This window comes from Gordonia sp. McavH-238-E (genome assembly GCF_022348225.1).
In the GTDB taxonomy this organism is placed as follows: domain Bacteria; phylum Actinomycetota; class Actinomycetes; order Mycobacteriales; family Mycobacteriaceae; genus Gordonia; species Gordonia terrae.
The window spans coordinates 1-57,671 of the sequence record NZ_JAKRFE010000021.1 but is presented as its reverse complement, the minus strand read 5'-3'; the positions used below and the strand labels follow the sequence as shown (position 1 = coordinate 57,671).

The following is a 57,671-nucleotide window of genomic DNA, read 5'->3' as shown; positions in this document are numbered from 1 at the left end:
GTGGAGTGATCATCGCGAGACACAACGGGATGGTTTCGCAATACTTGGTAACGGTGAGATAACGACGATGCGTTGGGGCCGCGTGGCGGCGATGAGCAGGGCTGTCGGTCTCGCGGAGTAGCCTCCTCGCGACGAGAGGGGCATGCCTTGCCTGACGACACCATAACGATTGCCGACGGTCGGGCGCGCTGCCTGTGGGCGGCGCGGGAGCCGGAGACCACTTACCACGACACCGAGTGGGGATTTCCGATCGCCGGCGATACGGCGCTGTTCGAGCGCGTCTGCCTCGAGGGTTTCCAGTCGGGGCTGAGCTGGCGGACCATCCTGACGAAGCGCGAGAACTTCCGGGCGGCGTTCGCGGGATTCGACATCGAGCAGGTGGCCCGATTCGCCGACGCCGACGTCACCCGGCTGCTCGCCGACGCCGGCATCATCCGGCACCGCGGCAAGATCGAGGCGTCGATCAACAACGCGCGCCGGGCGATCGAGCTCATCGACGAGCACGGGTCGCTCGAGTCCTACTTCTGGGGATACGCCCCTGCCGGGGAGCATGAACCCGGCTCGATGACGACCTCGCCCGAGTCGGTGGCGCTGTCGAAGGACCTGAAGAAGCGTGGCTGGCGGTTCGTCGGTCCGACGACGATGTTCGCCCTCATGCAGGCGACCGGCATGGTCAACGACCACGCCTACGACTGCGTGATCCGGGCGGACGTGGACGCGGCGCTCCGGGCCGCCTATCCCCAGCGATTGTAGACAATCTGACAATATGCCATCATCCCTGCATGACCGCCCAGATCGGCATCGGGATGGTGTGCCCGTTCGACATGGCTCTCGATCGTGAGCTGTGGCGCTGGATGCCGGACTCGGTGTCCCTGTACTTCACCCGCACCGGGTTCATCGACGCACCCGTCGACGTCGAACTGTGTCGCGACCTGAACAATCACGCCGAGATCGCCGCCGCGGTGCGAGCCGTGTCGTCCGTCGGACCCCGTTCCTTCGGCTACGCCTGCGCGTCGGGCAGCTTCGTCTACGGGATGGCGGGCGCGCTCGAGATCTCGAACTGCATGGTCGCAGCCGGTGCCGACCGGGCGGTGACGACATCCGAGGCCCTGATCCGCGCCCTCGACGCGCTGGACATCGGCACGCTCTCGGTCGCGACCCCGTACACCGCGGCGCTCACCGGGCTGCTGTGCGACTTCCTCGCCGAATCCGGCCGGGGCGTCGTCGCGCAGGCGGGACTCGGTCGTGACCACGAGATCTGGACGATCCCGTACCCCGTGACCGCAGACCTCATCCGGGCCGCAGACCACCCCGACGCAGACGCGATCTTCGTGTCCTGCACCAACCTCTGGACCTACGACATCCTCGCCGGCCTCGAAGCCGAGCTCGGCAAACCGGTCCTGTCGGCGAATCAGGTCACCGCCTGGGCGACACTCTGCGACGCCGGGGTGCTCGGTGACAGCACCGGGTTCGCGGGCGCGTCGAGCGGCCACTCGCAGGCGCTGTTTGCCCGTAGCATGGCCGCATGACCTCGAGCGCGGCGGCTTTCGGCGAAGCAGGCACGGCCAAGTACGTGAGCCTGACGACCTATCGCAAGGACGGCACCGCGGTGACCTCACCGCTGTGGGCGGCGCTCGACGGCGACCGTCTCGTCATGTGGACCGTCGCTGACTCGTGGAAGGTCAAGCGCCTGCGGCGCGACCCCCGCGTCGTCGTACAGGCCTGTGATGTTCGGGGCCACAAGACCTTCGGCGAACCCGTCAGCGGTACCGCCGAGGTGCTCGACGAGGCCGGCAGCGACAGCGTGAAGCGCGCTATCGCCCGCAAGTACGGACTGCTCGGCAAGATCACCATCCTCGGCAGCAAGATCCGCCGCGGCAAGCACGGCAGCGTGGGGATCGTCATCACACCCGCGGCATAGGCTCCCCGACCGGGCGGACCGAGCGAGACGTCAACGCGGCGTCAATAACCGTGCGGTCCGCGTATGGAACGCGTTAAGGACTCTCCCGCAGCCGGCCGGGTTGCGTGATCCTTCGATGTGGCCACCGAACGGTGGGTGTCGATGTGATCGGAGAGTGACTGCGTGGCGGACCTCGTGTACGTGCTGCCGGCCCTCGCGGGGTTCGCCCTGTGCGTGGCGGCGGTGCGAGCCCTCGATGTCAGGACCAAGTCGTGACCGCGGACGGGGTGACCACCATCGTGCTGCTGGCCCTGGCTGCCGCGACGGTGCTGTTCCTGTTGGTCGCGCTCGTGTTCCCGGAGAGGTTCTGACGGCGTGAACACAACTGTTGCGGGACTCCTCCAGGTGGCCGCTCTCCTCGTGATCCTCGCTGTCGCCTACGTCCCGCTGGGCGACTACATGGCGCGGGTATACACCGGTGCTCGAGACCTCCGAGTCGAGCGCGTCCTGTACCGGATGGCGCGGGTCGACCCGCGTCGTCAGCAGACCTGGGTGGGTTATGCCCTTGCGGTGCTGGCCTTCTCGCTGATCTCGTTCCTCGTCGTCTACCTCCTGCAGCGTCTCCAGGGTGTCCTGCCCTGGTCCGATGGCAAGCCGGGTGTGTCGCCGTCGATGGCGTTCAACACCGCCATCTCCTTCGTGAGCAACACCAATTGGCAGTCTTTCTCGCCCGAACTGGTGATGAGCAACCTGACGCAGATGCTCGGGTTCGCCGTCCAGAACTTCGTCTCCGCAGCGGTGGGCATGGCGGTCGCGATGGCGGTCATCCGCGGCATCGTGAGTCGTCGCGGGACCGGCGAGATCGGGAACTTCTGGGTGGACCTGGTGCGTGGATCAATCCGAATCCTGCTGCCGCTCAGCCTGGTCCTCGCGACTCTGCTGATCACGCAGGGCCTGGTCCAGTCCTGGCACACCGGGTTCGGGTGGACCACCCTCGACGGTGCCGATGCGCGCAGCATGCTCGGTCCGTTCGCCTCGCAGGAGGCCATCAAGGAACTCGGCACCAACGGGGGCGGGACGCTGTCGGCGAACTCGGCACACCCGTTCTCGAACCCCACGCCGCTGTCGAACCTGCTGGAGATCACCGCACTCCTGCTGATCCCGGTCTGCCTGACGCGCACCTACGGGACCCTGGTCCGCGACCGGCGGCAGGGTCTGACACTGCTGGCCGTGATGGCCGCCATCTGGTCGCTGATGCTCACCCTCGTGTGGGTCTTCGAGAGCCGCACCGCAGGAAGCGCTTCCGCGGCCGCCGGGGCGATGCTGGAAGGCAAGGAGGTCCGGTTCGGGATCCCCGGATCGGCCCTGTTCGCGGTCTCGACCACCGGCACGTCGACCGGCGCGGTGAACTCCGCGCATGACAGTTTCTCGGCGGTCGGCGGCGGCGCCGTCCTGTGGAACATGCTCCTCGGCGAGGTCGCACCCGGCGGCGTCGGGTCGGGTCTGTACGGCATCCTCGTGATGGCGATGATCACCGTGTTCATCGGGGGGCTGCTCGTCGGACGCTCGCCGACCTTCCTCGGCAAACGCATCGGACAGCACGAGATCACCATGGCGGCACTGTATGTGCTGGTGATGCCTGCCCTCGTGCTGACCGGCACCGGGATCTCGATGATCCTGGGATCGACGACCGAGGCGCAGGGCAACAACGGGGACCCGGGGAGTCCGGGCTCGATCCACGGCTTCAGCGAAGTCCTGTATGCCTACGCCTCGGCGGCCAACAACAACGGCAGCGCCTTCGGTGGCCTCACGGCGACCGGTGACTGGTTCCAGGGCTCGCTCGGCATGGCCATGCTGCTCGGTCGGTTCCTGCCCATCGTGGTGGTGCTCGCGCTGGCCGGACTTCTCGCCCGGCAGATCCCGCGCGGCGGCGGCACCGCTGCACTTGCCGTCGCACCCGTCGCCGTCGCGGTGAACCGCGCGAGCGGATCGTCGACCGCGGTGATGCCCGGGCCGACCGAGATCGCTCCGGATGTCGGTGCGTCGGAGGCGCGCTCGACCCTGCCCACCTCCGGTCTCCTGTTCGGATTCCTGCTGGCCGCGACCATCGTGCTCGTCGCCGGACTCACCTTCTTCCCGGCCATGGCGCTGGGACCGATCGCCGAGGCACTCCTGTGACCACACAATTCGTCCCCACCGACGAACCCGCGACGCCGGGCGCCGAGAAGTCCGATGAACCGGCATCGCCACTGGTGTCGCGCGGCGCCTTCGACATCCGCTCGCTGGTGACGTCGATGCCACTCGCGCTACGGAAGCTCGCCCCGCGGGCCCAGGCCCGGAACCCGGTGATGTTCGTGGTGTTCCTCGGAGCCGTCGTCACCACCGTGCTCGCGGCGCTGCATCCGTCCTGGTTCAGCTGGACCGTCGCCGCCTGGCTGTGGTTCACCGTTCTGTTCGCCAACCTCGCCGAGGCCGTGGCCGAGGGTCGTGGTCGCGCGCAGGCCGACAGTCTTCGAAAGGTCAAGCGCGACACGATCGCCCGCAGACTGATCGACGGTGATGACGTTGCCGGGGTCGGGGCGACCGAGGAGATCTCCGGCAGCGACCTGCGGGTCGGCGACCTCGTCCTGGTCGAGGCGGGCGAGGTCATCGCCGGTGACGGCGACGTCGTCGACGGGATCGCCACCGTGGACGAGTCGGCGATCACCGGTGAGTCCGCGCCGGTCGTCCGTGAATCCGGTGGCGACCGGTCGGCGGTCACCGGTGGAACCGTGGTGCTCTCCGACCGCATCGTCGTCCGGATCACCACGGCACCCGGGGAGACCTTCGTCGACCGGATGATCGCCCTCGTCGAGGGTGCCGCCCGCAAGAAGACCCCCAACGAGATCGCGCTCGACATCCTGCTGACCAGCCTGACGGTGATCTTCCTGCTCGCGGTGGTCGCGGTCGCGCCGATGCAGGAGTACGCCGGGCAATCGCCCGATCCGGTGAAGCTGATCGCGCTGCTGGTCTGCCTCATCCCGACCACCATCGGCGCCCTGCTCAGTTCGATCGGGATCGCGGGCATGGATCGGCTGGTTCAGCGCAATGTCCTGGCCATGTCGGGACGCGCGGTCGAGGCTGCCGGTGACATCGACACGCTGCTGATGGACAAGACCGGGACGATCACCTACGGCAACCGCCGCGCCACCGACCTCAACCCGGCACCGGGAGTGTCCGTCGACGAACTGGCGCGTGTCGCCTGTCGGTGCAGCCTCGCCGACGACACACCCGAGGGCCGCAGCATCGTCGAACTCTGCCGGTCCGCGTACGGCGTCACGACGGACGGCGGGGCCGACACGACCATCCCGTTCACCGCGCAGACGCGGATGAGCGGCGTGGATTCCGACGACGGCGGTGCACTCGTCGAGTACCGCAAGGGCGCCGCCGATGCGGTCGCCCGATGGGTCGCCGCCGGCGAGGGCACCGTCGACGACACCGTCGCCGCCGATGTGGAGCGGGTCTCGTCGGCGGGCGGTACACCGCTCGTGGTCGGGGTTCGCACCCACGGGCAACCGGCCCGGGTCATGGGTGTGATCGCGTTGTCCGACGTGGTGAAACCGGGCATGACGGCACGGTTCGCGCAGCTGCGCGCGATGGGCATCCGCACCGTGATGGTGACCGGCGACAATCCGCTCACCGCCCGGGCGATCGCGACCGAGGCAGGCGTCGACGACTTCGTCGCCGAGGCCACCCCCGAACAGAAACTCGACCTCATCCGCGCCGAGCAGGCCGCCGGACGCCTGGTCGCGATGACCGGTGACGGCACCAACGACGCACCCGCGCTGGCACAGGCCGACGTCGGGCTGGCGATGAACACCGGGACGTCGGCGGCGAAGGAAGCCGGCAACATGGTGGACCTCGACTCCGACCCGACCAAACTCATCGAGGTGGTCGGTATCGGCAAGCAGTTGCTGATCACCCGGGGTGCGCTGACGACGTTCTCGCTCGCCAACGACCTCGCCAAGTACTTCGCGATCCTGCCCGCCATGTTCACCGCCGTCTATCCGCAGCTCGACGCCCTCAACATCATGGGTCTCCACTCGGCGCAGTCGGCGATCGTGTCCGCGGTGATCTTCAACGCGTTGATCATCGTGGCACTCATCCCGCTGTCGTTGCGCGGCGTGCGCTACCGGCCGGACACGGCGTCGAAGTTGTTGGGCCGCAATCTAGCTGTATACGGGGTCGGTGGGGTCGTCACGCCGTTCGTCGGCATCTGGCTGATCGACCTCGTCGTCCGTCTACTTCCGGGAATGGGATGACGTCATGAACACTGTCTGGTCCGGCTTCGTCCGGCAATGTGTCGCCGCCGCGGGAATGATCCTGGGTCTCACGCTGATCCTCGGCCTCGCCTATCCGGCTGCGGTGTGGGCGATCTCGCGGGTGAACACCGCAGGCGCGGAGGGGTCGCAGGTCTCCGACGCCGCGGGCTGCCCCGTCGGATCCACGCTGATCGGTCTCGATCCGCGGGTCGAACCGGGTGCGCCCGACCCGTACCTGCACGCCCGGGTCCTGGGGGCTGCCGGCGAGCCGATGGCGACCGGCGATCCGTCGGCGTCGGCGGCGACCAACCAGGGACCCAACAGCGAGGTCCTGCTGACCAACGTCGCCGCGCGACGTGCGCTGATCGCCGAACGGGAGGGGGTCGCACCGGCACAGGTCCCGGCCGACGCGGTGACCGGATCGGGCTCGGGACTCGATCCGCACATCAGTCCCGAATACGCCGGTCTGCAGGTCGCGAGGCTGGCCCGCGAGAACCGTCGCACACCCGCGGAGATCGAGGCAGTCATCGACGAGCACACCGAGGGCCGACAGTTCGGATTCCTCGGGCAACCACGCGTGAACGTCCTCGAGGTGAACCTCGCGCTGGGTCATGCGCCACCCGGCTGTCGCGCCCCGTGACCGACGTTAGACTCGGCCGATGACCTCACCGGCCGGACTCTCCGAGGGGCGGGGGACACTGCGGGTGTTCCTCGGCTGTGCACCCGGTGTCGGGAAGACCTACGAGATGCTCGCCCAGGCCCGAACCCTCGTCGACGAGGGGACGGATGTCGTGATCGGCATCGTCGAAACCCACGGCCGGGTGGCCACTGCCGCGCTTGCCGAGGGACTGGAGACCGTTCCGCGCATCAGCCGGTCGTACCGCGGGACGCCGCTGGAGGAGATGGATCTCGACGCGGTGCTGGGTCGCCGACCGCAGGTGGCACTCGTCGACGAGCTCGCGCACACGAATGTCCCCGGATCTCGAAATCGCAAGCGGTGGGCGGACATCGAGGAGTTGCTCGGTGCCGGCATCGATGTGTACTCGACGATCAACATCCAGCACCTGGCGAGCCTGAACGATGTCGTCGCCCAGATCACCGGAGTGGTGCAACGGGAGACCGTGCCCGACGACATCGTGCGCGGCGCCGACGAGATCGAACTCGTCGACATCGATCCGCAGGCGTTGCGGCAGCGCCTGTCCGCGGGCAAGGTCTACCCGGGCGGACGTGTCGAGGGTGCCCTGGCCAACTACTTCCGGCAGGGCAATCTCACCGCGCTCCGTGAACTCGCGCTGCTGTGGCTGGCCGACCAGGTCGACGACAAGCTCGCGGATTACCGTACGGCACATTCGATCACCGAGACGTGGGAAGCACGCGAGCGGGTCGTCGTAGCCGTCACCGGCGGCGCCGAGTCGCCGACGCTGCTCCGGCGGGCGAGTCGGATCGCATCGCGTTCGAGCGCGGAACTGCTGGCCGTCCACGTGGTCCGCGGCGACGGGCTGACCGGTGCGGGGATCGACCTCGCCGCGCTCAAGGAGCTCGCCGCGGGATTCGGGGCACGGATCCACACCGTCGTCGGCGACGACATCCCGAGCACGCTGCTGGAGTTCGCCCGCGGGGTCAACGCCACCCAGCTCGTTCTCGGGACGTCGCGGCGACCGAGGTGGCAGCGGATCTTCGACGAGGGTGTCGGGGCCGCCGTGGTCAGCGAGAGCGGCCGCATCGATGTGCACATGGTGACCCATGACGAGACGACCCGACGGTCCCGGCTCGACATCCGGGACACCCGCTTTCACCGGCCGTTGAGTTGGGTGTTCGCGGTCGTGGTCCCGGTCGGTCTCACCGGGCTGCTGCAGGCACTCGATCCGTGGTTGGGCTTCGCCAGCCAGTCGGCGCTGTACTTCGTTGCGGTGCTCGCGGTGTCGATGCTCGGCGGCATCCTGCCGGCTGCTCTGTCGGCAGTGATCTCGGGGCTGCTGCTGAACTTCTTCTTCACCGACCCGCGATTCACGTTCACGATCAGCCAGCCCGACAATCTGATCACCATCCTGGTCATGCTGGTGATCGCGATCGCGGTTGCCGCGCTGGTGGATTCGGCAACCGTCCGGCGCACGCAGGCGCAGGACGCCGCGCGCGAGGCCGAGTTGCTGGCGCTGTTCTCCAGCGTCGTGCTCGGCGGTGCCGACGTGCCGGTCCTGCTGGAACGATTCCGCGAGACCTACGACCAGTCGGCGGTGGCGGTCGTGCGGCGGACCTCACGCTCGACTCGCACGGTCGAGGCCGCGGTGGGCTCCTCGCCACCGGCGACACCCGAGGACGCCGACACGGTGTGCGTCGTGCCCGGCGAGACGTTCGAACTGCTCCTGCGTGGACCGAAACTCGGTGCGCGGGACCGCCGTGTACTCGCGGCGGTGGCCGGGCAGGCCGCGGGCGCGGTGCAGCGTCACGCCCTGGAAGCCGAGGCGGCGACGGCCGAGGCGCTCGCGCGCACCGACGAGTTGCGCCGAGCTCTGCTCTCGGCGGTCAGCCATGACCTCCGGACACCACTGGCCGCGGCGAAGGCCGCGGTGTCGAGCCTGCGCAGCGACGACGTCACCTTCAGCGCCGAGGACACCGCAGAACTGCTGGCCACCGTCGACGAGTCGGTCGACCACCTCACCTCGCTGGTGGGGAACCTGTTGGATTCCTCCCGGCTCGCCGCGGGCGCGGTCCGGCCGCACCGGCAGCGGACCTTCCTCCCCGAGGTCGTGCATCGCGCCGCCGCGGCGGTGGCCCGACTCGATCCGGAGCCCGCCCTGTCCTTCGACCTCGGGCACGCCTGGGCCTACACGGATCCCGGATTGCTCGAACGTGCGCTGGCGAACCTCATCGACAACGCGCGGCGCCACGCCGGCGGCCATGTGGAGGTCACCGCCGGGTTGACCGCGGCCGACCCGCCCCGATGTGTGATCCGCATCGTGGACCACGGACCGGGTCTCCCGGTCGAGGACCGCGACCGGGTCTTCGCGGCCTTCCATCAGGGAGGTGACACCAGCGGCGCGTCGTCGGGGGTGGGTCTGGGGTTGTCGGTGGCACGGGGATTCGTCACCGCGATCGGGGGAGTGCTCGGCATCGAGGACACGCCGGGTGGCGGTGCCACGATGGTCGTCGACCTGCCCGCGACCGACGACGACGCTCCCGTGGTGACGGGAGGGCCGGTCGGATGAGTCCGGAGAAATCGACGACCGACAAGACGAGGGTCCTGGTCGTCGACGACGAGCCGCAGTTGTTGCGGGCCTTGCGGATCAACCTCAACGCGCGCGGCTTCGCGGTGACGACCGCGGCCACCGGTGCCGCCGCGCTGACGGCGGCGGCGCGGGAGGACCCGCACGTGGTGGTGCTCGATCTGGGCCTGCCCGACATCGACGGCCTGACGGTCCTCGAGGGGTTGCGCGGGTGGACGACCGTTCCCGTCATCGTCCTGTCGGCGCGGACCGACGCCGCCGACAAGGTCGTCGCCCTGGACTCGGGGGCCGATGACTACGTGACCAAACCGTTTGGCATGGAGGAGTTCCTGGCCCGGTTGCGGGCCGCACTGCGGCGTGGCTCCGCGTCGAACGCGACGTCGGAGTCCCCGGTGGTGGACGCGGGCGCGTTCGTCGTCGACCTCGCCGCGAAACAGGTGACTCGCGGAGGAGTTCCGGTCCATCTCACGCCGACCGAGTGGGGCATCCTGGAACTGCTGGTACGTCACGAGGGAAAGCTGGTGTCGCAGAGCGACATCCTGACCTCGGTCTGGGGTCCAGGATATCTCGGGCAGAGCAACTATCTGCGCGTCTACCTGGCGAGCCTGCGGCGCAAACTCGAAGAGGATCCAGCACATCCCCGCCACCTCCTCACCGAGGCCGGGATGGGCTACCGATTCGTCCGGTCGGGGCCGGGATGATCGCCGCCTCCGACATCCCGGCCGGATTGTCGGATCAGGCCGAGTTGGGGCCGCTCTGGGCGGACTGGCTGCGACGCCTCCCGGTCACGATCTCGGGACTCCTCGACGAGTGGGCCCTGCGCCGCGACGGCGACGAGTTGTGGCACGGGTTCGAATCGCTCGTGGTCCCGGTGTTCGATCGCGAGGGTGCGCCGGCTGTCCTGAAGGTGGCGTTCGACGGAGACGACGAGGGCGCGCACGAGGCTCTGGGACTGCACCATTGGCACGGTCGTGGGGCGGTGCGAATGCTGCGCGCCGATCCCCGTCGCCGCGCGATCCTCCTCGAACGACTCACCCGACGCGACCTGACGACCGTCGACGACGACGAGGCCTGTCTGGTGGTCGCCGGTCTCTACGGCCGGTTGCACATCCCGGCGCCGGGCCGGCTCACGCCACTCACCGCGCATCTGGAGCGGTGGCTGGACGACCTGGCCGGCATCCCGCGCGACGCGCCGGTGCCGAGACGCTTTGTCGAGCAAGCGCTCTCCCTCGGCCGGGACTTCCTCGCCGACGCCGCCACCGTGGGCGTCATCGTGCACGGCGACCTCCACCACGAGAACGTCCTCGCCGATGCCGACGGCCGCTGGGTCGCCATCGATCCCAGCCCGATGTCGGGTGATGCACACTACGAACTCGCCCCCATGATGTGGAACCGTCTGGACACGCGCGCTTCCGACGTGCGATACGACATCCGCCGGCGCTTCTCCACGATCACCGACGCGGCGAACCTCGATCCGGATCGTGCGCGCGACTGGGTCATCGTGCGGATGATCCTCAACGCGCACTGGGCGATCGAGGATGCCGAACGTGCGTCGCGCGCACTGCGCCCGACCGACCGTGAGTGGATCACGACGTGCATCACGGTCGCGAAGGCAGTGCTGGATTGACGTGCGTCCGACCCCGTCGACTGGGTGTCGTGATTCGTCGACTGTGCGTCAGTTCTCGTCGACCGTGCGTCCGATTGTGTCGACTATGCGTCGGATCCCGTTGACTGTGCATTGTTGCGGCCTCCGGTTTCTTCGACAGTTCGCCTCCTGTGGGGTTGAACCGGCGCCCCTTCCGCTGGTTGAGCCCCCAACCCGTTGGTTGAGCCGGCCCCGAGCGGAGCGAGGCGCCGTGTCGAAACCACCTGGTGACCCGAGGAACTCAGCCACCCGCGAACCCGGCCAGAACCATACTGCAACTCGCAGAGTTCATTTCGTCGACGACGATCTCACCTGCGGTGGAGACTCTTTCGAAATTGTCGGTGGTCGGGTTTACATTGGTTGGTAACAGATCACGCGCGATCGGGGCGGGTGACGAAACAGGCGTCGGGGGGCGTGGTGAGGGTGTGGACCGATCTGCCGGGCGAGTTCGTCGCCGGGGTCGACCCTGCCTGCGCGGCCGAGACCGACATGGTCATGTTGATGGCCGGCCTCGACGCGTCACGACGCGGAGAGTCCTATCTCGCCTGGCATCGGTATCAGACGATCGCGGTGATGGTCGACCGCCTGGTCACCACCAGCGCGTCGGGATTCGTGATGGACGGCCACGCCGACTGCGCCGCGCGCATCGCCCGCCAGGCCGGGGTGTCGCGCCGGCATGCCGAAACCCTGATCGATGAGGCCATCGCGCTGCGTGACCGGTTGCCCGAGGTTGCCGACACGCTGCGTGACGGGGTCCTGTCGCAGTGGCAGATCCGGTTGATCATCTCCCGCACCGAGCTGATCCCCGCCGATGACCCGATCACCCCTGTCCTTGATGCCGAGATCGCCGATACTGTGCGGCGCCGTAAGGGTGTGTGGGATCGGGCGCGGTTACGCGACATGGTCGACCGCCTCGTTTTCCGGCACGATCCGGATGCGGTACGGCAACGCCGCAAAGACGCGATGGATCAACGGGGGGTGTGGACCCATGAACTGCCCGACGGCACCGCCGAACTCACCGCCGTGATGTCGGCGGAAAACGTGCGGATCTCGGCCAAAGCCGTCGCCATCCTCGCTGATGCCGTCTGTAAGCGAGATGGCCGCATTCAGGGGATACGACGATCCGATGCGATGTTCGCGCTGTTGACCCGCACGCCATTCGAGTGCCAGTGCGACGACGAACAACCGTGCACCGCACAGATCCCAGACCTACAGGATGTGCTCGACGCGGTGCGCGCTGAGGTCGTGATTCATGTGGTGACCGATGCCGCGACCCTCGCTGGGGCGCCAGGGGTGGGATTCCTCGACGAGCACGGCATCATCAGCGATGAACACGTCCGGGACCTCGCCGCCCGCCCCGACGCCACCCTCACCCCGGTGACCCCTGCCCGTACCGCACCCACCTATGTGGTCGGTACCGCCGACGATGACGCGCAGCGAACTGCCCATCGCCCCGCGCCGGCCGACACAATCGGTTCGAATGTCCACTGCGGCACTGATGTCGACGCAGCCGAATCCGGTGGCGTCGGCGGGACCGGTGGCCTCGCCTCGGCCGTTGCGGTGGTGTATCCGGCGACCCATCCTGGCAACGGGTACCGGCCGACCGCGTCGTGCGCTGATTTCGTTCGGGTGCGGGACGGCTATTGCACCGAGCCCGGCTGCACCCGTTCGGCGTTCGCCTGCGATCTCGACCATGTCACCGAGTACGACCACACCGATCCTGCCCGGGGTGGGGCGACGTCGAGTGAGAACCTCAACGCCAAATGCCGCCCTAGTCACCTGTTCAAGACCCACGGGGACTGGGTGGATGTGCAGTACCGCGACGAAGACGGACGCCTGGTCACCGACTACGAGACCCCCGAAGGGGTCACCCTTCCCGGGGACGCCGAAACCCTCGAAGACACCTTCCCCAATGTGCGTCGGATCCGGTTCGAACAAGCCGCCCAAGCCCCACCCACCCCACGGGTGATCACCTCCGACAACCCGGAGCGCACGCACAGCCGACTGGACGCCAAACTCGCCCGCCGGCGACAAGAACGCGCCTGCAACAAACGAGCCCGCGAAGAACTCGACCGCCTCGACCCACCACCCTTCTGACGATCTCATCCCTCGCGCGACGGGACCGGACCAGTGCATCCTGGTGTGCGGCATGTGGTGTCGCTGTGCTCCTCGCTGCTCAACCAGCGGGTGGGTCGGACGGAGAGGTGAACAGGCTCCCGAGGCCGGGCACCTCGACCGAGAGACCGGCGAGCCGGAGCCCCTCCCACGCGGTGACCTGGTTGGCCGTGAGCACGGGTTTGCCGACGTAGGTCTCGAGGTCGGTGATCCACATCGCGGTGTGTAATGCGGTGTCGGGAACCACGATCGCCTGTGCCGAATCGCAGTCGGCGGCCGCGAGCATCTCGAACAACCCGTCACCGTCGAATGTGCCTGCCTCGGTGGCGGTCCCGATGTCGTTGGCGCGCAGGGCAACAACCTCGACACCGGCGTCGGCGAGGAACCCGATGAACCGGGCGGCCAGCGGCTCCGGGTAGGTCGCGGCGATCGCGACCCGCGACAGGCCGAGATGCCTGCACGCCCCGGCGAACGCCAGCGATGTCGACGAGGCCGGACGGCCGGCCCGGTCGGCGACGTCGGCGGCCTGGCGTCGGGCGCCGTCGAAGCCGTAGACGAAACTGCCGGAGGTGCACGCCCACATGACCGCCGACGGATGGTGGTCCAGCGCTCGCCGAACGCCGTCGGCGAGGCGGTCCCGTTCGCCGACCGCTGCCATGGCCTCGACGGTGTGATCGTCGGAGTCCACCTCGGTGATGAGGACCGGCAATCGGACCCCGAGGGAGGGTGCCGCGGCACCGATGGCCGCCTCGATGAGTTCGTAGTCGTCCTCGGCGGCGTGGCCGGGATACAGCATGGCGACGGCAGTTGTCACGCCCACACCTCCAAGGTAGATTGTCAACAATCTACCAACTCTCCGAGGGGGCGCATGTCGGACGCCACGCGGTGGCTCAGCGCCACGGAACTGGCCGAGGCCTACCGTACCGGTGCGCTCACACCGGAGACGGTGGCGACGGACCTGCTCGACGCCATCGAGGACGTCGATCCGCCGATCAATGCGTTCTGCCTGGTCGACCGGGACCGGACGATGGCTGCGGCCGTGGAATCCACGGCGAGATTCGCGGCCGGGACGCCCATCGGTCCACTCGACGGAGTGCCCGTCTCGATCAAGGACCTCCTCCTCACCGCCGGATGGCCGACACTGCGCGGTTCGCTGATGGTCGAACCCGATCAGATGGTGTGGGACACCGACGCGCCGGCCGTTGCCCGTCTGCGTGAGGCCGGCGCGGTGTTACTCGGCAAGGTCACCACGCCGGAGTTCGGCTGGAAGGGCGTGACCGACAGTCCGCGGACCGGTGTCACCCGCAACCCGTGGGATACGACGCGGACACCGGGCGGGTCGAGCGGGGGCAGTGCCGCGGCCCTCGCCGCCGGTCTGGGGCCGCTGTCGGTCGGCACCGACGGTGGCGGTTCCATCCGTATACCGGCCGCCTACTGCGGCGTCGTCGGGTTCAAACCCACGATGGGACGGGTGCCGATGTATCCGCCGAGTCCGTTCGCGCCGGTGGCACACGTCGGCCCGATGACACGGACCGTGTCGGATTGTGCTGCGCTGCTGGATGTCCTGAGCGGATTCGACGCGCGCGACTGGTCCGCCCTGCCCCCGTCGTCGACGAGTATGGCCACGGCGGTCCACGAGGTTCGCGACCTCGCGGATCTCCGTGTCGGGTACAGCGCCGATCTCGGATTCGGCTCGAATGACCCAGGTGTCCAGGCGAATACCGATCGGGTCGCATCAGTCCTCGAGCAGCTCGGGGCGACGGTGGAGAAGGTCGATCTGGGCTGGGATGACCCCGCCTGGGCCTATCACGTCATCTGGTTCGCCGGTGCCGGCGTCGTCGTGCGGGGGCTCGGCCCGCATGCCGCCGAGCGGGTGGACCCGCTGCTGATCGAAGCGCTCGAGCGCCACCGCGACCTCAGCGCGGCCGATGTCGTCGGTGCCACCGCCCTGCGGATGGAGATGGGCACCCAGATGAGCCTTCTCCACCAGGAATTCGACGTCCTGCTGACCCCGTCGATGCCGACCGTCGCATTCGGGGCCGGTCGCACGGTTCCCGACGGGTCGGCATCTCCCGACTGGACCTCGTGGACCCCCTACACCTACCCGTTCAATCTCACCGGCCAACCGGCGATCTCCGTGCCGAGCGGATTCGCCGATGGTCTGCCGACCGGGGCGCAGTTCGTCGGCGCACGCCATCATGACGCAACCGTTCTGCGCGTCGCGGCGGCGTACGAGGCGGCCGCCGGCTTCACCATGTTGGGGGATCGGCCGTGACGGAGGAACAGCGGACGGGCGCACGGTCCCGAGATGACCGATTCATCACCGTGACACTGGAGAAGCGAGGCGTGCGCGCGGTGGCGCGGATGCTGGATGCCGAGGCGCCGCGCACCGCCGCCGCGGTCTGGGACGCACTGCCGCTGGGAGGGCAGGTTTTTCACGGCAAGTTCGCGCGCAACGAGATCTACACGCTGCTGCCGGCCTTCGCTCCGGCGGAACCGGGGATGGAGAACACCACCATCACCCCGATCCCGGGTGATCTGTGCTATTTCACTTTCGACGGGGTGCTCGAGAACCCGGCCTACGGCTATGACAGCGGATCGGCCCCCGCCGAGCATCGGCTGCTCATCGACCTCGCGGTGTTCTACGGCCGCAACAATCTGCTGGTCAACGGCGATGTGGGCTGGGTCCCGGGCAATGTGTTCGCGACCATCGTCGAGGGTCTCGACGAGTTCGCAGCTGCCTGCAACGACGTCTGGATGGGCGGCGCGCGCGGGGAAACACTGACTTATGCGCGCCATTCACGGTAAGAAAGAGGGGATGACGGTGACGATGAAGGTGGGGGCCGAGACTCCGGGTCCGGAGGATCCGGGAGTTGATCGAACCGTCGTTCACCAGCCAAAACGGAGCAAATCGCCACGTCGCCGGGTGTTGTCGCCGCTGGTTCAGGAATCGACACCGGCGATCATCGCGCGTAAGTTGCACGATGCGATCGCAAACGGGGACTTCGCACCCGGCTCGCAACTGACGGAGTCGGGGCTGGCGGCCGACCTGGGCGTCAGTCGTGGTCCCCTCCGCGAGGCCATGCAGCGTCTCACCGCCGAGGGGTTGCTGGTCAGCCACCGCAACCGCGGGCTGTTCGTGGTGTCGATGGAGGACGACGACATCCGGGACATGTACGTAGCGCGGACCGCCGTGGAACGTGCTGCCGCGCAGCAGGTGATTGCGCATCGCGAGCAGGAGGCGGTGCAGGCGCTGGGTGAGGCCGTCGACGCGATGCGTGACCACATCGGCGAGCCCAACGGCGCCGGGATGGCGGAGGCGGACATGGCTTTCCATCAGACCCTGGTGGAATACGCCGGAAGTCAGAGGCTTTCGCGCCTGCACGAGACGATTCTCGTGGAGACGCGAATGTGCCTGCGAGCCATGCGGGGAACGTATTCCTCGGGAAAGGATCGGATCGACGAACACCAGGCGTTGGTGGACGCCATCGCCGCGGGAGATGCCGTGGCGGCGGATGCTCTGATGATCGAGCACATGGCCGACGGGTTGCGTCGCCTGATCGGTGACGGCGAGGACGCCGCAAACCTTCAGGTGGCCAGGGGCTGATCGCCCGCGGCCGGAGAGCGCACAGTCGAGAACGTCGCTGAGTGCATCTCGTGGGTCCACCGAGCGCTGCACGACGAGCTCGACCCTCAGCGGCCCCACGAATCAGGAAGCGCAGATGAGCGACACGACGACAGCAGACACATACGAGCAGCTCGCACCGGACCCGAACTCTCCCGAGGGCAAGAAACTCCTCCGAAAGGCCATCGGCGCCTCGGCGATCGGCAACGCCACCGAGTGGTATGACTACGGCGTCTACGCCGCGGCCTCGGTCTATCTGACCCAGGCATTCTTCCCGGGCGATTTCGGAACCGTCGGCACCATGCTCGGTTTCGCGATCTCCTTCGTGCTGAGGCCCCTGGGCGGCATGGTCTGGGGACCCATCGGCGATCGTATCGGCCGCAAATCCGTTCTCGCGATGACCATCCTGCTCATCTCCGGCGCGACCGCGCTGATCGGTCTGCTGCCCACACACGCGTCCATCGGCTTCTGGGCGCCGGTCCTGCTGATCCTGCTCAGGGTGATCCAGGGCTTCTCCACCGGCGGTGAATACGGCGGTGCCGCAACGTTCATGGCCGAGTACGCGCCCGACAACAAGCGCGGCAAGTACGGATCGTTCCTCGAATTCGGAACGCTGGCCGGCTTCTGCGGCGGCACACTGTTCGTCCTGCTGTTGCAGCTGGCGCTGACCGACAGCCAGATGGACCAGTGGGGCTGGCGTATCCCGTTCCTGCTCGCTCTCCCGATGGGCCTGATCGGTCTCTACCTGCGGTCGCAGATGGAAGACACCCCCGTGTTCCAGGAACTGGAGCAGGACAACGAGATCAAGGGGTCGGCCTGGACCCGATTCAAGGACCTGCTGGTCAACTACCGGCGTCCGATCATCACGATGTTCGGTCTGGTGATCGCGCTGAACGTCGCCAACTACACCTTGCTGGCCTACCAGCCGACCTATCTGCAGAACACGATCGATCTGTCCGAGACCTCCGCCAGCGTCGTCAACCTCATCGGTCAGCTGGTCATGATGTTGCTGATCCCGTTCTTCGGATGGTGGTCGGATTCGACGGGCCGCAAACCGATGTGGTGGGGTTCGCTGATCGGCCTGTTCGTCCTCGCCTTGCCGCTCTATTGGCTGATGGGGCAGGGGTTCGCCTGGGCGATCGTGGCATTCGTCATCCTGGGCGTGCTCTACATACCGCAGCTCGCGACCATCTCGGCGACATTCCCGGCGATGTTCCCGACGCAGGTCCGGTACGCCGGTTTCGCGATCTCCTACAACGTCGCGACCGCCGCCTTCGGCGGCACAGCCCCGCTGGTCAACGATGCCGTCGTCGAGAGCACCGACTGGAACCTGTTCCCGGCGGTCTACATGATGGGCGCGTGTGCCATCGGCATGGTCGCCCTGTGCTTCCTGAAGGAGACCGCGGGCGCCTCGCTCCGCGGCACCGAGATCCCGAGCCTCGAGAACGATTTCACGTCCTTGCAGAAGCAGAAAGCGAACTAGCGGCCGAGCAGCCGCATCGCGGCGAGGGCGTACGCTCTCGCCGCGATGACCAGATCGGCGATGGCCACCGACTCGTCTGGCTGATGGGCGTCGGTGTTGATGTTGCCCGGACCGAGGACGATCGACGGGACGCCGAGGTCGCGGCTGACGAACCCGCCGTCACAGGCGGCGGTCCAGCCGCCGACCGACGTGTCGGCACCGGCATCGATGACCGCGCTGACGGCCGTGGTGACGAGCGGATGTGCGGCGTCGGTGGCGAAACCGGGCATCTCCATGGTCACCCGGACGTCTACGGTGATGCCGTCGGTGTCTATCCCCTTCTCGCGGATCGTGGTTCGGAGCATCTCGGCGATCCGATGCGGGTCCTCGTCGGGCATCAGTCGCCGGTCGATGCCCAGCGAACAACCCGGTGCGACCACCGAGATGCCCTGCCCGCCCGCGATCGTCCCGACATTCCAGGTGCCGTGGCCGAGCAGGTCGTCGGAGTTCCCGGCCAGTCGCGCGGCGTCGACGCGGATGATCTCGACGATGGCGGCTGCGGCGTCGATGGCGCTGCGTCCGTCCGCGGGGCGCCCGGAATGCGCGGCGCGTCCGGTCACCTCGATCTCGATGTACGACGCGCCGCGACAGCCGCGGACGACCTGCATGTCCGTGGGTTCGGCGACCACGCAACCGAGGAACTCATGATCGGCGGGACGGCTCACGAAGTCCCGCACCCCGATTCCGTGCTCCTCCTCGTCGACCGTGCACACCAGTCGGACCGGTCCGGCGAGGTCGGTGCCGACCTCAGGAGTCCGAGTCAGCGCGCTCATCGCCGCGACGACGGCGGCCAGTCCACCCTTCATGTCGGTGGCACCGCGACCGTAGATGCGGCCGTCGCGGATGCGGACCGTGTACGGGTCGGCCGACCAGTTGGGTCCGGCCGGGACCACGTCCGAATGACCGAGGAACATCAATCCCGGTGCTGTCCCGGCACCCACGGTGGCGACGAGATTGGGTCTCCCGGGGGCCACCTCATGCGTCGTGACCTCGAAACCGAGCGCGCGGCAGGCGTTGCCGAGCACCGCGACCGCGGCCGATTCGGTGCCTCCGGGATTTTCGCTGGGCGCCTCGACCAGGGCCGAGGTGAGCGAGGTGATGGCGGCCTCGTCGATGAAACCGAGTACTGCGGACTCGGCTGCGGTCAGGTCCTGTTCACCACTCACCCGGCCATCTTCTCAAGACTGGCCGTGAGACGTCGAACACCCTCGTCGATTCGCTCGGGCATGCTCGACGCGAAACACAGACGCATCGAATTGCGGAAGCGGCCGCCCGGTGACAGCGCGGGTCCGGGGATGAACGCGACCCCGTCGGCGAGGGCGACCTCGAAGAGTTCCCGCGTGTCGATCTCGGCGAACTCGTCGCGCAGCGTGACCCACAGGAAGAAGCCGCCCTCGGGATTCGTGGTCACCACCCGATCGCCCAGATGACGCCCGATGGCGTCGAGCATGGCGTTCTTGCGCTCCCGGTACAGCACCCGGATCCCGGCGAGGTGGTCCTCGAGACCGCCGCGTGCGATGTACTCCGCGACGATGTGCTGGTTGGGCACGTTGGTGCAGGTGTCCATCGCCTGCTTGCCGTTGATGAGCAGTTGACGCAGTGACGGATCGGCGTCGACCCAGCCGACCCGCCAGCCCGGGGCGAGGATCTTGGAGAAGGTGCGCACCGAGAAGATCAGCGGATCACCGGGACTCAGGGTCTGGAAGGTCGGGATGTCGGTGCCGGCGAACCGCAGCAACCCGTACGGGTCGTCGTCGATGATCACCGACCCCCAGGTGTGCGCCAGCCGCAGCAGCTCGCGGCGTCGTTCCTCGGACATGGTGACGCCGGACGGATTCTGGAACGTCGGGATGGTGTAGATCGCCTTGGGCGTCTGACGGGTACGAGCAACCAGCGCCTCCAACTGATCGACCTGCATGCCGTCGTCGTCGACGGGCACCTCGAGCAGTTGCGCGCCATACGACAGCGCGGTGGCGCTGCCGTTGGTGTACGTCGGGGACTCGACGACGACCAGGTCGCCGGGGTCGACGAACAGCTTGCAGGCGAGGTCGAGTCCTTGCATCCCCCCGGTGGTGATGACCAGCCGGTCCAGGGACGACGGATCGGGAGTCGTGGCCAGATAGTCGACGAGGAGCTGCAGCAGTCGGGGCTCGCCCTCCGTCGCCCCGTAGGTGAACGACGTGTTGTCCAGGATCTCCCCGGCGATCTGCCGGAACTCGTCGGCCGGCACGGCCTCGTCCGCCGGCGAACCCATCGCGAAACGCACGATGTCGTGGGACTGCGCGGCCAGCAGCGAGGTCGACGAGTCGATCATCGAACCGACGAGGTCCTTGGCGCGGCCCGCCAGCGGCAGTGTCGGCGCCGAATGTCGGTTCTGGTAGGCGGTTTCGGTTGTGGTCACTTTCTTCACCTCGTCTCGGCAGCCCTTCGTGGCTCGTCGCTTGCGCTCCTCGCACCTCAGGGATCGGGTGGTGTCATTTCTTGTTGACGTTGCTCATTTGTGGATCAGTTCGCGGGGGAAGTCGGTGAAGGTCTCCACACCGGTCGGGCTGACCCGGACCGACTCGGACAGTTCGAAACCGTAGTTGTCCATCCACATTCCGCAGACGATGTGGAAGGTCATGTTGGTCTCGAGCACCGACTCGTCCTCGCTGCGGATGCTGATGGTGCGCTCACCCCAGTCGGGCGGATAGCCGATCCCGATCGAATAACCCAGACGTGAGGGTTTCTCGAGGCCGTACTTCGCGAGCGTCCAGTTCCAGGTGGAGGCGAGTTCGCGGGTGGCCACGCCCGGTTTGATGGCCTCCAGCACGTTGTTCAACCCCTCGGCGGTTGCTTTGGCGACGTAGTCGAGGTCCTTGCTCGGGGTGCCCAGCGAAACCGTGCGGGCGAGCGGGCAGTGGTATCGGCTGTGCGCACCGGTCAATTCGATGACCACCGCCTCGTCTTCGGCGAAAGTTCCCTGATGCCAGGTGAGGTGGGGGGTGTCGGCCGCCGCGCCGGTGGGCATCATCGGGACGATCGCCGGGTAGTCGCCGCCGTACTCCGGGGTCCCGGTGATCTGCGCCTGCGAGATGGCCGCCGCCGCATCGCATTGCCGGACACCGATGTCGATGGTGTCGATGGCGGCGCGCATCGCCTTCGAGCAGACCATGCCCGCCTGGCGCATGAGCTGCACCTCGGCTTCGGACTTGACCGATCGTACCCAGTTGACGAGTTCGAAGTTGTCGACGAGCTTCCACTCCGGGATCGCGTTGAACAGCGCGCGGTAGGCCTTGGGCGAGAAGAAGTGCGAGTCCATCTCCAGGCCCACCGACCCGGTGTTGGACGCCGGGGCGATGAGGTGACGCTGACGCAACGACCAGGCGACCCAGTCGAACGGGTGCAGGTGCGGCCGGTGGACGTAGCTCTCCGGATAGCCGACGATCTGGTCGGCGGACAACCACGTCGTGCGGTGTGCGCCATGCGCATCCATTTCGCGGGCGTAGAAGACCATCTCGCCGTCGATCGGCACGAACAGCATCTGCGGGGTGTAGAACGACCAGGCGTTGTACCCGATCAGATAGAAGATGTTGGCCGGATCGGTGACGATGATCGCCGACAGACCCTGTCGGTCCATGAGCTCACGGACTCGGGTCAGGCGCTGTTCGTACTCGCTGTCGCTGAAGAGCTGAGCCCCCAGGTACATGGTCTTCGCGCTCCTGTCTGACCGGGACTGGTTCCGGGAAGTGTTGTCAGCGACGGGGAATCGGCGTGGCCGTGTATTTCACGTCGAGGAACTCCTCGATGCCCACGCGTCCGCCTTCGCGGCCGAGTCCGGACTCCTTGACACCCCCGAACGGGGCTGCCGGATTGGACACGGCGCCGGTGTTGACCCCGACCATACCGGTTTCCAGCGCAGCCGACAGTCTGGCGCAGCGGTCGACGTCCTGGCTGAACAGATAGCCGACCAGCCCCCAGGGGGTGTCGTTGGCCAGCGCGAGGACCTCGTCGTCGGCCGCGGGATCGCCCGGGTCGTCGGCGTCGCCGAACGGGATGATCGCGGCGACGGGTCCGAAGATCTCGGTGCGCGTGAGATCCGCGTCGAGCCCGACGCCGGTCAGGACGGTCGGCGGATAGAAGAAGCCCGGGCCGGCCGGGTTCTCGCCCCCGCAGACGACCGAGGCGCCCTTCGCCACGGCGTCGGACACCAGTGCCGAGACCTTCTCGACGGCTCTCGATTCGACGAGAGGCCCGACCTGGACGCCCTCGGCCGCACCATCACCCACCCGCAGCGCGGACATCTTCGCGGCGAAGGAATCGGTGAACTCGTCGATCACGCTGCGGTGCACGAAGACCCGATTGGCGGCCGTGCACGCCTGGCCGATGTTGCGCATCTTGGCGAACATGAGTCCGTCGACGGCTCGCGAGATGTCCGCGTCGGCGCACACGATGAACGGCGCGTTGCCGCCCAGTTCCATCGACGTTCGCATGACCGTCCCCGCAGCCTGGCGCAGGAGGAGTTTCCCCACCTCGGTCGACCCGGTGAAGCTGATCTTGCGGGCGAGTCCGCTCTCCATCCACTCGGTGACGACGGTCGACGGGTCGCTGGTGGTGACGACGTTCAGCACCCCCGACGGCAGACCCGCCTCGACGAGGATGTCGGCCAGCAACAGCGTGGTGAGTGGGGTCAACTCGGCCGGTTTGAGAACCATGGTGCAACCGGCCGCGACCGCAGGCCCTATCTTGCGGGTTCCCATGGCCAGCGGGAAGTTCCACGGCGTGATGAGGATGCACGGCCCCACCGGCTGCCTGGTCACCACGATCCGGTGCGATCCGTCGCCGGTGGTGGTGGAGTCGCCGCCGATGCGGACCGCCTCCTCGGCGAACCAGCGGAAGAACTCGGCGCCGTAGGCGACCTCGCCCTTGGCCTCGGCGAGGGGTTTGCCCATCTCGGCGGTCATCACCGCGGCGATCTCGTCCACCCGCGCCATGATCAACTGATGTGCGCGGTAGAGGATCTCGCTGCGGTGGCGGGGCGAGGTCGCGGCCCAGTCGGCCTGATGTGCCGCCGCGGTCTCGAGTGCGCGCCGGGCGTCGGTGACGTCGGCGTCGGCCACTCGGGCGAGTACGTCGCCGGTGGCCGGGTTGACCACGTCGAATCGCTGACCCGAGGCGGCCGGGGTCCATGTTCCGTCGATGAACAGATCGGTGCTGACGCGCGACACGACATCGGGTGCGGAGTGGGGGGTTGCGGTCACTGAGCCGGTCACGGTCGTACTCCTCGGAGGTCGGTGGCTGTGTCGGGTGCTGAGGTGAGCAATTCGGCGAGATGGACTCCGCGGACACGGCCGGGGGAGAGGCCGTCGTCCACGGTCGCGAGGTGTTCGACGGCCATCGCGCAGCTGAAACCGTCGGTGATCACCGGCCGGTCGGGTGCTTTCCGCAGGGCCGGAGCCAGACTGTTCTCGGCGACGGCCATGCTGACCTCGTAGTGCCCTCTCTCGAAGCCGAAGTTGCCGGCGACACCGCAGCATCCGTCTGCGGTGTGCACGGTTATTCCGAGCGCCTCGAGAGCGGCGACGCCCACCCGGGCGCCGAACACCGAGTACTCGTGGCAGTGGGTCTGCACCGTCACCTCATCGGGTAGGGGCGGTGGTCGCCACCCCGCGTCGAGCAGTGCGGGAAGGTGGGCGGCGAAACTCCGGACGCGTGCTGCGACGCGACGTGCGGCCTCGGTCGGGACGAGTTCGGGCAGATCCTTCGCCAGGGCCGCGGCGCAACTGGGTTCGACCACCACGATCGGCCGGTCCGTCCCGTCGTCGAGATCGGCGACGGTGCGACGCAGCACCTTTCGGGCCCGATTCAGCTGTCCCGTCGAGATCCATGTGAGACCGCAACAGTTGTCGGCCGTACAGCCGACGGAATCCGACGCACGGTCGACGGGGTGGGCGGCTCGGAGGATCTCGGCCACGGCGGTGGCGACGTGCGGCCGGAAGGCGCGGGTGAAGGAGTCGACGAACAACACGACCGTGGAACTCGCGTCGACCGGGGAGAGCGCCCCGAGGTGGGTGCGCCGCGCCCGTCGGGTGGCGAACGCGGGCACCGTGCGCCGGGGGTCGAGTCCGCCTGCGCGCGCGGCGAGACCGCTGAGCCGGGATCGCAGTGCGCGGTTGAGGACCGGTGCCGTGAGCCCGGCCGCCGACAACCACGCGGGCATCCAGCCGAGGGAGTAGTGCGACAGCGGCCGGAGCCGGCGCCGATAGTGGTGATGGAGGAACTCGGACTTGTAGGTGGCCATGTCGACGCCGGTCGGGCAGTCGGTGGAACAGGCCTTGCAGGACAGGCACAGGTCCAGGGCCTCGGCGACATCGGTCGACCGCCAGCCCTCGTCGACGCTCGGCGCGGTGCGGACCATGTCCTGCAACACGCGCGCCCGGCCGCGGGTCGAGTCCTTCTCGTCGCGAGTGGCCTTGTAGCTCGGGCACATCACCCCGCCGGAATCCGCACGGCACCTCCCCACGCCGATGCATCCCTGTACGGCGTGCACGAACGGGTCGAGCAGGGGGAGTTCGGGGCCGAGATCGAAAGCCGTGGGCCAGCTCCGGCGCGGCACCTCGGCGAGAGCCAGGTCGGTGGTGATCGGGGGCGGGTCGACGATGCTGCCCGGGTTGAGGATTCCGTGCGGGTCCCAGATCGACTTGAACCGGGCGAAGGCCGACATCATCGCCGGGGTGTACATGACGGGCAGCAGCGCCGATCGGGCCCGCCCGTCACCGTGCTCGCCGGACAGCGAACCGCCGTGGCGCACCACGAGTTCGGCGGCTTCGGCGCAGAAGCGTGCCATCACCGCACGACCCTCGGGGGAGCGCAGGTCGAATGTGATCCGCACGTGCATGCAACCGGCGCCGAAGTGCCCGTACATGACGCCGGTGAGGCCGTGCCGGTCGAGCAGTTCGGCGAAGTCGTCGAGGTAGTCGGCGAGTCGTTCGGGTGCGACGGCGGCGTCCTCCCAGCCCGGCCAGGATTCGTAACCGTCGCCGATGCTCTCGTCATCGGGATCGGCGAGGCGCGACGACAGCCCCGCGCCGTCCTCGCGAACCCGCCAGAGTGCCTTGCGGCGGGCCGGGTCGTCGACAACCGTGGCGTCGATCATCCGACCCTGCGCGCGCAGGTGATCCAGAAGGCGTTTGGCGGTCGCGGGCACGTCGGCCTCCGACTGCGCGGTGGCACTGTGGTCGTCGAGATCGATGAAGAGCCATGCGGATCCGTCGGGCAGACCGGCGACAGACTCGAGGCCACGTCGCGCCGCCATCGTCGCGACGATCTTACGGTCGATGCCCTCGATGGCCGACGGCGCGAACGGGAGGATCGCCGGGACGTCCCGGGCGGCGTCGGCGGGGGAGCGGTAGCCCACGCACAGCAGGAGTTGCGAGGTCGGGACCGGCACGAGCGTCACGGTCGCCGACACGACGATCGCGCAGGTTCCCTCGCTGCCGACGAGGGTGCGCGCCACGTCGAACCCGTTCTCCGGCAGCAGCTTCGCGAGATGATAACCGGAGACCTGTCGCGGAATGGTCTCGAGCTGGGTGCGCAGGATCGCCAGGTTCGCGGCGGCCAGGTCACGCAGCGACCCGGTGATCTCGGCCGCTCGCGCCCCCGCCGCGGCGTCGGCGGGATCGGTGGCCCGCAGGCCGTCGCGGGTTGCGGTGAGCAGCAACCCCTCTGCTGTGACGAGATGGAGCTCGACGATGTGATCGCTGGTGCGGCCGTGTCGGACCGAGTGATTGCCGCAGGCGTCGTTGCCGATCGCGCCGCCCAGCGTCGCGCGCGACGCCGACGACGGGTCCGGCGCGAACGTGAGCGTACCGCCGGTGGCGGCTCGTGCCTCGGCGGCGAGGGTGGTCAGTACGATCCCCGCGCCGGCGACCGCGGTCGCGGAGTCGGCGTCGACGGACAGGGCGCCATTGAGATGCCGGGACAGGTCGATCACCACTCCGGGCCCGATCGCGTTGCCGCCCATCGAGGTCCCGCCGCCGCGGGGGACCACCGGGATCCGGCGCTCATGGCACCATCCGACCACGGTGGCCACGTCTCGCGCTGTGCGCGGGAACGTGACCGCCAGCGGCGGTACCCGGTAATTGGAAGCGTCGTAGGAGTATTCGGCGAGGCGACGCGTCGAGGAGTCCGCGTCGACACCGAGTTCGGCGAGTTCGGCTGCGATGTCCACCCGTGGCATGTGTGACCGAGCTGTCGGTCTAACCGAGTGCCGCGGCGAGGGCGGCACCGAAACGGGCCACACCGAGGTCGATCTCCTCGGCGGTGACCACGAGGGCGGGAATGAGTCGCACGACGTTGGCCGCCGGACCGCACGTGAGCGAGAGCAACCCCTGGGCGGTGGTGGCCTGCTGCACGGCGAGCGCGGCCGCCGCGTCGGGCGCGGTGTTCCCGGTGGCGTCGGTGGCGATGAACTCGATGCCGGCCATCAGTCCCAGGCCGCGGACGTCCCCGACGCCGGGGAAGGCGGCGCACACCTGCCGCAGGCCGGCGAGTAGCTGTTCACCGCGCACGCGGGCGTTCTCGACGAGGCCCTCGGACTCGATCACGTCGAGCGTGGCGATCGCGGCGGCCGCCGCCACGGCGTTGCCTCCGTATGTACCGCCCTGCGAGCCGGGCCAGGCCTTGCTCATCAACTCCGTCGGTGCCGCGATCGCCGAGATCGGGAATCCCGATGCCAGGCCCTTGGCGGTGATCAGGATGTCGGGTGTCAGGCCCGCCGCGTGCTGGTGACCCCAGAACTTGCCGGTGCGGCCGAATCCCGCCTGCACCTCGTCGAGGACGAGGAGGATGCCATGGCGGTCGGCGCGCTCCCGCAGACCCTGGAGGAAGCGCGGCGGGGTGGGCAGGTATCCACCGTCGCCGAGAACCGGTTCGATGAGGAAGGCGGCCGTGTCATTGGGCGCGACCCGCGACTGCAGCAGATAGTCGAGCTCGCGCAGCGCGAAATCGACGGCGGTGTCGGTGTCCCAGCCGTAGCGGTAGGCGTACGGGAACGGTGCCATGTGCACGCCGCTCATCAGCGGGGAGAAGCCTGCGGAGAAACGCGTCCCGGCGGTCGTCAGGCTGGCCGCCGCGACGGTACGGCCGTGGAAACCACCCTGGAACACGATGATGTTGGGTTTCGCGGTGGCCATCCGTGCCAGGCGGACGGCGGCTTCGACGGCCTCGGAACCGGAGTTCGCATAGAAGACCGAGTCGAGTCCGGCGGGCAGCACCGACCCGAGGCGCGCGGTGAGCTCGAGGAGCGGGGTGTGCATCACGGTGGTGTACTGCGCGTGGATGACCTTGGCGCACTGTGCCTGCGCGGCCGCGACGACGTGCGGGTGGCAGTGTCCGGTGCTGGTCACGCCGATACCGGTGGTGAAGTCGAGATAGTCGCGACCGTCGGTGCCCCTTATCCACGAGCCCGCCGCGGTGTCGACGACCACGGGGGTCGCCTGCTTCAGCGCCGGGCTCAGCGACGCGGTCTGGCCGGAGCGGATCGGGGAGTCAACACTGGCGGTCATGGGTACACGGTGACGCTCGATCGTACGATTGTCAACAATTGGACATCAGTGCTGGTCATCAAGTGTGTCGAGGGCGGCGCTGAGGTCATGTAGCGCGTGCAGGGCCTGTTCCCACCGCGCGGGGTCGAGGACGGTCGCCAAACGATCGGCCGCCTCGCGGTGCCCGGGGTTGATCGCCCGCACGGCGGCGAGTCCCGCTGCCGTGGGCGCGACGAGCTTGGCCCGGCGGTGGGCCGGATTGTCCCGGTATTCGGCCAGTCCGTCGGCGACGAGGAGGTCGGCGGTGCGCTGGACGCTCTGCCGCGTGATCCCCATCGCCCGTGCGATGCCCGCGACCGGTAGCGGCTCGTCGAGGACCGCGCCGAGCACCTGCCATCGGGTGGCGGTCAGCTCGGCGGGGGCGGCGAGGCGCTCGGCGAGGGCGAGGAACTGGCCGTTGAGGCGAAACGCGGTCAGTGCCGAGGCCGACAGCAGGTCCTGATGGTCTCTCACTGCTCGCCGGCCAGGGCGTAGAAGCCGCTGGGGTCCTGATGGCCGTAGAGCTGATACCAGGCGTCGAGAACCGGCGGTGTGTAGAGACCGAGCAGCGCGAAGACCTCGCGGGCGAAGTCGACGGGCGCGATCGCCGCGGCGGTGATCACCCCGCGATCGGTGACGGCGGGAGCGTCGACGTAGTGCGCGGCGCCCGCATATCCCGTGGGTGTGAGCTGCTCGGGCGCATTGCTGGTGTGGCGGCGGTCGTCGAGCAGGCCGGCGCGCGCGAGCCCCAGTGTCGCGCCGCAGATCCCGGCGACCGGTGTCCCGGCGTCCGCCCACCGCCGGGCCGCGTCGACGAAGGCGTCGTTGGACTCCCAGATCTGGGCGCCGGGCAGCACCAGCATCGCGCTGTCCTCGGGTCCAATGGCGTCGAGGGTGGTGTCGGGCACCATCGTGACCCCGCCGATCGTGCGGATCGGCTCGGCGGACGCGCCGACGGTCACGATCCGGAACGATCCGGGTTCGGCCTGGTAGTCGGGGTTGTTGATGCCCGCTGCGACATAGCCGAACTCCCAGTCCGCGAGCGTCGGATACAGGGCGAGATGAACGGTTCTCATGAGGCCTCCTCGTGAACGACAATGACAGCATCCTGTCATATATGACAGGATGCTGTCAATCGTCCGAGGTGTGCGTCAGTTGCGCAGGCGCTGCCCGCGCGAGGGTCGGCCGACGAGGGCAGGGGCCGTCTCCCGGATGACCATCAGGCAGCAGAGGCTGATCGCCATCAGGACCGCCGCATAGATCCCGACGGGAATCACGCTGCCGGTGGCACTGACGATCCGGTTCGCGATCATCGGGGCCAGCCCGCCGCCCAGCACCGCGCCGACCTGGAAGCCGATCCCGATGCCGCTGTAGCGCTGCGTGATCGGGAACAGCTCCGCGAAGGTCGTGAGCATCGGACCGTAGACGAAGCCGGTCAGGGCGAAGCCGATCGAGATGACCGTGATGCAGGCGGTCAGCGACCCGGATGCGGTGACCCAGAACAGGATCGGCGCGAACAGCAGTGAGGTGATCATGCCGAATCCGATCACCGTCTTGCGGCCCAGCCGGTCGGACAGGTAACTGCCGAGCACGACGGTCGCGGCATGACAGGCGAGCGCCAGCGTGCTGCCGAGGACCACCGGCGACCGCTCGAAGCCGCGTCCCGGATCGGTCTCGGTCAGGAAGGAGAGCATGAACGTGAACAACAGGAAGGCGTAACAGTTCTGCCCGACGTTGATCCCGGCGGCCAGGGCGACACGACGCCAGTTCTGCCGGAGCACGGCGAAGGCCGGCGGTGAGCTCTCCTCGGCCTGCTGGGACGCGACGAAGTCCGGTGTCTCGCTCACCCTCGATCGCGTCCACACCCCGATCGCCAGCACGACTCCGCCGATGAGGAAGGGGATGCGCCAGCCCCAGGCCAGGACCTGCTCCATCGGCATCAGCAGCACGAGTGCGAACGACAGGTTGGCCAGGATGCCGCCGACCGGCGAGCCCAGGGTGACGAAGCAGCCGTACAGGCCACGCCGGTGCGCCGGCGCGTGTTCGGCGGCGAGCAGGGCGGCGCCGCCGATCTCACCGCCTCGCGAGATGCCGTGCACCATGCGGAGGAAGACCAGGATGATCGGTGCCACGATCCCGATGGCCTGGTAGTCGGGGAGGATGCCCATCGCCAGCGTCGACCCGCCCATGAGCAGGAAGGCTGCGGTCAGCGCCTTGCGTCGACCGAATTTGTCCCCGAAGTGTCCGAAGATCAGGGCGCCGATCGGCGCCATCACGAAACCGACAGCGAAGGTCGCGAATCCGAGGAAGGTGCCGAACCAGGGATCGTCGACGTTGAAGAAGATCTTGTTGAAGACCAGCGCCGTCGCGGTGCCGTAGATCGCGAAGTCGTAGAACTCCATGATCGTGCCGACGCCGGATGCGACGGCGACGCGGGTGGTCCGTTCCCGCCGGGGCTGCTCGGTGCTCGGTGCCGTCGGGTCGGGCGGTGCAGAATTGTCGAGAGTTACCACGGATCACTCCTCATCGGTGGGCGAACGGACCGTCGAGGCCGGCGTTCGTTGGCTGTACTCGTGGATGGATCGATTGTGTCGAACCCGCGCGACGCGGGGAATCGGGAAAAGCTTTACAACGCCGAGCTATTGGACGCGTTCGAGCGCGTTTCACCGCGCCACCGGGTCCGGCCCGGTGGCGGGGTGCGGGGATCGCCCGAGACGTCAGTCGGCCGTGCTGAACTCCTCATGGCGGGCGAGGCGTCCGACCGCGTCGAGGACACGGGCGAAATCGGCGATGCGCTGTGCCCGATAGTCGTCGACGGTCGACGGGTCGAACTCGTAAAAGCCTGCGCCGTCCGAGATCCCGCGGCGCCCGGACGTCATGTTCGTCTCGACCAGAGGCGCGGGTGCGAACCTCTCGCCGAGTTCGCGGCTCAGGTAGTTCGACGCGTGGAAGAGCGTGTCGCAGCCGCCCCAGTCGATGAACTCGAGCAGGCCGAGAACCGCGAAGCGCGAACCGAATCCGATGCGGACCGCGGTGTCGATGTCCTCGGCGCTGGCCACGCCCTCGGCCACCATGCGTGCGGCCTCGTTCATCACCAGCGCCTGGAGCCGGGGCACGATGTATCCGGGCGACGGCGCGCACACCACGGGCACCTTGCCGACCGCGAGCAGCAGCTCGCGGGTGGCGTCGACGGCCCCGGGACCCGTCGCCGTGCCGGGCGCCACCTCGACGAGCGGCATGAGATCGGCCGGATTCAGCCAGTGCGCGTTCAGGAAACGCGCCGGCGCCGACAATGCGCCGGCGAGTTCGTCGACGAGGAAGCTCGACGTGGTCGACGCGATGGGGACGGTGTCGCCGACCATCGCCTCGATCCACGCGAGCGCATCGCGTTTGATCCCGGCGACCTCCGGCACGGCTTCGAAGACGAGATCCGCCGCGGCCATCGGGGTGAGGGCGTCGACCTCGCCGACGACCGTCACCAGCGCGGCGACATCCTCGAGGTCCTCGACCGCGAGCAGGCCGAGCGTGACCTTGTGCGCCAGTGCCTGTCGGATCGACGCACGGACTCCCTCGAGGTAGGCCGCGGCGTCGGCGCCGCGGTCACGGAGGTCGACGACCGACACCGCGACGTTCCCGAAGGCCAGTGCCGCGGCGATGCCCTGGCCCATCCGGCCGGCGCCGACCACGGCGACGTGACGGCCCGTCACCGCGCCGGTCCGTCGTGGAGCAGTGCCCGCATGCCGGACGGGTCGAGTTCGGCCAACCCCAGGCTCTCCAGGGTCCGCCCGCCGGTCGCGGCGGGACGGCCGGTGACCGCGCCGGCCAGGGCGAGCAGACCGTCGGCCACCGGAGACGGCACCGACGCCCACCGCGCCACGGAACTCAGCAGCGCCAGCCCGATCTCGACGTCCTCGACCATGTAGCGGTGGGTGTGCAGGTCGATGTTCTCGCGCCAGTCGCCGCTGTCGGTGAGCTTCTCGTGGGCGGCGTTGCCGTACATCCACTCGTCGCCGTCGGCGGTGTAGTGGTCGGCGAGCGGGAAATGCGGTGCGGCATAGCCGAGCGCCTCGCGGACCGCGATGCGCTCGGCATCGAGCGCCGAGGTGACCCGCCGGATGGAGTCCTGGGTGCCCTCGTTGTGGATGTCCCACGACGGGAAGTGTTCCAGCGGACCGGCATTCATCAGGATGAGTGGCGGGTGGATGATCGGTCCGGCGTTCATCAGCGCGCCGCTGAGGGCGTCCTCGACGCGTTCGACGGCGGGGTAGACCTCGCCGAGGACCGCCAGCGCCCGGTCGGTGTGCCGCGCCGGGAAGACGCCGGTGGGCAGACGCGTGGCGTATCCGCTGACCACGACGCGGGTGTCGCCGTGCTTGCGTGCGAGGTAGGGCAGGGTCCCGGTTTCGGCGAACGCGACGTCGGCGGGGTTGCCCGCGGCGCGTACCGCCTGCGCGAAGACGATGGATCCGAAGCTGCCCGGCGGCAGATAGACGACCTGACCGTCGCGCAGATGCGGGGCGAGTTGCCGGGCGAGCGACTCGTGGGCGAACGCGGGAACCGGCGCGACGATGACCTCGGCGGTGGACACCGCCTCGGCGAGGTCGGTGACGATCGAGATGCCCCTGCCGTCACCGTTGTCGACGGTGATCTGCCTGCTGCCGCGATGGTCGTCGAGGTCGAGGGTTCCGCGCTCGACCAGCGACGAGAACGCCGCGCCGTCCCGCCGCCACCAGGTGACATGGTGGTCCTTCTCGCTGAGCTCGGCCGCGGCCGCATAAGAGCCGTGACCTCCGCCGATGATGCAGACCTTCACGAATCGTCCTCCTCGATCTCGGGCCGCCCGTGCGGCCACTGGGGTGTTGGGAGGAAACGTAGGAGCGCTGCCGCGGACTGTCCCGGCGTCTGCCGAAGACGAAAAAAGTTCACCTCGTGATGCAGGATTGTTGCGTGCCGGACGACCTCGATTATCAGATCGTTCACGCCCTGCAGGTCGCGCCGAGGGCGCCGTGGGGCGTCGTCGGCGACGTCGTGGGCGTGAGCGCGGCGACCGCGGCCCGCCGCTGGGAGCGGCTCGTCGACAGCGGTCTCGCCTGGATCGTCACCTATCCCGGGGCCGCGTACCTGAACACCCGCTGCAGCGCGTTCGTCGAGGTCCAGGCGTCGTCGCGGCGGGAGGCGCTCGTCGAGCGACTCGCGGGGGACCGACACGTGGCCACGATCCAGCGCACCGCAGGCGACGGCGACCTGCTGCTGACCGTGATGGTGCCCGACCTCGGCTTCCTCGGCGACTGGGTACAGCGCCTCGCCGAGACCAAGGGCGTCGCCCGGACCCGGACGAGGCTGGTGATGCGGGTCTTCGGCGAGAGCGAACGCTGGCGGGTGCACACGCTGTCCGACGCGGACGAATCGGTGCTCGTCGAGCACCGTCCCGAGCACCGCCCGCTGGCGCACGAACCCGACGAGATGGATCTGCGGCTCATCGCCGCACTGGCCGAGGACGGCCGACGCTCGGCGGTCGATCTGGCGGCCGCGAGCGGCCTGAGCGCACCGACCGTCCGACGCCGACTGACCGCACTCGTCGCCGAACGCGTCCTGTCGATCAGATGCGAGGTGGCCCATGTCATCAGCGGATGGCCCGTCACGGCGAACGTGTGGGCACGCGCGTCGTCGAGGTCGATCTCGGCGCTCGTCGACGCGCTCGACGAACTGCCCCAGGTGCGTGTCTGCTGCGAGGTCACGGGCACCGCGAACATCCTGATGGGCGTCTGGTTGCACACCGTCGGCGAACTGTCCGAGTTCGAGCAGCAGCTCGAGAGCCGGGTGCCGGGGCTCGTCGTCGCCGACCGTTCGGTCACCCTGGAGACCCCGAAGCGGCTGGGAACACTGCTGGACCGGTCGGGCTGCCGCACGGGCTCGGTTCCGGTGGTGCTGTGAGATGACCACGTCGACCTCGCTGCGCTTCGCCCTGTTGATCACCGCGGCCTGTGGCTTCCTCGACAGCTACACGTACCTGTCCCGGGGCGGGGTGTTCGCCAATGCCCAGACCGGAAACGTCATCCTCCTCGCGCTGAATCTGTCGGAGCGGCAATGGCATCAGGCGTCCGGTCATCTGTGGCCGATCCTCGCCTTTCTCGTCGGCGTCGTGCTCGCGGTGCACGTGAAGGCCGGCCGGCTCGACCGCCTGCTCGTCTATCCGATCCGGGTGACGATGGCGCTGCAGGTGGCGATCCTCGTGGTGATCGGCTTCGTCCCCACCTCTGTGCCGCATTCGTTCGTCACCATCCCCATCTCGTTCATCACGGCGATGCAGATCGAGTTGTTCCGCAACATCGGCGATCTCAACTACATCGCGGTGGCCACGACCGGGAATCTCATGCGGCTCGTGGAGGCCGGCTACGGGGTGGCCGTCGACCGGTCGCCGGATGCGCGCAAGGCCCTCGCGGTCTACGGCCGCCTGGTGGGGGCGTTCGCGGGTGGCGCACTCGTCGGGGCGGTCTGCACCCAACTGTTGGGCGGTCGCGCCGCCTGGGTGCCCGCCGGTTTCCTCGCGGTGACGCTGCTGCTCTTCGTGATCGACGAACACACCGACCCGTCACCTACGGTGGGGTCATGACCCCGCATGCGCCCGTGGTTGCCCTGTTGATCTCTCCCGATGCCCCTCTGCCGGGGAACCTCGCCGAGATCGAGGAGCTCGCGACGGTACGGCTCTGCACCGCTGACGATCTGGGCTCCGCCCTGCCGGGTGCGGACGTCTTCGTGTTGTGGGACTTCTTCTCCCGCGGGCTCGCCGACCACTGGGGCGAGGCGACGGAATCGTTGCGCTGGGTGCACGTGTGTGCGGCCGGCGTCGACTCATTGCTCTTCGACGAGTTGCGGGCCTCGGACGTCGTGGTGACCAACGCGCACGGCGTCTTCGACCGGCCGATCGCGGAATTCGTCCTCGCCGCTGTCCTCGCGCGGCACAAGGGTTTACACGAGTCGATGGCGTTGCAGCGCGACCATGAATGGCGGCACCGCGAGACCGTGGCGACCCACCGCACCTCCGCGCTCGTGATCGGCACCGGCGGGATCGGCCGCGCGACCGCGAAACTGCTACGCGCCGTGGGTGTACGGGTGACCGGGGCAGGCCGGACCGAACGCGCGTCGGACCCGGACTTCGGACACGTCGTCGCCACCGACGACCTCGCCGCGCACGTGGGCGACTTCGACACCGTCGTCGCGATCGCGCCGCTGACCGAGCAGACCTCCGGAATGATCGACGCGACCGTGCTGGCGGCGATGAAGCCCGGCGCACACCTGGTCAACGTCGGACGCGGCGAGCTCGTCGACGAGCCGGCCCTGGTGCGGTCGCTCCGATCGGGACACCTGGGCGCGGCCACGCTCGACGTCTTCGCCACCGAGCCGCTGCCCGCCGACAGTGAACTGTGGGACCTGCCCGGGGTCGCGATCTCGGCACACATGAGCGGGGACGCCGTCGGGTGGCGCGATGCGCTGGCCGAGCAGGTCCTCGACAACCTCCGGCGCTACGTCGCCGCGGGCACCGAGGAGCCGGCCGACGTGCTGGTCAACGTCGTCGACAAGGAACGCGGGTACATCCGGGTAGGCGGATGACCTCACCGCGGGCCCGCCGATAGTAGGCTGTAGCGCGATGACCACCGTCTATTTCCTGATCGCCGCCGTGGCCCTACTGGGTGCGGGTGTCCTGTTGTGGCTCGACCGCCAGCGGTCGAGCGATGCACGGCACCAGCGTGCGGTCTGGGGCGATGAACACGAGTTCAAGTTCCGTGAGTCGGACACCAAGCTGCGCAAGGTGTTTCGGCGCGCCACCATGAACGTGGGCGACCACATCCCGGTCCAGGACGTCGCATACGGACACTACGCCGGGGTGGAGGCCGTGGTCTTCGACCTCGCCGAGACCGCGACCGTGATCGCCGTCCGACGCTCTTCGCCGTCGCATGTCGTCGTCGACCTCCGGCACGAGGACGTCCTCGCCCCCGCCGAGGAGGACGTGGAACTGCTGGGTGCGATGGGCCCGCGTGTCATGTTCTCCAACAATCTCGACGTCGCCCGTCGGGTCTGCGACCGCCGGATGGTCGCGCTCGCCAACAAGGCGCCCGCGTTCGTCGAGGTCCTCTGGAACGAGGGCAACTGGGCGCTGGGCTCGATGCCGGTGACGAACGACCCGGCCAAGCTGAACACGGGTCTGGAGGTCGTTCGCCGATTCGCCGACCTGCTGCGAGTGCTGCCGCCGGTCCGGGAACCCGAGGACTCGCCCGATCCGCGCGACCCGCACGGACCCACGCGGGCCGAACTCGCCGACGAGAAGACCGAATCGTTGCGGGACAAGCGCAGGCGGCAGGCCCAGGGCGAGTCGCGGGCCGGCGGCTCCACGGCCGGCGCGTCGCAGCCGGCGGAGTCCGACAATCCGGCGCCGACGCGCACACCCCCGTCACCGACCACCGGTGGCCGCCGGATGTCGCCGATGCCCGTCCGCGGGTCCGGCGCGACTTCCGACGAGGCACCTCGCCGGGACACGGGCGAGCGGCCCAACCGGCACCGCAACTGATCGCGCCCAGAACTCCACGCACCGGAGATCGTCGATCCCGGCACGTTCGACCGAGAGGGAAGTCGCATGTCCTCGTCCGCCCCGGTTCCCGCCGAGACCCCGAGGGTCGACCCGGCCGCGAAGGCACGGCTCGCCGAGCTCGTCCGTGAGCTCGCCGTCGTCCACGGCAAGGTGACGCTGTCGTCGGGTAAAGAGGCCGACTACTACGTCGACCTGCGCCGGGCCACGCTGCACCACGAGGCCTCGCGACTGATCGGCACGCTGATGCGGGAGCTGACCGCGGACTGGGAGTACGCCGCGGTCGGTGGCCTGACCCTCGGCGCGGACCCCGTGGCGACGTCGATCATGCACGCGGACGGCCGGTCGGTCGACGCGTTCGTCGTCCGCAAGGCAGCCAAGGCGCACGGCATGCAACGTCAGATCGAGGGGCCCGACATCGTCGGCCGCGACGTGCTCGTCGTCGAGGACACCAGCACGACCGGGGCCTCCCCGTCCACGGCTGTCGAAGCCGTCCGCGGTATCGGTGGCAACGTCGTCGGGGTGGCCACCGTCGTCGACCGCGCGACCGGCGCGGACGCGGTCATCACGGCCCTCGGCGTGCCGTACCGCTCCCTCCTCGACCTCGGCGATCTCGGGCTTGCCTGACGAGTCGGCCGGTCACGGCGGAGACGACGCCGCGGGACCCACCGAGTGGCAGACCGGGCCGGCCGTCGGGGTCGGGCCCTGGACCGTCGAGCATCCGGGCGAGCCCGTGCCCGATGATCCGCGCCTCGACGCCGAGCTCCTCGCCCACGGGGACACCCGCAACGTCGTCGACGCGTATCGGTACTGGTCGCGAGAGGCGATCGTCGCCGACATCGACGCCCGGCGGCATCCACTCCACGTCGCCATCGAGAACTTCGCGCACGACGCCAACATCGGCACCGTGGTGCGCACCGCCAATGCCTTCGCGGTGGCCGCCGTCCACATCGTCGGACGGCGCCGCTGGAATCGCCGCGGAGCGATGGTGACCGACCGATACCAGCACCTGATGCACCACGAGACGGTGTCCGACCTGATCGCCTGGGCTCGGGACGCGCGACTCACCGTGGTGGCGGTGGACAACACGCCCGGTGCGCGGCCCCTCGAGACGGCGGATCTACCGCGCGACTGCGTGCTGCTGTTCGGTCAGGAGGGCCCGGGGGTCAGCGACGACGCGCAGCGCGAGGTCGATCTCACGGTGTCCATCGCCCAGTTCGGCTCGACGCGCAGCATCAACGCGGGCGTCGCCGCCGGAATCGCCATGCACGCGTGGGTCCGGCAGCACGCCGACCTCGACGCCGCGTGGTGACGGGCGGCTCAGAATCCTGCGGTGGGGTTGATCTCGGACCTCGGCAGCGCCGACGTGGGGACATTCCACTTGTCGAACAGCCGCTGGTACTCGCCGCGGGCGATGAGGGTGTTGACCGATTGACTGATCGCCCGGGCGACCGGGGAGTTCTTGGCCGTCACGAATCCGACGACGGTGGTGGAGTATTCGCCGAGGAACGTCGTCCCGGGCACCTTGTCGACGAGGTACCGCAGCGACAGGGTGGGGCCGAAGTAGGCGTCGACCTTGTTGTTCTGCAGGCTGAGAATGATCGCGCCCTGGTCGTCGAGGTACTGAACCGAGTAGGCGGGCTTGCCGTGTGTCGTGCACTCCTGCACGCCCTTCTCCAGGATCTGTTGGAAGGTGGTGCCGGATCCGGTCACGATCTTCTTGCCGCACAGGTCTTCCAGCGTCGTGACGGAGGTCAGACCGGACCCGGACGAGCCGACGAAGGCCTGTCCGTCATTGAGGTACGTGGCGAAGTCGACCACCTCGAGCCGAGACCTCGTCACACCGAAGTTGCCCTGCCCCACCTGATATCGGCCGTTCTGCACGCCGGGGATGATGGTCGAGAAGGTGCCGACCTCCTCGTTCCACGTCACGCCGAGGGCTTTGGCGACCGCGTTGCGCAGGTCGACATCGAGGCCAACCGGGTTGCCCTCCGGGACCTCGCCCGCGTGCGGGAGGTTGTTGACCCCGGGCGCGCGGGTGAGGCCGAGGGTGAGCTCGCTGGTCCCCGGCGGCAGGAGGGCCTGCGCGGCGGGATCGACCGCCACCGACGACACCACGTCCTGGGTGGGGATCGCATAGCTCTCGCCGGCCGGGTCGGTCGAGCCACCGCATGCGCCGATCATCAGCGTCGCGGCTGCGATCAGAGGTAGGGCGAGCAGAGCGCGGCTGCGCATGGGTTCTCCTTGGCGTCGTCAGTGGTGTGGGAAGGTCAGCGCACGGCCGCGAGGAATTCGCGGGTGCGGGGGTGCTCGGCGGCGGCGAAAATGCGCTCGGGCGAACCGGTCTCGACGATCAGGCCGTCGTCCATGAAGATCACGGTGTCGGCGACATCGCGGGCGAAACCGATCTCGTGGGTGACGACGACAAGGGTCATTCCGGATTCGGCGAGGTCGCGGATGACGGCGAGGACCTCGCCCACCAGCTCGGGGTCGAGCGCGGAGGTCGGCTCGTCGAACAGGACGACGTCGGGTTGCATGGCGAGGGTGCGAGCGATGGCCACCCGCTGTTGCTGACCGCCGGACAGGTGCGACGGGTACGACTTCTCACGTCCCGCGAGGCCCACCCGGGCGAGCAACGCCCGCCCCCGCTCGTCAGCCTCGTCCGGTGAGGTGCCGGCCGCGAGCTGACCCTCGGTGAGGTTCTCCAGGACGGTGAAGTGCGGGAACAGGTTGAACTGCTGGAAGACCACGCCGATCCGGCGGCGTTGTCGAGCGACCTCACGGGGAGGCAGTTCGCGCAATACCGTCTCGCCGTTGCGTCGGCGCGTTTCGCGGTAACCGATAACATCGCCGTGCACCCGCACATGACCGCGGTCGGGGCGCTCCAGATGGTTGACACACCGCAGCAGAGTGGACTTTCCGGACCCCGACGGTCCGAGCACGATGGCCACCTCCCCGGTGGCGACATCGAGGTCGATGCCGCGCAGAACCTCCCGGCCGCCGAAGGACTTCTCGAGGCCGCGGATCTCCACGGCGCTCATCGCGGCGTCCCGGGCAGACGCGGGCGCAGACGCGCGGCGTCGCGGAGGATGTCGGCGAACGGACGTGCGTCGCGTCGGCCCCGGGCGAAACGCCGCTCCACGAAGTACTGACCGATCGCCAGCAGCGAGGTGATCACGATGTACCAGATGGTGGCCACCAGCAGCAGCGGCATCACCTTGAAGTTCTGGTTGTAGACCAGCTGCACCGAATACAGCAGATCGGTCACGGCGATCACGCTGACCAGCGACGTCGACTTCAGCAAACCGATGAGCAGGTTGCCGGAGGCGGGGACGATCGCGGGCATCGCCTGGGGGAGGACGATGCGCCGGAAGATCCGGCTGGGAGCGAGCCCCAGCGAGCGGGCGGCCTCGGTCTGTCCGTCGTCGACCGAGACGAGTCCGCCGCGCACGATCTCGGCCGCGAACGCTGCCACGTCGATGGTCAGCGCGATGAAGGCTGCTGTCAGCGGACCGATGAGGTGAGTGGTGTCCACCGAGGTGAACTCGGGCCCGAACGGGATGCCCAGCGACAGGCGTGGATAGAGCGAAGCGAGCTGAAACCAGAACAGCAGCAGCACCAGTGGCGGCACCGACCGCACGATCCACACGAATCCGAGCGAGATCGACTGGAGCAGCGGGCCGCCCCACAAGCGCATCGCCGCCAGTCCGATGCCGAGCACGAATCCGGCGGCGAACGTCACCGCGGTGAGCCACAGTGTGAGCCACAAGCCGCGCAGCACCGACTCCTGGGTGAAGTACTGCGCCACCGTGGGCCATTCGAAGCGCTCGTTGGTCACCAGTGTGTTGACGAACATCGCGCCCAGGACGACGGCCACCGTCGCTGCGACCCACCGCCCAGGGCGGCGACGGCCCACCAGACGCATCTGTGACGGGGCGGCGTCGAGCACGGGACCCGTCGCCGTGACGGTCGGAGTTGCCATGATCGGCGACGCTAAGCGCGCAGGCGCCCCGGCGGAAGGTTAAGAATCGAGCTGACGGGATGACTCGGCGCGCCGGCCGAGGGGCCGATCAGTTCTCGGCGGTCTGATTCTTCGCATCGTCGGACGCGGGCAGCGGAGCTTCTTCGACGACCTTCTTGCGCGAGCGCAGGATGCGCTTGCCGATCTCGGTGATGATCGGCAGAACCGAGATGAAGACGATGAACAGGAAGATGTAGTCGATGTTGTCGCGGATGAACTCGATCTGCCCCAGGAAGTATCCGAGCAGCGTGACACCCGCGCCCCAGGCGATCGCGCCGATGATGTTGTACGTGAGGAAGATCGGGTACCGCATCTTCGCGGCACCGGCGACCAGCGGCGCGTAGGTCCGCACGATGGGGACGAAGCGCGCGAGGATGATGGTCACCGGGCCGTGCTTCTCGAAGAACTCGTGCGCTTCCTCGATGTAGACCTGCTTCAAGATCTTCGCGTCCGGCCGGAACAGCGAATACCCCGCCTTCTTGCCGATCCAGTAGCCGACCTGGTCGCCGAGGAACGCCGCGATGGGGATCAGCACGAGGAGCACCCAGAGCGGGGCGAACGGTTCGATCTCCGCGGACTTCGCCGCCACGATGAGACCCGCGGTGAAGAGCAGCGAGTCGCCGGGGAGCAGCGGGAACAGCAGACCCGACTCGATGAACACGACCAGCAGGAGACCGGCCAGCATCCATGTGCCGAACGAGTTGAGCAGGTTCACCGGATCCAGGAATCCCGGCAGGAGCGCCAGGTTGGTGGTCGTGGTGGCAAGAGCGGAGTCGATCACGGGGACCCAGAGTACCTGCGGGTGCGTCGAGGACAGAATCTCACGGCTCCGCCATCGTCGTTTTCCAGCAGGTCCGGGCACGAATGGTGCCCGCGCCGGGCGATGTGGCACCTGCCATACTGGGGGGAGTCCGGCCGCGGGAAGTCCGGCTGCTCGCCACCGAAGCACCACTCGAGGCGAGAGAACCCGAACACCAGAGCACATCAACACCCTGGAGGATTCGTCGATGCCCATTGCAACCCCGGAGCAGTACGCCGAGATGTTCGACAAGGCGAAGAAGGGCGGTTACGCATTCCCCGCGATCAACTGCACCTCGTCGTCGACGATCAACGCCGCGATCAAGGGTTTCGCCGACGCAGGCAGTGACGGGATCATCCAGTTCTCGACCGGTGGCGCCGAGTTCGGGTCCGGCCAGGGTGTCAAGGACATGGTGACCGGCGCGGTCGCACTCGCCGAGTTCGCGCACGTCGTCGCGGCCAAGTACGACGTCCTCATCGGTCTGCACACCGACCACTGCCCCAAGGACAAGCTCGACACCTACGTCCGGCCGCTGCTGCAGATCTCGCAGGAGCGCGTCGACGCCGGCCGCAATCCGCTCTTCCAGTCGCACATGTGGGACGGCAGCGCCGTGCCGCTCGACGAGAACCTGGAGATCGCCAAGGAACTGCTGGCCAAGGCCGGTGCCGCCAACATCATCCTCGAGATCGAGATCGGCGTGGTCGGTGGCGAAGAGGACGGCGTCGAGAACGAGATCAACGACAAGCTGTTCACCACCCCCGAGGACTTCGAGAAGACCATCGAGGCGCTCGGTGCCAGCGACAGCGGCAACCGTTACCTGCTGGCCGCGACCTTCGGCAACGTGCACGGCGTCTACAAGCCGGGCAACGTCAAGCTGCGTCCCGATGTGCTCAACACCGGCCAGGAAGTGGCGACCAAGAAGCTGGGTCTGGCCGAGGGCGCCAAGCCGTTCGACTTCGTCTTCCATGGCGGTTCGGGCTCGCTGAAGAGCGAGATCGACGAGGCGCTGAGCTACGGCGTCATCAAGATGAACGTCGACACCGACACGCAGTACGCCTACACCCGCCCGGTCGCCGGCCACATGTTCGGCAACTACGACGGTGTGCTGAAGGTCGACGGCGACGTCGGCAACAAGAAGGTCTACGACCCGCGCAGCTGGTCGAAGAAGGCCGAGAGCAACATGAGCGAGCGCGTTGTCGAGGCGTGCAACGACCTCAAGTCCAACGGCAAGTCCCTGACCGCCTGACCGAGGTGATCAACCGCTGCCCGCACTCCGACGAGGGGTGCGGGCAGTGTTGTCCGTGCACTCAGGTGAGGGCGAGACCCACGACGACCGCGGCGGCGAGCGCGATCATGACCAGCGCCGCGATCACGACGGCCGGGTCGACGCGTGACCGGGTCCGCTGCGGTGGACCGACCTCGTAGGGACGGATCCGACTGGTGCGGACCCGGTTGTCCGGCCCGGGAGTCCGGCTGGGCGCCGTGCCCACGGCCGGCGCCGGTCGGGCCGGCGGCGTGAAGTATCCAGGTGCAGAACGGTCACCCGGGCCGGCCGGCGGCGGGCCGTACCGGTGTCCGTTCGTCACGTGGGGTTGCACACCTTCCAGTCGTCGCCGTCGCGCTGCAGGTTGAGGGTGACGGTCTCGGGCTGGTCGGGTGTGTTGGTGTGCACGGCGACGACCTCGACGACGGCCTGATTGCCGCCCTCGACGACCCGGACCGCGTTGATCGCCTGCGTCTGTACAAGCTCGTTGCGGGCGCGCTGCGCCTCGTAGGTCCGCTCGTACGCGGCATCGTCGAAGTCGCTGTAGAACGCGTTGAGCTCACCGCAGGTGACCGACCGCAGGGTCGAGAGGTCGCCCTCGTACAGCGCGGTCGTGTAGTCCATCGCGACGGTCGCGGCCTCGTCGGCCGGTGCTGGGCCGCGCAGGCTGTTGTAGGCGAAGATGCCGCCGACGACGGCCACGATCACCACCACGACCGTCGCCGCCGCGATCAGCAGGCCCTTGCCGCGCTTCTTCTTCTGCGACGCGGGGCCGCTTCCCGGGATGACCTGGGGTTCGCGGTCGGTCGTCGTCCACCCCGCGGTCGAGGCGGGAACGGCCGGCTCGGGGGTGGTCCGGACCTCGTCATCCGCCGTGGCGGGCTCGTCTCGGGCGGACGCGGCGGCCGCCGCAGCCGCAGCCGCGGGGATGACGGTCGTGGCGGCGTCCGGTCCGTCGGCCTTGCCGGCTTCGTCGGCCTTGTCGTCGGCTTCGGCGTCGTCTGCAGCGTCGGCCGTGTCGGTCTCGGGTGTGCCGGTGGTCCCGCCGGCGGGCACGACGATCGCCTCGGTGGGGGACTCTGCCACGGGCCCGTCCGTCGCCGTCTCGTCCGTCGCCGCCGCGTCCTCGGTCGGCTCGGTCTCGGTCGGCTCGGTCTCGGTCGGCTCGGTCTGCTCGTCCTCGATCGGCTCGGTCTCGATCGCCTCGGGCTCGGCGTTCGGGTCCTCGACTTGGTCGGTGGCGTCCCCGGCCTCGTCTGTCGCGGACTCGTCTGTGGTCGACTCCGCGTCTGCAACGTCGTCGTCGGTCTGGGTCGTACCGGCCGCCACGGCAGCCGCGCCGGCCGCTGCGACACCCGCGCTGACCGCGGTACCCGTCGACGGGTCGGTGTCGTCCTCGGGGACCACCGGCTCAGCCGCCGCGTCGGTGTCGGAGTCCGCCTCGTCGTCCAGATCCGACTTTTCCGTCGATTCCGCTGCGGAGGACTCGGACTCGGACGGCTCTGCCTCGGCGGCCTCGTCTGTCGGACCCTCCGCGTCGGCCTCGGATTCGGGCGAGGCTGCCTCGGGCTCCGGGGCCGTCGGGTCGATGTCGTCGAGGTCTTCGAGCCCCTCGGCGTCGGGGAGGTCCGACCGTCGGATGACCGTGGTCTTCGAATCGCTGGGCCCGAGGCGCTTCGGGGCGGGGGCGTCCTCGCTCGTGGCGTCGTCGGTCGCCGTCTCCTCGGTCGAGGCGGACTCGGGTTCGTCGCTCAGCGGGTCGATGTCGTCGAGATCCTCGAGATCCTCAGCAGACGGGAGGCTGTCGCGATTGATCACCTGGGTGGCGCCGTCGATACCGCGTCCACCCCTCGGCTTCGGGGCCGGGGACTTCTTCGCGGCGCCGGCCGCAGTGGACGCGTCTGTCGTGGACTCCGCTGCGGTCGCCTCGGTCCCGGCGGCCGTGTCCTCGGTGGCCTTGCCCTCGGCGGTCTCGTTCTGGGTGGAATCGTCCACAGCTGGCTCGCGGCCCTCTCTGCTGGTGCTGGGTGGCGTGGCATCGGTGCCGGTCGGAACAGTATCGGGGGTCGGTCGGGCACCCGCCAGGCGAGCACGACGATCCTCCCGGACCTGTTTCAGGGTCGACAGAGCCCTGGTGACAGCAGCTCTCGGCCTCTCAGATCGCGCCATCGACTGATTCACCCCGCATTCCGCCATTGCACGACTTCGGTCCGGCCGCCCGACGACACCGGATCAGCGGGAGGGCAGCAGGACCGATTGCGCCATTCACCCTAGCGAATGGCCCGACAATCCAGCACTAGGGCGTTTGATCGAACGAAGGGTCCCCGCCGACACGATGCTTGAATAGAGGGCATGACGTCTTTCGGAGATCTTCTCGGCCCACAACCGGTTCTGCTCACCGGGGACGACGACGCCGAATCGGACCTGCTCAACGGCGCCGCCGCGGCGGAGGTCGCGGCCGCGCACCCGACCGCGTCGATCGCCTGGGCGTATCTGGCCGAGGCGGCTCTCGAGTCGTCGAAGGGCGCCGCGGCCGGCGGCGACATCGACACGCCCGCGGTGATCGCGGCCTATGCCTACGCGCGGACCGGTTATCACCGCGGCCTCGATCAGCTGCGCCGCCACGGCTGGAAGGGTTTCGGCCCGGTGCCGTGGAGTCATGAACCGAACCGCGGCTTCCTGCGGTGTGTCGGGGCGCTGGCCCGGGCCGCCGAACTGGTCGGCGAGGAGGACGAGCACCTGCGTTGCCTCGACCTGCTCAACGACAGCGATCCACGCGCGGCCGCCGAACTCGGCCTTGTGTGACGACACCGAGACGACCGGTCATCCCGGGATGACGTCCGCCTGATGGGATCGAGCGCCGCGAACCCGTCGTACCCGCGCCGGGTGTTCAACGCGATGCCCGCGCCGCTGAAGAACCGGCTGCGCAGGCTGCGTGTCTCGCTCGTCCCCATCGTGCAGTGCGCGCTCGCGGCGGGCGTCTCCTGGTGGATCGCGGTGGAGATCTTCATCCATCCCGACCCGTTCTTCGCCCCGATCGCCGCGGTGATCTCGCTCGGCCTCTCGCTGGGGCAGCGGTGGCGGCGCGCAGCCGAACTCGTCGGCGGCGTCGCGATCGGGATCCTCGTCGGCGACCTCTTCATCAGCCTGGTCGGTGAGGGGGCGTGGCAGATCATGATCGTCGTCGCCCTGGCGATGACGGTGGCGGTCTTCCTCGACGACGGTCCGCTCGTCCCCATGCAGGCGGCCTCGTCGGCCGCGCTGGTCGCGACGCTTCTCCCGCCCGGCGGGGTGGCGGGTTTCCATCGCGCGCTCGACGCGCTGATCGGCGGGCTGGTCGGCATCCTCGTGGGGGCGCTGCTACCGGTGAACCCGGCGAGCCGGGCGCGCCGGGACGCGGCCGGGGTCCTCGCCACGGTTCGCGACGCCGCCCGCCAGCTGGCCACCGGACTCCGCGAGCGCGACGAGGAACTCATCGCGGCCGCACTCGAAGCCGGCCGCGGGACGCAGGCGGAGATCAACAAGATGCGGTCGGACATGACGGGCGGACGCGAGGTCACCCGGATCTCCCCGCTCTACTGGGGTTCGCGGATGCGGTTGGACCGGATCTCGGCCACCGCCGACCCGATCGACAACGCCGTGCGCAATTTCCGGATCATCGCGCGGCGTTCGCTCGGCATGACCCAGCGGGGGGTGCCGGTGCTCCCCGAATTGATCGAGATCATCGACGATCTCGCCGGCGCATTCGAGGTGCTGCGCGCGATGATGATGGCCGACCCCGGCGAGGAACCGGATCAGGCCGATGCGGCCAGGGTGATCCGCAGCATCGTGCGCAAGGCCCGGATCGACCTGGTCACCAACAGCGAGTTGTCGGAGGCTGCGCTGCTCGCGGAGATCCGCTCGCTGCTCGTCGACCTGCTGATGACGGCGGGTCTGCGCAGGTCCTCGGCGCTGGCGACCCTGCGGAGCTGACCGGCCTGTTGCCACATATGCGAAGTTCTGCATATATTGACCGGCATCATGGGGCATTCACATTCGCACTCGCACGCTCCCGCGGTCGGTGGGCAGCGGCGGCTCTGGCCGATGGTGCTGGCGGTCGGACTGATCGGCAGCTACTTCGTCGTCGAACTCGTCACCGGCATCCTGGTGAACTCGCTCGCGCTGATCGCCGACGCGGGACACATGCTGACCGACGTCGTCGCGCTCGTCATGGGGCTGATCGCGCTGTTGCTCGGCCGGCACGGGCGGATCACCGACACCCGTAGTTTCGGCTGGCACCGCGCCGAGGTGTTCACCGCGGTCGCCAATGCCGTGCTGTTGATGGGCGTCGCCGCGTTCGTGCTCTACGAAGCGGTGGAACGCATCGGCAGCGATCCGCAGGTCCCGGGACTCACGCTGATCGTCGTGGCCCTGATCGGTCTGCTGGTGAATCTCGGGGTCATGTTGCTGTTGCGCGCGGACGCCAAGGAGTCGATCGCGGTACGCGGCGCCTACCTCGAAGTCCTGGCCGACGCCGTCGGCAGCGTCGGTGTCCTGGTGGCCGGCATCGTCGCGATGACGACCGGATGGGGTTACGCCGACATCGTCGTCGCGGTGCTGATCGCGCTGTGGGTGGTCCCGCGCGCGGTGCGACTCGCGCTCGATGCGCTTCGCATCCTCAACCAGCAGGCGCCGGCCCACGTCGACGTCGAGGCGTTGCGGGCCGACCTGGCCGACATCCCCGTGGTCGACGACGTGCACGATCTCCATGTCTGGACGCTCACGACGGGGATGGACGTGGCCACCGTCCATCTCGGCAGCAGTCGCCCCAACGGTGAGGTGCTGCCCGCCGCGCAGGCCGTCCTGGCCCGGCACGGACTCGAGCACGCGACGGTGCAGATCGATCCCGACGACCACCAGCGACGATGTCGGGACGAGATGACCTGGTGACCGTGCGTCACTGCGTCGTGAATGTCGGTTATGCCTTACATTGCGGCGCATGGAACGACGCGACTTCCTCGCAGTTCTCGCCGCGGGGACCGTGGGGGCACTGACCTCCGTCTCGCTCACGGGCTGCGCGACGCCGGTCCCGGCGGCCGAGATCGAACCGGTCGAGGAGATCTCACCGGCGGCCGGCCAGGTCAGCACGGCACGAGCCCCGTCGTCGGTGCTGCTGCCACCTGCGGTCGGGTCTCGACGTCCGCTGCCCGTGGGGGCGATCACCGCGCTACCGGGACCCGGTCGGCATCTGGCGCTCACCGTCGACGACGGTGCGAGCTCGGAGGTGATCGGCGCCTATGTGAAGTTCGCGCAGGACACCGGCGCCCGATTCACCTTCTTCGTGACCGGCTCGTTCGACGGCTGGACCGACCACCGGGCCGACCTGCGACCTCTCGTCGAGTCCGGTCAGATCCAACTGGGCAATCACACGTGGAGTCATCCCGCGCTCACCGAGATGTCGTCGCGGGGAGTGGCCGACGAGCTCGGTCGGACGAAGCGTTTCCTGCGCAAGCAGTTCGGCGTCGACGGGACTCCTTTCTATCGACCGCCGTTCGGGTATCACAACCCCACCGTCGACGCGGTGGCCGCCGACCTCGGCTACACGGTGCCGACTCTCTGGTACGGCTCGCTGTCGGACTCCGGCCTGATCACCGAGAAGTATCTGATCCGCTGCGCGCGCAAGTACTTCCGCCCGCAGAGCATCGTCATCGGTCACGCCAATCACGATCCGGTGACCAAGGTGTACCCCGAACTCGTCGAGATCATCCGGAATCGCCGGCTGCGCATGGTGACTCTGGACGACTTCTTCGTCGCGGCCCGATGACTGCTCGGCCGCGCATTCTCCTGCCCTGACCGGCGACGGTTGCACACGGCCGCAACTTTTCGCTCACCCTGATTCGTAGTCGCCGGATCGGGACGTCGCGTCGTTACCGTGTGTCGATCATGGCTACCACCACACTCACAGCACCTGCCCCGGCCGGCGAGACCGAGGCCGAGCGGCGCAAGCGGCTCCGGACCGTCGTCGCGGCAAGCCTTCTCGGCACGACCGTCGAGTGGTACGACTTCTTCCTCTACGCGACCGCCGCGAGTCTCGTCTTCAATCAGTTGTTCTTCCCCGACCAGAGCTCGTTCGTCGGGACGCTCCTGTCTTTCGCGACGTTCGCCGTGGGCTTCGTGGTGCGCCCGATCGGCGGAATCGTGTTCGGGCACATCGGCGATCGCATCGGCCGCAAGCGCACGCTCGCGATCACGATGGTGATGATGGGCGTCGCGACCGCGCTCATGGGTGTACTCCCGACCGCGGCGTCGGTCGGGGTGCTCGCCCCGATCCTGTTGCTGCTCTTGCGCATCGTTCAGGGGTTCGCGCTGGGCGGGGAGTGGGCGGGCGCCGTCCTGCTGTCGGTCGAGCACAGCCCCGACGGCAAACGCGGTCTGTTCGGGAGCATCCCGCAAATCGGCCTGGCACTCGGACTCGCCTTGGGCACAGGTGTGTTCGCCCTGCTGCAGGTGGCGCTCGACGATCAGGCCTTCCTGACCTACGGCTGGCGCATCGCGTTCCTGGTGAGCATCGTGCTGGTGGTCATCGGGTTCGTCGTACGCCTCAAGGTCGACGAGACGCCGGCCTTCGCCGAGGTCGCCGAACTCGCGAAGAAGTCCACGGCACCGCTGCGCGACGTCGTGGTCCCGCCGAACACGCGCAACACCGTCCTCGGCCTCCTCGCCCGGTGGGGTGAGGGATCGGCCTTCAACACCTGGGGCGTCTTCGCGATCGCCTACGCGACCACCGAACTCGACATGGAAAAGGTCCCGGTCCTGGTGGCCGTGACGATCGCATCGCTGGTCATGGCGGCTCTGTTGCCGTTCTCCGGACTGCTCACCGACCGCTACGGCGCCAAGACGATCTATCTGGTCGGGATCACCGCCTACGGCGTCGCGGTCTACCCGGTGTTCGTGCTGTTCGGGACGTCGAACCTGCTGTGGTTCACCGTCGGGCTGGTGATCGTCTTCGGCGTGATCCACGCACTGTTCTACGGCGCGCAGGGCACGTTGTTCGCGAGTCTGTACCCGACCCCGGTGCGCTACACGGGACTGTCGGTCGTGTACCAGTTCTCCGGTATCTACGCATCGGGGCTGACGCCGTTGATCCTCACCGCGCTGATCGGGGCGGCGAGCGGATCGCCCTGGCTGGCAGCCGGATATCTCGTGCTCACCGCGATCATCAGCGTCGTGGCGACCGCCCTCATCCGACGCGACGACCTCCACCTCACGACGGGGCCGGAGGCGCTACCCGTCAGGGACGCACGAGCAGCAGATCGGTGACGTGTCGGTAGAACGTCGACCGCTTCAGGACGCGTGGGTTCACCACCCCTTCGCGTTCGACGACGACGTTGGTGCCCCCGGTCTGGCAGGCCCGTCCAGCGAACCACTTGCCCGGCAACAACATCCGCTCCACCTGTGCGCGCAGCCCGGGCGCGGTGAGGGTCGGCTCGATGAGCACGGAACGCACCTCGCCGTCGAACAGGCGCTCGTTGTCGACGTAGGTCTCGCCGTGCAGCTTCGCGCCCTCGGCACCCAGATGGCGGGCGCTGCCGACCACGACCGTCGCGGCGTCGTCGCGGATGAGCGGTACCGCGACCGCGGTGCCGTGCTCGGCCAGGTCGCGTGCCGCCGGCCCGTGCGGCAACCCGTAGCGGCGCGTCGCCGGGGTGGCCTCGGCGGAGACGTACGCGACCTCGACGTCGAGTCGTTCGGTGACCATCAGTGCGGCGAGCACCTGGGACAGGAAGATGTCGTTCTCGTGGGCCACGGTGGGCGCGAACCGCTCGGCGACGCGCGGCTCGACGACGAGGCGGGAGACGTCGGGATCGGCCAGGGCATCGGCGACCGCGGCGCGGACGGCCTTCTTGTCGTCGGCGCGGCTGGTCTGGGTCAAAAGGGCAAACGGCACGCGGATAGCGTATCGAGCGCGCCGACCCAGTAGTGTTGGTCAGGTTTGGTCCCAAGCGCGCCACACAAAGGAGTACCGGACATGGCCGCGATCGTGCTTATCGGAGCCCAGTGGGGTGACGAGGGCAAAGGCAAAGCGACCGACCTCCTCGGAGGCCGGATCAACTGGGTTGTCCGCTATCAGGGCGGCAACAACGCCGGGCACACCGTCGTACTCCCCAACGGGGAAACCTTCGCGCTGCACCTCATCCCGTCCGGCATCCTGACGCCCGGTGTGCAGAACGTGATCGGCAACGGCGTCGTCGTCGACCCCGGCGTGCTGCTCACCGAACTCGGTGGCCTCGAGGACCGCGACGTCGACACCTCCGGCCTCCTGATCTCCGCCGACGCGCACCTGCTCATGCCGTACCACGTCGCGATCGACAAGGTCACCGAGCGGTTCCTGGGCAACAAGAAGATCGGGACCACCGGTCGCGGCATCGGCCCTTGCTACCAGGACAAGATCGCCCGCGTCGGTGTGCGCGTCGCCGACGTCCTCGACGAGAAGATCCTCACCCAGAAGGTCGAGGCCGCGCTCGAGCTGAAGAACCAGATCCTGGTCAAGATCTACAACCGCAAGGCTCTCGACCCGGCGCAGGTCGTCGACGAGGTCCTCGGGCAGGCCGAGGGTTTCAAGCACCGCATCTCCGACACTCGCCTGCTGCTGAACCAGGCCCTGGAGAACGGCGAGACGGTGCTGCTGGAGGGTTCGCAGGGCACCCTGCTCGACGTCGACCACGGCACCTATCCGTATGTGACGTCGTCGAACCCGACGGCCGGCGGTGCCGCGGTGGGCGCCGGAATCGGTCCCAACAAGATCACCACCGTCCTCGGCATCCTGAAGGCCTACACCACGCGCGTGGGATCGGGACCGTTCCCCACCGAGCTCTTCGACGAGTGGGGCGCGTACCTGGCCAAGACCGGCGGCGAGGTGGGCGTGACCACCGGACGTGCCCGCCGCTGCGGCTGGTTCGACGCCGTGATCGCCCGTTACGCGACCCGCGTCAACGGCATCACCGACTACTTCCTCACCAAGCTCGACGTCCTCTCCAGCCTCGACACCGTGCCGATCTGTGTGGCCTACGAAGTCGACGGCGAACGTGTCGAGGAGATGCCGATGACGCAGACCGGGTTCCACCACGCGAAGCCGATCTACGAGGAGGTGCCCGGCTGGTGGGAGGACATCTCCCAGTGCAAGACCTTCGAGGAACTGCCCCAGAACGCGCAGAACTACATCCTGCGGCTCGAAGAGCTCTCGGGTGCGCACATCTCGTGCGTGGGCGTCGGTCCGGGTCGGGATCAGACGATCGTGCGGCGCGAGATCGTCTGACCCTTCGAGACGCTTCGCTCCTCAGGGGGCAGGGTGGTGCGCTTCGCTCCTCAGGGGGCAGGGTGGTGCGCTTCGCTCCTCAGGGGGCAGGGTGGTGCGCTTCGCTCCTCAGGGGGCAGGGTGGTGCGCTTCGCTCCTCAGGGGGCGGCAGGGGGTGTCCCTGCTCAGGGGCAGGGGGCTCCCGCTCAGGGGCGGGGTGACGCTCCGGAAGTGGCTCCGTGAAGCTCGTCGCGGATCCGGGCACGGCTCGTGATTAGCTAGTGCCCATGCGTGCGAAGCGGGGGAGCCGCGACTACGGGTCCATCCTGCTCGGTTCCGTCGGCGAGAGCTCGGCCAAACAGCGGGTTCGCATCCAGACGTTGCTGACCGCGTCGATCGTGGTGGCCAATCTGTTCGGGGCGATCGTCGCGGTCTCGCTCACCGCGGTCGGCATCCCGCAGCCGACCATCTTCACCGCCGAACTGTGGTGGGTCAATTTCATCGTGGTGCCCGTCTACATCACCGCGGCCTTCGTGGTGGGGATCGGGTGGGGCACCTACGTCGGCGTCCGCGACCTGCGCTGGGCGATCCGCGACGTCGCGCCGACCAAACGCGATGCCCGTCGGACGATGCGGCTGCCGTGGCGGTTGTCGCTGGTGCAGGGATTCCTGTGGGGCATCGCCACCGTCATGCTCACCATCATGTACGGGATCGTCGACCCGCAGCTGATCCCGAAGACGCTTTTCGTGGTGAGCCTCAGTGGCGTCGTGGTGGTGGCGATCTCATACCTGTTCATCGACTTCACGCTGCGTCCCGTTGCGGCGGAACTGATCTCGGCCGGGCACCGCCGACGCAAACGTACCGGTGTGAAGGCGCGCTCGGTCGTCTCGTGGATGGTGGGTTCGGCCATCCCGATCATCGGGATCCTGCTCGTGCTGGCCTTCGGGCTCGCGCGGGACGAGACCTCCAAACTCGATCTGTTCGTCGGGGCGACGGTCCTCGGGATCACCGCGCTGTTCACCGGCCTGCTGCTCACACTGCTGTCGAGTATGAGCGTGACCGGACCCATCCGGAGTGTGCGCGCCGGGATGAACCGCGTGAGCAACGGTGACCTCGACAACGCCGATCTCGTCGTCTACGACGGCACCGAACTCGGCGACCTCCAGGTTGGTTTCAACTCGATGGTCGCCGGACTCCGTGAGCGGGAAAGGATCCGGGATCTCTTCGGACGTCACGTGGGACACGACGTCGCCGAGGCGGCGATGTCGTCGAGCCCGGAACTCGGCGGCACCGAACGGCTGGCAGCCACGCTGTTCGTCGATGTCATCGGTTCGACGACGCTTGCCGCGCAACGACGCCCGACCGAGGTCGTCGAGATCCTGAACAAGTTTTTTGCCGTGATCGTGCGGGCGGTCGAGGAACACGACGGCCTGGTCAACAAGTTCGAGGGCGACGCGGTGCTCGCCATCTTCGGTGCGCCCATCGACCTCGACGACGCGGCCGGCAGCGCACTCGCCGCCGCCCGCGACATCGCGTACGGGTTGGCCGAGGAGGTCCCGGAGCTGTCGGCGGGTATCGGGGTCAGTCACGGGGCCGTGGTCGCCGGAAACGTCGGTGCCATCGAGAGATTCGAGTACACCGTCATCGGCGATCCGGTGAACGAGAGTGCCCGGTTGTCGGAGCTGGCCAAGCGGGATCCGCGGCGGCCGTTGGCCTCCGGGCGTGCGGTCGAGGCCGCGCAGCGGACAGAGGCCGACCGCTGGGAGGAGCAGGAGACCACGTCACTGCGGGGTCGTACGGAGGAGACCACCGTGTTCGCCGCGTTCGTCGGCGAGGGATGACGGTCCCACTCAGGCGATCGCATCCTCGGAGCTGATCAGCAACCCGTCGGGGCCGACGATGCTCAGGCCCAGCCCGTCGAAGACGAGGTACTTGTATCCGTTGTTGTAGGCGACGTAATAGGCGCGGCCGCTGCCGTTCTCCTGCACGTGCACCTCGGACACCGGGATGCACAGCGTGTTCCCGCTGGAGCGTGCGACACCCCGGTACTCGAGGGTGCCGTCGGTGCGCCATTGGCAGATCGACGCCGCCGACTGAGCGGTGACAACGGAGGTGACGAGCCGCTGCCCGGCGTCGCAGGACGGTGCGGACGGCGCGGCCGCCGCGGCGGAGGTGCCGACGGCGAGCGCGCCTGCGGTGAGGACGAGGGAGGCGCCGGCAGTGGCCAGGCGGGTCAGGGTCGTGGTCATGGGAACCGACGGTAGGGCCGGACCGCCGAACGCGGAATGGGCAGAACTCCCCGGAGTCGTTCGGGTGGGCGACGGTACGCCCTCCGCAGGCTCCGGGCTCCTCAGGGGCTAGACATCGCGGTCGCCCTGTCCCTCGGCGAAGTCGAGGCGGCGCAACGCAATTCGCAGTACTTCGTCGTCGATGCGGCCCGCGTCGCGTTCGGCGATGAACGCCGCGCGCTGGATCTGCAGGATCTCCGTCCGCAGGCGCGCGCCGGCGGACGAGGGACTCTCCCCGAGATCTTCGGGGCCCCGGCCCAGTTCCTCCCACGCCACGTTGCGTTGCGTCGTGACCCACTTGCGCAGCATCACCACCTGAAGGCGGCGCGGGTCGTCGTCGGTCAGCTCGGCGGCGTATTCGTCGAGACGGCGTTCGGCTTCCCGGGACGCCCGGTCCTGGGCGGCCGCGTACGCCAGCCGGTCCTGCGCATGCTCGTCGCCGCTGACCCCGAGGAATCGGATGACCCAGGGCAGGGTCGTGCCCTGGATCAGCAGCGTTCCCACCACGACGACGAAGGTGAGGAACAAGATCTCCGCGCGGGCGGGGAAGGGCTCGTTCATCTCGGTGTAGACCGGTATCGCAAAGGCGGCGGCCAGCGATACCACACCGCGCATACCCGCCCAGGACACGACGAACACCGACGCCGGGGTGGGTGGCGGTTCGCGGTCGCGGATCCGTCGTGAGAGCAGACGGGGCAGATACGTCGCCGGGAAGACCCAGACGATGCGTACGAGGATCGTCGCCGCCAGGACGGCCGCGGCGTCGATGGCGATCTGCGTCCACGACTCGTTCTCGACACCCTCGATGAGCATCGGCAACTGGAGGCCGATCAGCAGGAAGACGAACGACTCGAGGATGGTGTCGATCGACTTGCGCACCGCCTCGTCCTGCAGGCGTGTCGCATACCCCAGCCGCACCGACCGGTGGCCGAGGTAGAGACCGGCCGTGACCACCGCGATGACACCAGAACCGTGCAGCTCCTCCGCCGCGTAATACGTGGCGAACGGGACGATGATGCCGATGGCCGTCTCCATCGGGGGGTCGGTGAGCCAGACGCGCACCCACGACACGACCATCCCGACGAGGAGCCCCATGATCAGGCCGCCGAGGGCGGCCACCGCGAACGTCAGGACCCCTTCGCCGACCGTCGCGGTGGCCCCCACCGCCGCGGCGAGCGCGATCCGGAAGGCGGTCAAGGCCGTCGCGTCATTGAGCAGGCTCTCGCCGCCGAGCAGCGTCATCATCCGACGCGGGAGACCCAACCGGCGGCCGATGGCCTGCGCGGACACCGCATCCGGCGGCGCGACGACGGCGCCGAGCACCAGCGCCGCGGCGAGCGGGAGATTGGGGACGACGAGGTAGGCGACGTACCCGACGACCAGCGTCGTCACCAGCGGGAGGCCGACGGCCAGGAACCCGATCGCGCGCCAGTTCGCGCGGAACGCCTGATACGAACTCTCCTGCGAGGCCGAGTACAACAACGGCGGCAGGATGAGGAACAGCACCAGCTCCGGTTCCAGGGCCACCGACGGCAGCTCGGGAATCCAGCCGATGCCCAGCCCGACGGTGACCAGCACGAGCGGCGAGGACAACCCGTAGCGACGGCACAGAGCCGCGATCGCCACGGCGATGACCGCGACCAGCAGTAGCGATGCGCCCATTCGAGCGACTCTAATGGCGCCCGGCGCGGTGGATAATGTCGAGCATGCAGATCTTTCGCCGGAAGTCCTCGTCCGGTCCGCCGGAGTCGGCCGGCTCGACCGCCACCGCACGCTGCGCCGAACTGGAGGCGTTCGACGCCGCGCCGGCCGACGACCCGGCCCCGGCCGCAGGCGACGATCGCAGCTGCCAGGATTGCGTCGCGATCGGGGAGACCCACTGGGCCCACCTACGAAAGTGCCTGACGTGCGGACACATCGGATGTTGCGACTCCAGCCCGCGCCGGCACGCGACGGGACACTTCCACGACACCGGGCACCCGGTCATGCGTTCGGCCGAACCGGGCGAGGTGTGGCGGTGGTGCTTCGTGCACGAGGTGACCGGATGAGCGCTCCGCTCCCGGCGCCGCGTGACATCCGGCCCGCTCGCTCCGCTCCCGGCGCCGCGTGACATCCGGCCCGCTCGCTTCGCTCCCGGCGCCGACCGCGTCGGGATGTGTGCTGACGGCAAGTAGGATTTGAGGATGACGTCGAACAGCGAGAGCGCGATCAGCGCAGCCCAGCCGGCGCCGACGACCGGGCCACCGGACGTCATCGGCACGCCGCTGAGTCCGACCGCGACCAAGGTGATGGTCCTCGGAGCCGGTGAACTCGGCAAAGAGGTCGTGATCGCGTTCCAGCGCCTCGGTGTCGAGGTCGTCGCCGTGGATCGCTACGCCGACGCACCCGGCCACCAGGTCGCCCATCACGCCGAGGTCATCGACATGACCGACGCCGATGCGCTGCGCGCCGTCGTCGACAAACATCGTCCCGCGTATGTGGTACCCGAGATCGAGGCGATCGCCACCGAGGCCCTGGTCGACATCGCCGAACGCGGTATCGCCGAGGTCATCCCGACCGCGAGCGCGGTCGTCGCGACGATGAACCGTGAGGGCATCCGGCGCCTCGCCGACGAGGAGCTCGGCCTGCCGACCTCGCCATACCTCTTCGCGGACACGCTCGAGGAAGTCACCATCGCCGCGCGCCAGATCGGGTTCCCGTGCGTCATCAAGCCGGTCATGTCCTCGTCGGGCAAGGGGCAGTCGGTGGTGCGCGGTCCCGAGGACCTGGCGTCGGCGTGGGAGACCGCGAACACCGGTGGTCGTGTACGGGGCACTCGGGTGATCGTCGAAGGCTTCGTCGAATTCGACTACGAGATCACCCTTCTCACGGTCCGGGCGATCGATCCGGCCACCGGCCGGCTCACCTCCCACTTCTGTGCGCCGATCGGGCACCGGCAGATCAACGGCGACTACGTGGAGAGCTGGCAGCCCCATGAGATGAGCACCGATGCGCACGCATCGGCGACATCCATCGCGGCGCGCATCGCCACCGCTCTCGGCGACGGAAACCTTGCCGGGCGTGGTGTTTTCGGGGTCGAGCTGTTCGTGAAGGGCGACGACGTCTACTTCTCCGAGGTGAGCCCCCGGCCCCATGACACCGGTCTCGTCACCATGTCGACCCAACGTCTGTCGGAGTTCGAGATGCACGCCCGGGCGATCCTCGGCCTCCCGGTCGACGTCACACTCGCGTCCCCGGGCGCGTCGGCCGTCATCTACGGGCAGCTCGACGAGCCGGCGATCGGGTTCGAGAACGTCGCCGCGGCGCTGGCGGTCCCCGAGACCGACATCCGGCTGTTCGGCAAGCCCGAGAGTTTCCACCGCCGGCGGATGGGCGTGATCACCGCGACCGCCGACGACGTCCCGGCCGCCCGTGAGCGCGCCGTCCGCGCCGCCTCGCTCGTCACCCCGGTGCCGGGTCGCGCCGCCGTCCGCACCGTCACCGCACTTCCGCCGACCCCGCCCCCGACGGCGCCCGCGGACAGACCTTCGCGGTACTCACAGCCGT

General features: G+C 68.6%; 52 protein-coding genes. 31 read left to right on the top strand and 21 right to left on the bottom strand.

Annotated elements, in window-relative coordinates; translation table 11 throughout:
- Nucleotides 1-147: 147 nt before the first annotated feature.
- The 11 genes from MHN80_RS23300 (at nt 148) to MHN80_RS23250 (ending at nt 13,167) form a co-directional block, all read left to right on the top strand.
- Nucleotides 148-753 carry a DNA-3-methyladenine glycosylase I gene (locus MHN80_RS23300; RefSeq protein WP_004021308.1) on the top strand — a complete coding sequence of 202 codons (606 nt, stop codon included), beginning with the start codon at nt 148-150 and terminating at the stop codon, nt 751-753.
- Nucleotides 754-782: 29 nt separating this feature from the next.
- Nucleotides 783-1,529, top strand: a complete 747-nt coding sequence (locus MHN80_RS23295; protein ID WP_101819704.1) for an Asp/Glu/hydantoin racemase — start codon at nt 783-785, stop codon at nt 1,527-1,529.
- A complete protein-coding gene (locus MHN80_RS23290; protein WP_004021310.1) occupies nt 1,526-1,921 on the top strand; it encodes a PPOX class F420-dependent oxidoreductase in 396 nt (131 codons plus the stop codon). Before MHN80_RS23295 ends, MHN80_RS23290 begins: the two co-directional genes overlap by 4 nt.
- Nucleotides 1,922-2,172: 251 nt before the next feature.
- Nucleotides 2,173-2,271, top strand: coding sequence for a potassium-transporting ATPase subunit F (locus MHN80_RS23285; protein WP_082932005.1), 99 nt, complete (start codon nt 2,173-2,175; stop codon nt 2,269-2,271).
- Between the two features lie 4 nt (nt 2,272-2,275).
- A complete protein-coding gene (gene kdpA / locus MHN80_RS23280) occupies nt 2,276-4,078 on the top strand; it encodes a potassium-transporting ATPase subunit KdpA (protein ID WP_239403845.1) in 1,803 nt (600 codons plus the stop codon).
- A complete protein-coding gene (gene kdpB, locus MHN80_RS23275) occupies nt 4,075-6,201 on the top strand; it encodes a potassium-transporting ATPase subunit KdpB (protein ID WP_239403844.1) in 2,127 nt (708 codons plus the stop codon). Before kdpA ends, kdpB begins: the two co-directional genes overlap by 4 nt.
- 4 nt (nt 6,202-6,205) lie before the next feature.
- Nucleotides 6,206-6,841 carry a potassium-transporting ATPase subunit C gene (locus MHN80_RS23270; RefSeq protein WP_239403843.1) on the top strand — a complete coding sequence of 212 codons (636 nt, stop codon included), beginning with the start codon at nt 6,206-6,208 and terminating at the stop codon, nt 6,839-6,841.
- Between the two features lie 19 nt (nt 6,842-6,860).
- Nucleotides 6,861-9,407: a sensor histidine kinase KdpD gene (locus MHN80_RS23265; protein ID WP_239403842.1), complete on the top strand. Its 2,547-nt coding sequence runs from the start codon at nt 6,861-6,863 to the stop codon at nt 9,405-9,407.
- The gene (locus tag MHN80_RS23260; RefSeq protein WP_239403841.1) at nt 9,404-10,126 is read left to right on the top strand and encodes a response regulator; all 723 of its coding nucleotides are present in this window, start codon (nt 9,404-9,406) and stop codon (nt 10,124-10,126) included. Before MHN80_RS23265 ends, MHN80_RS23260 begins: the two co-directional genes overlap by 4 nt.
- A complete protein-coding gene (locus MHN80_RS23255) occupies nt 10,123-11,052 on the top strand; it encodes an aminoglycoside phosphotransferase family protein (RefSeq protein ID WP_239403840.1) in 930 nt (309 codons plus the stop codon). The genes MHN80_RS23260 and MHN80_RS23255 overlap by 4 nt, the downstream gene beginning before the upstream one ends.
- 441 nt (nt 11,053-11,493) lie before the next feature.
- Nucleotides 11,494-13,167, top strand: a complete 1,674-nt coding sequence (locus MHN80_RS23250; RefSeq protein WP_239403839.1) for an HNH endonuclease signature motif containing protein — start codon at nt 11,494-11,496, stop codon at nt 13,165-13,167.
- Between the two features lie 79 nt (nt 13,168-13,246).
- On the opposite strand, the gene MHN80_RS23245 is transcribed toward MHN80_RS23250, so the two are convergent.
- Nucleotides 13,247-13,999: a maleate cis-trans isomerase gene (locus MHN80_RS23245; RefSeq protein ID WP_239403838.1), complete on the bottom strand. Its 753-nt coding sequence runs from the start codon at nt 13,997-13,999 to the stop codon at nt 13,247-13,249.
- A gap of 54 nt (nt 14,000-14,053) precedes the next feature.
- Between MHN80_RS23245 and MHN80_RS23240 the strand changes: the two genes are divergently transcribed.
- From MHN80_RS23240 to MHN80_RS23225, 4 genes are all read left to right on the top strand, one after another.
- Entirely contained in the window at nt 14,054-15,460 is a 1,407-nt protein-coding gene (locus tag MHN80_RS23240) for an amidase (protein ID WP_239403837.1), read from the top strand.
- Complete coding sequence (locus MHN80_RS23235) at nt 15,457-15,993, top strand: DUF3830 family protein (RefSeq protein WP_004021320.1); 537 nt, start codon at nt 15,457-15,459, stop codon at nt 15,991-15,993. Before MHN80_RS23240 ends, MHN80_RS23235 begins: the two co-directional genes overlap by 4 nt.
- Before the next feature lie 10 nt (nt 15,994-16,003).
- Complete coding sequence (locus MHN80_RS23230; protein WP_239403858.1) at nt 16,004-16,792, top strand: GntR family transcriptional regulator; 789 nt, start codon at nt 16,004-16,006, stop codon at nt 16,790-16,792.
- A 115-nt stretch (nt 16,793-16,907) separates the two neighbouring features.
- Nucleotides 16,908-18,293, top strand: a complete 1,386-nt coding sequence (locus MHN80_RS23225) for an MFS transporter (protein WP_239403836.1) — start codon at nt 16,908-16,910, stop codon at nt 18,291-18,293.
- Here the strand turns inward: MHN80_RS23225 and MHN80_RS23220 are convergent.
- The 11 genes from MHN80_RS23220 to MHN80_RS25830 all read right to left on the bottom strand — a co-directional run bounded on the left by MHN80_RS23220 (nt 18,290) and on the right by MHN80_RS25830 (nt 32,708).
- Nucleotides 18,290-19,498 (bottom strand): M20 family metallopeptidase, encoded by a 1,209-nt coding sequence (locus MHN80_RS23220; RefSeq protein WP_239403835.1) that lies wholly within the window; start codon nt 19,496-19,498, stop codon nt 18,290-18,292. The genes MHN80_RS23225 and MHN80_RS23220 overlap by 4 nt on opposite strands.
- Nucleotides 19,495-20,733: a PLP-dependent aminotransferase family protein gene (locus MHN80_RS23215; protein WP_239403834.1), complete on the bottom strand. Its 1,239-nt coding sequence runs from the start codon at nt 20,731-20,733 to the stop codon at nt 19,495-19,497. The genes MHN80_RS23220 and MHN80_RS23215 overlap by 4 nt, the downstream gene beginning before the upstream one ends.
- 93 nt (nt 20,734-20,826) lie before the next feature.
- The gene (locus tag MHN80_RS23210) at nt 20,827-22,020 is read right to left on the bottom strand and encodes a M24 family metallopeptidase (RefSeq protein ID WP_239403833.1); all 1,194 of its coding nucleotides are present in this window, start codon (nt 22,018-22,020) and stop codon (nt 20,827-20,829) included.
- A 46-nt stretch (nt 22,021-22,066) separates the two neighbouring features.
- A complete protein-coding gene (locus MHN80_RS23205) occupies nt 22,067-23,572 on the bottom strand; it encodes an NAD-dependent succinate-semialdehyde dehydrogenase (RefSeq protein WP_374206410.1) in 1,506 nt (501 codons plus the stop codon).
- An 8-nt stretch (nt 23,573-23,580) separates the two neighbouring features.
- Nucleotides 23,581-26,550 carry an FAD-binding and (Fe-S)-binding domain-containing protein gene (locus MHN80_RS23200; RefSeq protein ID WP_239403831.1) on the bottom strand — a complete coding sequence of 990 codons (2,970 nt, stop codon included), beginning with the start codon at nt 26,548-26,550 and terminating at the stop codon, nt 23,581-23,583.
- Nucleotides 26,551-26,569: 19 nt separating this feature from the next.
- The gene (locus MHN80_RS23195; RefSeq protein ID WP_239403830.1) at nt 26,570-27,877 is read right to left on the bottom strand and encodes an aspartate aminotransferase family protein; all 1,308 of its coding nucleotides are present in this window, start codon (nt 27,875-27,877) and stop codon (nt 26,570-26,572) included.
- Nucleotides 27,878-27,922: 45 nt separating this feature from the next.
- Complete coding sequence (locus MHN80_RS23190; protein WP_239403829.1) at nt 27,923-28,369, bottom strand: MarR family winged helix-turn-helix transcriptional regulator; 447 nt, start codon at nt 28,367-28,369, stop codon at nt 27,923-27,925.
- On the bottom strand, nt 28,366-28,971 hold the full coding sequence (locus tag MHN80_RS23185) for a DJ-1/PfpI family protein (protein ID WP_239403828.1): 606 nt from the start codon (nt 28,969-28,971) through the stop codon (nt 28,366-28,368). Before MHN80_RS23185 ends, MHN80_RS23190 begins: the two co-directional genes overlap by 4 nt.
- 75 nt (nt 28,972-29,046) lie before the next feature.
- The gene (locus MHN80_RS23180) at nt 29,047-30,408 is read right to left on the bottom strand and encodes an MFS transporter (RefSeq protein WP_239403827.1); all 1,362 of its coding nucleotides are present in this window, start codon (nt 30,406-30,408) and stop codon (nt 29,047-29,049) included.
- A 204-nt stretch (nt 30,409-30,612) separates the two neighbouring features.
- A complete protein-coding gene (locus MHN80_RS23175) occupies nt 30,613-31,602 on the bottom strand; it encodes a 3-hydroxybutyryl-CoA dehydrogenase (protein ID WP_239403826.1) in 990 nt (329 codons plus the stop codon).
- Nucleotides 31,599-32,708 (bottom strand): NAD/NADP-dependent octopine/nopaline dehydrogenase family protein, encoded by a 1,110-nt coding sequence (locus MHN80_RS25830; RefSeq protein WP_004021333.1) that lies wholly within the window; start codon nt 32,706-32,708, stop codon nt 31,599-31,601. Before MHN80_RS25830 ends, MHN80_RS23175 begins: the two co-directional genes overlap by 4 nt.
- A 134-nt stretch (nt 32,709-32,842) precedes the next feature.
- Here MHN80_RS25830 and MHN80_RS23165 point away from each other — a divergent pair, with 134 nt between their 5' ends.
- The 6 genes from MHN80_RS23165 (at nt 32,843) to MHN80_RS23140 (ending at nt 37,791) form a co-directional block, all read left to right on the top strand.
- Nucleotides 32,843-33,829, top strand: coding sequence for an Lrp/AsnC family transcriptional regulator (locus tag MHN80_RS23165; RefSeq protein WP_239403825.1), 987 nt, complete (start codon nt 32,843-32,845; stop codon nt 33,827-33,829).
- Nucleotide 33,830: 1 nt separating this feature from the next.
- The gene (locus MHN80_RS23160; RefSeq protein ID WP_239403824.1) at nt 33,831-34,508 is read left to right on the top strand and encodes a YoaK family protein; all 678 of its coding nucleotides are present in this window, start codon (nt 33,831-33,833) and stop codon (nt 34,506-34,508) included.
- Nucleotides 34,505-35,506, top strand: a complete 1,002-nt coding sequence (locus MHN80_RS23155) for a D-2-hydroxyacid dehydrogenase (protein ID WP_239403823.1) — start codon at nt 34,505-34,507, stop codon at nt 35,504-35,506. Before MHN80_RS23160 ends, MHN80_RS23155 begins: the two co-directional genes overlap by 4 nt.
- Nucleotides 35,507-35,543: 37 nt before the next feature.
- Nucleotides 35,544-36,461 carry a hypothetical protein gene (locus MHN80_RS23150; protein WP_239403822.1) on the top strand — a complete coding sequence of 306 codons (918 nt, stop codon included), beginning with the start codon at nt 35,544-35,546 and terminating at the stop codon, nt 36,459-36,461.
- A gap of 66 nt (nt 36,462-36,527) precedes the next feature.
- Entirely contained in the window at nt 36,528-37,106 is a 579-nt protein-coding gene (gene pyrE, locus MHN80_RS23145; protein WP_239403821.1) for an orotate phosphoribosyltransferase, read from the top strand.
- Nucleotides 37,099-37,791, top strand: a complete 693-nt coding sequence (locus MHN80_RS23140; protein ID WP_239403820.1) for an RNA methyltransferase — start codon at nt 37,099-37,101, stop codon at nt 37,789-37,791. Before pyrE ends, MHN80_RS23140 begins: the two co-directional genes overlap by 8 nt.
- A gap of 8 nt (nt 37,792-37,799) precedes the next feature.
- Here MHN80_RS23140 and MHN80_RS23135 read toward each other — a convergent pair whose 3' ends face one another.
- The 4 genes from MHN80_RS23135 to MHN80_RS23120 all read right to left on the bottom strand — a co-directional run bounded on the left by MHN80_RS23135 (nt 37,800) and on the right by MHN80_RS23120 (nt 41,281).
- Complete coding sequence (locus MHN80_RS23135; protein WP_239403819.1) at nt 37,800-38,714, bottom strand: ABC transporter substrate-binding protein; 915 nt, start codon at nt 38,712-38,714, stop codon at nt 37,800-37,802.
- Nucleotides 38,715-38,749: 35 nt separating this feature from the next.
- Entirely contained in the window at nt 38,750-39,520 is a 771-nt protein-coding gene (locus MHN80_RS23130; protein ID WP_239403818.1) for an amino acid ABC transporter ATP-binding protein, read from the bottom strand.
- A complete protein-coding gene (locus MHN80_RS23125) occupies nt 39,517-40,461 on the bottom strand; it encodes an amino acid ABC transporter permease (RefSeq protein ID WP_239403817.1) in 945 nt (314 codons plus the stop codon). The genes MHN80_RS23130 and MHN80_RS23125 overlap by 4 nt, the downstream gene beginning before the upstream one ends.
- 88 nt (nt 40,462-40,549) lie before the next feature.
- Complete coding sequence (locus MHN80_RS23120) at nt 40,550-41,281, bottom strand: VTT domain-containing protein (RefSeq protein ID WP_239403816.1); 732 nt, start codon at nt 41,279-41,281, stop codon at nt 40,550-40,552.
- A gap of 226 nt (nt 41,282-41,507) precedes the next feature.
- Between MHN80_RS23120 and fbaA the strand changes: the two genes are divergently transcribed.
- Nucleotides 41,508-42,545 (top strand): class II fructose-bisphosphate aldolase, encoded by a 1,038-nt coding sequence (gene fbaA / locus MHN80_RS23115; protein WP_004021344.1) that lies wholly within the window; start codon nt 41,508-41,510, stop codon nt 42,543-42,545.
- A gap of 61 nt (nt 42,546-42,606) precedes the next feature.
- Here fbaA and MHN80_RS23110 read toward each other — a convergent pair whose 3' ends face one another.
- Both MHN80_RS23110 and MHN80_RS23105 read right to left on the bottom strand, forming a co-directional pair.
- Entirely contained in the window at nt 42,607-42,885 is a 279-nt protein-coding gene (locus tag MHN80_RS23110) for a hypothetical protein (protein WP_231895860.1), read from the bottom strand.
- Entirely contained in the window at nt 42,882-44,558 is a 1,677-nt protein-coding gene (locus MHN80_RS23105) for a hypothetical protein (RefSeq protein WP_239403815.1), read from the bottom strand. Before MHN80_RS23105 ends, MHN80_RS23110 begins: the two co-directional genes overlap by 4 nt.
- Before the next feature lie 357 nt (nt 44,559-44,915).
- On the opposite strand from MHN80_RS23105, the gene MHN80_RS23100 reads away from it, so the two are divergent.
- The 5 genes from MHN80_RS23100 to MHN80_RS23080 all read left to right on the top strand — a co-directional run bounded on the left by MHN80_RS23100 (nt 44,916) and on the right by MHN80_RS23080 (nt 49,862).
- On the top strand, nt 44,916-45,368 hold the full coding sequence (locus tag MHN80_RS23100; protein ID WP_101819770.1) for a DUF3151 domain-containing protein: 453 nt from the start codon (nt 44,916-44,918) through the stop codon (nt 45,366-45,368).
- 42 nt (nt 45,369-45,410) lie between these two features.
- Entirely contained in the window at nt 45,411-46,535 is a 1,125-nt protein-coding gene (locus MHN80_RS23095) for an aromatic acid exporter family protein (RefSeq protein ID WP_004020752.1), read from the top strand.
- A gap of 48 nt (nt 46,536-46,583) precedes the next feature.
- Nucleotides 46,584-47,492: a cation diffusion facilitator family transporter gene (locus MHN80_RS23090; protein ID WP_239403814.1), complete on the top strand. Its 909-nt coding sequence runs from the start codon at nt 46,584-46,586 to the stop codon at nt 47,490-47,492.
- Nucleotides 47,493-47,541: 49 nt separating this feature from the next.
- Entirely contained in the window at nt 47,542-48,366 is an 825-nt protein-coding gene (locus MHN80_RS23085; RefSeq protein ID WP_239403813.1) for a polysaccharide deacetylase family protein, read from the top strand.
- A gap of 119 nt (nt 48,367-48,485) precedes the next feature.
- Nucleotides 48,486-49,862, top strand: coding sequence for an MFS transporter (locus MHN80_RS23080; RefSeq protein ID WP_239403812.1), 1,377 nt, complete (start codon nt 48,486-48,488; stop codon nt 49,860-49,862).
- On the opposite strand, the gene MHN80_RS23075 is transcribed toward MHN80_RS23080, so the two are convergent.
- Nucleotides 49,834-50,490, bottom strand: a complete 657-nt coding sequence (locus tag MHN80_RS23075) for a hypothetical protein (RefSeq protein ID WP_239403811.1) — start codon at nt 50,488-50,490, stop codon at nt 49,834-49,836. The genes MHN80_RS23080 and MHN80_RS23075 overlap by 29 nt on opposite strands.
- An 81-nt stretch (nt 50,491-50,571) precedes the next feature.
- Between MHN80_RS23075 and MHN80_RS23070 the strand changes: the two genes are divergently transcribed.
- Both MHN80_RS23070 and MHN80_RS23065 read left to right on the top strand, forming a co-directional pair.
- On the top strand, nt 50,572-51,858 hold the full coding sequence (locus MHN80_RS23070) for an adenylosuccinate synthase (protein ID WP_239403810.1): 1,287 nt from the start codon (nt 50,572-50,574) through the stop codon (nt 51,856-51,858).
- Between the two features lie 266 nt (nt 51,859-52,124).
- The gene (locus MHN80_RS23065) at nt 52,125-53,678 is read left to right on the top strand and encodes an adenylate/guanylate cyclase domain-containing protein (protein WP_239403809.1); all 1,554 of its coding nucleotides are present in this window, start codon (nt 52,125-52,127) and stop codon (nt 53,676-53,678) included.
- Nucleotides 53,679-53,687: 9 nt separating this feature from the next.
- Here the strand turns inward: MHN80_RS23065 and MHN80_RS23060 are convergent, their stop codons facing one another.
- Together MHN80_RS23060 and MHN80_RS23055 are read right to left on the bottom strand one after the other, a co-directional pair.
- Nucleotides 53,688-54,086 carry a hypothetical protein gene (locus tag MHN80_RS23060; protein WP_239403808.1) on the bottom strand — a complete coding sequence of 133 codons (399 nt, stop codon included), beginning with the start codon at nt 54,084-54,086 and terminating at the stop codon, nt 53,688-53,690.
- A gap of 108 nt (nt 54,087-54,194) precedes the next feature.
- Nucleotides 54,195-55,787: a Na+/H+ antiporter gene (locus MHN80_RS23055; protein ID WP_239403807.1), complete on the bottom strand. Its 1,593-nt coding sequence runs from the start codon at nt 55,785-55,787 to the stop codon at nt 54,195-54,197.
- Between the two features lie 44 nt (nt 55,788-55,831).
- Between MHN80_RS23055 and MHN80_RS23050 the strand changes: the two genes are divergently transcribed.
- Nucleotides 55,832-56,173, top strand: coding sequence for a UBP-type zinc finger domain-containing protein (locus MHN80_RS23050; RefSeq protein ID WP_239403806.1), 342 nt, complete (start codon nt 55,832-55,834; stop codon nt 56,171-56,173).
- 135 nt (nt 56,174-56,308) lie between these two features.
- Nucleotides 56,309-57,671, top strand: a 1,363-nt coding sequence (gene purT, locus MHN80_RS23045) for a formate-dependent phosphoribosylglycinamide formyltransferase (RefSeq protein WP_239403805.1), incomplete at its 3' end; no start/stop codon positions are given.

Coding starts and splice junctions, on each gene's coding strand:
- fbaA (WP_004021344.1), top strand. CDS start 41,508: ATGCCCATTGCAACCCCGGAGCAGTACGCCGAGATGTTCGACAAGGCG.
- MHN80_RS23050 (WP_239403806.1), top strand. CDS start 55,832: ATGCAGATCTTTCGCCGGAAGTCCTCGTCCGGTCCGCCGGAGTCGGCC.
- MHN80_RS23210 (WP_239403833.1), bottom strand. CDS start 22,020: ATGTACCTGGGGGCTCAGCTCTTCAGCGACAGCGAGTACGAACAGCGC.
- MHN80_RS23160 (WP_239403824.1), top strand. CDS start 33,831: ATGACCACGTCGACCTCGCTGCGCTTCGCCCTGTTGATCACCGCGGCC.
- MHN80_RS23255 (WP_239403840.1), top strand. CDS start 10,123: ATGATCGCCGCCTCCGACATCCCGGCCGGATTGTCGGATCAGGCCGAG.
- MHN80_RS23090 (WP_239403814.1), top strand. CDS start 46,584: ATGGGGCATTCACATTCGCACTCGCACGCTCCCGCGGTCGGTGGGCAG.
- MHN80_RS23230 (WP_239403858.1), top strand. CDS start 16,004: ATGACGGTGACGATGAAGGTGGGGGCCGAGACTCCGGGTCCGGAGGAT.
- MHN80_RS23225 (WP_239403836.1), top strand. CDS start 16,908: ATGAGCGACACGACGACAGCAGACACATACGAGCAGCTCGCACCGGAC.
- MHN80_RS23085 (WP_239403813.1), top strand. CDS start 47,542: ATGGAACGACGCGACTTCCTCGCAGTTCTCGCCGCGGGGACCGTGGGG.
- MHN80_RS23135 (WP_239403819.1), bottom strand. CDS start 38,714: ATGCGCAGCCGCGCTCTGCTCGCCCTACCTCTGATCGCAGCCGCGACG.
- MHN80_RS23200 (WP_239403831.1), bottom strand. CDS start 26,550: ATGCCACGGGTGGACATCGCAGCCGAACTCGCCGAACTCGGTGTCGAC.
- MHN80_RS23125 (WP_239403817.1), bottom strand. CDS start 40,461: ATGGCAACTCCGACCGTCACGGCGACGGGTCCCGTGCTCGACGCCGCC.
- MHN80_RS23290 (WP_004021310.1), top strand. CDS start 1,526: ATGACCTCGAGCGCGGCGGCTTTCGGCGAAGCAGGCACGGCCAAGTAC.
- MHN80_RS23155 (WP_239403823.1), top strand. CDS start 34,505: ATGACCCCGCATGCGCCCGTGGTTGCCCTGTTGATCTCTCCCGATGCC.
- MHN80_RS23080 (WP_239403812.1), top strand. CDS start 48,486: ATGGCTACCACCACACTCACAGCACCTGCCCCGGCCGGCGAGACCGAG.
- MHN80_RS23240 (WP_239403837.1), top strand. CDS start 14,054: ATGTCGGACGCCACGCGGTGGCTCAGCGCCACGGAACTGGCCGAGGCC.
- MHN80_RS23185 (WP_239403828.1), bottom strand. CDS start 28,971: ATGAGAACCGTTCATCTCGCCCTGTATCCGACGCTCGCGGACTGGGAG.
- MHN80_RS23100 (WP_101819770.1), top strand. CDS start 44,916: ATGACGTCTTTCGGAGATCTTCTCGGCCCACAACCGGTTCTGCTCACC.
- MHN80_RS23130 (WP_239403818.1), bottom strand. CDS start 39,520: ATGAGCGCCGTGGAGATCCGCGGCCTCGAGAAGTCCTTCGGCGGCCGG.
- MHN80_RS23270 (WP_239403843.1), top strand. CDS start 6,206: ATGAACACTGTCTGGTCCGGCTTCGTCCGGCAATGTGTCGCCGCCGCG.
- MHN80_RS23265 (WP_239403842.1), top strand. CDS start 6,861: ATGACCTCACCGGCCGGACTCTCCGAGGGGCGGGGGACACTGCGGGTG.
- MHN80_RS23195 (WP_239403830.1), bottom strand. CDS start 27,877: ATGACCGCCAGTGTTGACTCCCCGATCCGCTCCGGCCAGACCGCGTCG.
- MHN80_RS23060 (WP_239403808.1), bottom strand. CDS start 54,086: ATGACCACGACCCTGACCCGCCTGGCCACTGCCGGCGCCTCCCTCGTC.
- MHN80_RS23260 (WP_239403841.1), top strand. CDS start 9,404: ATGAGTCCGGAGAAATCGACGACCGACAAGACGAGGGTCCTGGTCGTC.
- pyrE (WP_239403821.1), top strand. CDS start 36,528: ATGTCCTCGTCCGCCCCGGTTCCCGCCGAGACCCCGAGGGTCGACCCG.
- MHN80_RS23150 (WP_239403822.1), top strand. CDS start 35,544: ATGACCACCGTCTATTTCCTGATCGCCGCCGTGGCCCTACTGGGTGCG.
- MHN80_RS23065 (WP_239403809.1), top strand. CDS start 52,125: ATGCGTGCGAAGCGGGGGAGCCGCGACTACGGGTCCATCCTGCTCGGT.
- MHN80_RS23095 (WP_004020752.1), top strand. CDS start 45,411: ATGGGATCGAGCGCCGCGAACCCGTCGTACCCGCGCCGGGTGTTCAAC.
- MHN80_RS23055 (WP_239403807.1), bottom strand. CDS start 55,787: ATGGGCGCATCGCTACTGCTGGTCGCGGTCATCGCCGTGGCGATCGCG.
- MHN80_RS23295 (WP_101819704.1), top strand. CDS start 783: ATGACCGCCCAGATCGGCATCGGGATGGTGTGCCCGTTCGACATGGCT.
- MHN80_RS23070 (WP_239403810.1), top strand. CDS start 50,572: ATGGCCGCGATCGTGCTTATCGGAGCCCAGTGGGGTGACGAGGGCAAA.